Here is a 57,671-nt window from a genome sequence, read left to right as displayed (position 1 = left end):
ATTATATCGAATCTCTTATTTTTTCTCTATTCTACTTACGATGGCAGTTTATATACCAAATTCATCTTAAACTCCCTCGACATAACTAGTTGAAATTAGCATTAATTTGCATACAAGAACTGACAGACTTCGCTTCATAACTAGTTTATACTTCTCTTTATACTTCTAATTTCAGTAGATTGCTTACTTACCGAAATAGAAAATCTGAGTTTTTTTCTCCAAACTTATTAGGTTTCAAAGGAGTGAATTTCTTAGAGGAAACAATGACAATTAGAATATATCCTTTGTAAAACCCGGAAAGGAAAGAATAGTATGACTATTTACCTTGATGCAGTATGGGTTTTGAATTTTCTCTTAGATTTTATGCTTTTGATGTTAACACAAGCACTCTGTCGTGAGTCTACACCCAAAAGCAGATTAATATTAGGGGCCTTTTTTGCATCATTAATTGTTCCAATGACACTATATTTTCCAAACTCATATATCACTACAGTATTTGGGAAGATACTTTATTCTATTCTAATTATCTTGGTTACATTCCGGTTTATCACCTTTAATCGAATGTTAAAGCAATTATTATTGTTTTATTTTGTGTCATTTGCAATTGGAGGTGGATTGTTCGCAGCACATTATCTATTACAAAGTCCAGTTGCTTTATCCGCCATCGGGTTCCTCTCTTTTAGTAGTGGATATGGGGATCCAATTAGTTGGGTTTTCGTCGTAATTGGATTTCCGATTGTTTTTTGGTTTACGAAGAATCGTTTGGACAAGCATGCAATTGAAAAGATCCGCTATGACCAACTTTATGAGGTATCCATCAGAATTAAAAATAAGGCTTTTTCAACTACTGGTTTTATTGACAGTGGCAATCAATTAGTAGATCCATTGACGAAGCGACCAGTCATTATTTGTGATGAGATATTTTTGCAACAATGGTTTACCAAAGAAGAATGGCAAAATCTAAAACAGGCATATGAGGAGTTTAATATAGAACAAATTCCGAATTCCTGGGAGAACTATATTCAAGTTGTTCCATTTCACGGAGTTGAAGGAAAGAGCAAATTTCTTTTCACTATTAGACCTGAAAAACTTACAATCCTATACCATAATCAACAAATTGAAGCGACAAAGGTATTAATTGGTATTCAATTTGCAGATTTAACTAAAGACAAACGATATAACTGTTTACTTCATCCTCAAATTATTAAACTAGCAACTATTCATACAGCATAACATGGCAATCATATGTGAATTTACCAGTTAGTGTTTAAAAGTCCTGGAAACGTGGGCATCATTTAGTGAAACTTAAAATACAAGCTAGAAAAAGGAGCGATACATAATGAAAAAATTATCATTTAAAATGCGTATTTGGTGGTATAAGCTACTAGTAAAAATAGGCATCAAATCTGAGGAAATTTATTATATAGGTGGAAGTGAAGCATTACCACCACCTCTTTCAAAGGAAGAGGAAGGTGAGCTATTAATCCAATTAACAAAGGGAGATCCTTCTGCAAGGTCTGTTCTGATTGAACGAAACCTCCGATTAGTGGTTTATATTGCAAGGAAATTTGAAAACACAGGCATTAATATTGAAGATTTAATTAGTATTGGAACGATTGGATTAATTAAAGCGGTAAATACATTTAATCCAGAAAAAAAGATTAAACTAGCGACATATGCGTCAAGATGTATTGAAAATGAGATATTAATGTATTTAAGAAGAAATAATAAGCTAAAGTCAGAGATTTCTTTTGATGAACCATTAAACATTGATTGGGATGGAAACGAATTATTATTATCAGACGTATTAGGAACAGATGATGATGTCATTACTAGAAATTTGGAAACTAAAGTAGATAAACATTTGCTACAAAATGCATTATCTCAACTAAATGCGAGAGAAAAACAAATCATGGAGCTTAGATTTGGTCTAATAGGTGAAGAAGAAAAGACACAAAAAGATGTTGCTGATATGTTGGGGATTTCTCAATCCTATATTTCACGTTTAGAAAAGAAAATAATTCGCCGTTTGAAAAAAGAATTTAATAAAATGGTCTAGCCTTGATATCACAAGAATGCAGTAGAATTTGACCATAATATAATTTCTAGATTTGCATAAATTTTCCCTTCCTAGGAGATACTGTCCTTGAACAGCATCTCCAACTGGGAGGGTATAGAATGACTAGACATAAAGTAGTAATCTGTGGAGTTGATACATCAAAATTACCCGTATTAACGAATGACGAAATGAAAAAATTATTCGTTAAAATGCAATCGGGAGACATTCATGCAAGAGAAGAATTAGTAAACGGAAACCTTCGTCTCGTATTAAGTGTAATTCAACGATTCAATAATCGAGGTGAATATGTAGACGATTTATTTCAAGTAGGCTGTATTGGTTTAATGAAATCAATTGATAATTTTGATTTAAGTCATAATGTAAGATTTTCTACTTATGCAGTGCCAATGATTATTGGAGAAATACGTCGTTACTTAAGAGATAATAATCCAATTCGAGTCTCTCGTTCTCTAAGAGATATTGCCTATAAGGCATTGCAGGTACGTGAAAAACTTATAAATAAAACTTCAAAAGAGCCTACACCGGCAGAAATTGCTGAGGAGATGGGTGTTCCACATTCGGATGTAGTATTTGCCATGGATGCTATCCAAGATCCTGTATCCTTATTTGAACCAATCTATAATGATGGGGGCGACCCAATTTTTGTGGTGGATCAAATTAGTGATGATAAAGACAAAGATGACACATGGGTTGATAAACTATCCTTAAAGGAAGGTATGTATCAATTAAATGAACGAGAAAAAATGATATTAAATAAACGCTTTTTCCAAGGGAAAACACAAATGGAAGTTGCCGATGAAATAGGTATCTCTCAAGCACAGGTTTCCAGACTAGAAAAAGCAGCGATAAGCCAAATGAATAAGCAAATGTTTGAGTAATTTTAAGTAGAAAAGATAGCTATGTTTTCAAGAATTACTTATAGCAGATAAATGACTATTAAATCGCAACTCGATTTGATAGTCATTTTTAGATGCTTTGACGTGTTGATTTGTTACCTGTATAATTGGTAACCGTGTTTACATTTGAGCAAGGCGTGGTTGTGTCACTGGTATTTTTTAAATGGAGAATTTTAAAAAATACTATCTACCATACGGTCTTTAATGTTAAATATTATTTTAGACACTTGCTTATACATAATTAGGAGGAACAGCGTGCGATTTAACAAAATGAAACATTTGGATTGGCCTGTGTTTATTGCAAGTGGTGGTTTTTTAATTGCATTTATTCTGTTATCTGTTTTTAATAGCGAAGGAGTCGGAACAACAATCACCGTTCTGTTTGAGTACTCCGCAGATTTCTTTGGTGCCTATTGGCAGCTACTGTTGTTAGGTAATTTTTTGGTTGGTCTAGGTTTGGCATTTTCCAAATATGGTAATGTCAGATTAGGGAAACAAGATAGACCAATATATAGTTATTTTCGGTGGATAGCTATGATACTAGTAACGTTGTTGGCTAGTGGTGGTGTTTTCTGGGCTGCTTCAGAGCCAATGTATCATTATATGAATACACCACCTTTATTTGGTGGTGGGGAATTTAATAATATGTTCGCTGCCTTTGCCCAGTCCTACATGCATTGGGGTTTTACGGCATGGGCTATCTTAGGAACACTGGCATCGATTGTGATGATGTATGTGCACTACAATAAAAAACTTCCCTTACGACCTAGGGGATTGTTATATCCAATTTTTGGTGAAAAAATTTATTATAAAAGTATGATTGGTACAACAGCAGATACCTTTTCTATAATTGCTACGGTTGCTGGAACATTGGGGCCACTTGGATTCTTAGGGTTACAGATTGCTTATGGATTAAACCATCTATTTGATGTACCGAATACCATGACCTTAAGTCTCACCGTAGTAATAATTTTAGCTATTATAGCTGCTATATCTGCTGCGACAGGTGTTGATCGTGGAATCTTAACATTAAGCCGTTATAATGTTGGTTTCACCATTTTTCTGGCAATTATGGTTCTCCTCTTAGGCCCAACGATGTTTATTATCGATGCTTTTGTCGGTGGAACCGGTGTACACCTACAAAATTTCTTTACGATGAGTTTATTCCGTGGGGATAGTAGTTGGCTTGGTGGTTGGACAATATTCTTTTGGGGTTGGTTTATCGGATATGCCCCGATGCTAATTGTATTTATAAGCAGAATTTCACGTGGAAGAACAATTCGGGAATTAATTATTGCTGTATCTATTGTAGCCCCTATTGTTAATAACTTTTGGTTCTCGGTTGTTGGTGGGACTGGAGTATTTTTTGAAAAGGAAAACCCAGGTTCAATCTCTAAACCATTATCTGAAGGTGGAATGGAAGCAGCCGTGATGGCAATAACAGATCAACTACCCCTAGGGACAATATTTGGAATAGGATTTTTGCTTGTTTCTATTATATTTGTTGTGACAACGGTTGACACGATGTCCTATACCGTTGCAGCAACTTTAACGGGAAATGATAAACCCAAACGTTGGTTAAGAGTCTTTTGGGCAGCCATTTTTGGACTGACGACAGTAATGATCTTGCCAATGGGGGAAAGTATCACATCCATTCAAAATTCCATCGTTATCACGGCAGTGCCTGTTTCCTTTCTATTACTGCCGCCATTGTGGAATGCCCCTAGGATAGCAAGAAAAATGGCAATGGAAGAAAAAAGGGAAGCTTTGAGGGAACTACGAAAAAAAGATAAAGACTAATTGGAAGGAGTCTGTTTTGAAGATATTTTCATTACAGACTCTATTTTAGTTTTAGCATGTCATTACCTTATCACCCAAGCTCAGAATGAACGAACAACTTCATGCATATACATCACTAGTAAGGGTAGGTGAGCCGTGATGATAAAATTATCTGATCTTCAAGTAAAAGAAGTAATTGTGATCAATGATGGAAGAAGATTAGGCCACATTTCAGATTTAGAAATTGACCCAGACCGTGGCAGAATAATCGCTCTTGTGATCTATACTCGTGAAAAAAAGGGTGGTTTTTTTGGAAAGTCAGATGAATTGATGATATATTGGGAACAAATCGTGACAATTGGCTCCGACGTAATTTTAGTGAAAGATGTAACTCGTCCGAAATTATACATTGAATAAGTCAAGCTAAAACTAGCAGGAGGAATTACTGTGGAAGACGTTTTCGAATTGGTTGGAAATGAATTATTAATGATTAATAAATGGATGGAAAAAGATCCCAATTTAAAGGTGGGGTTTACATCCCGTAATGGAGGAACTAGTAAAGGCTACTTTTCTTCCAATAACTTTGGTTTACATGTTTCAGATTCATACGGGGATGTTATTGCCAACAGAGAGAAGCTTGCAACGACACTAAATATTCCTTTAGAGCAATGGGTTTCCGGTGAACAAGTACACCATACTTCTGTACATATTGCTGATTTAGCAGACATTGGAAAAGGTGCAAAGTCAGTAGTATCCTCTCTAAAGGGGATAGATGGATTAATAACCAGAGAATCTGGTATTCTATGTACGGCATTTTTTGCTGATTGTGTACCATTATTCTTTTTTGATCCAGTTACGAAATACATTGGTGTAGCTCATGCTGGTTGGAAGGGAACGGTTGGTCGAATTGCAGAGGAAATGACGACAAAATTATTGGAGCTTGGTTGCGACATGAAAAACTTAATGGTTGCAATAGGACCATGCATTTCTAATGAATATTATGAAGTAGATGAATATGTAAAGGAACATATACCGATGGAACACAGAAAGCAAGTGTTAACACCGGTAGGGAATGGGCACTATTTATTAGATTTAAAACAACTAAATGTCGAAATCCTTGTACAATCAGGTGTATTTCGTAGTAATATAGATATAACAAATTATTGCACGTTTAGAGATGAAAACCTATTTTACTCACATCGCCGAGACCAGGGGAAAACTGGTCGGATGTTAGGGTTTATTGGCTATAGCTGTTGATTTTTCAAGGAGGAGAAATAATTAGTAATGGATGTCTCACAAAATTTAACAGAAATCAAAGCAAGAATAGAAGCGGCATGTAGAAATAACAATCGGAATTCCGAAGATATTACCATCATAGCGGTTACGAAATATGTTACAATAGAGAGAACTGAGGAAGTAGTAGATGCTGGAGTACTAAATCTTGGCGAAAATCGTCAAGAAGGTTTCATTGAAAAATATAATCACTTCGGTAATAGAGTTTCTTGGCATTTTATTGGTAGCTTACAAACAAGAAAAGTAAAAGACATTATTGATAAGGTAGATTATATACATTCACTGGACAGATTGTCATTAGCAAAAGAAATTAACAAGCGTGCTTCTACCGTTAAGGATTGTTTTGTACAAGTTAATGTAAGTGGTGAGGAATCAAAACATGGCATACAACCAGAAGATGTCATACAATTCATTGAAAAGACATCTGAATACGCAAATATTCGTATTGTAGGACTGATGACGATGGCACCACATTCAGATGACAAAGAATTATTACATAAAGTATTTCGTGAACTCGGGGAATTAAGAGATAAAGTAAAACAAAGAAATTATCAACATGCACCATGTAACTATTTATCCATGGGAATGAGCAATGATTATGAGATTGCCATAATGGAGGGTGCAACCCATATTAGAATCGGCTCGAAATTAGTAGGGTCAAATATGTGAGGTGACGAAATTGAGTATTAAAAATAAGATTAAGACGCTTTTTGCAGTAGACGAAGAGTATGAATATGAGTATGTCGAAGAGGAACAAGTTATGACACCAAGCAACCAGAAAAACCTAACAAATAATAATGTAATTAATTTAACAAGTGTAAAAACCTCCTCTTCAAAAGTTGTTCTTTGTGAGCCAAGAACGTTTGAAGAAGCACAACAAATAGCAGATAACATTGTAAATAAACGATCGGTTGTCATTAATCTTCAGCGAGTGCAACCCTATGAGGCAAAGAGGATAGTTGACTTTTTAAGTGGAACCGTGTATGCAGTTAATGGTATTATTCAACGCTTAGGATCGCAAACCTTTCTTTGTGCGCCGGATAATGTTGATGTAACTGGTTCCATATCGGAATCATTTGAAGAAGATCTGAATAAAGGATGGTAAATTAGTATATGTTATACATAATTTTTGATATTTTAGCCAGAGCCTTAGAAATCTATTCTATTGGCTTAATTATTTATATTTTCATGTCTTGGTTTCCAGGTGCACGTGAATCAACTTTTGGTAGTATTATGACCAAACTATATGAGCCCTTTCTGGAACCATTTCGTAAAATCATCCCCCCTCTAGGCATGATTGATATTTCACCAATTGTAGCCATTATTGTGTTGCGTTTGGCTGGGGCTGGAATTTGGGGCTTATATAACATGATTGTTCGGTTTATTGCTGGGTAATGAAATAAATGGATATTTATCAACACTTTCGCAAAGAAGAGCATGGTTTCATTGATCAGGTTTTGTCATGGAAAGAGCAGGTAGAGCGTTCTTTTCAAGCTAAATTAACTGACTTTCTTGATCCACGTGAACAACAAATTGTTGAAATGCTAATAGGAACAGCCGATGATGAACTTCAGTGTCGATTGTTTGGCGGTGGAATTCATTCGGAAAGAAAAAGAGCAATTATTGCTCCTTATTATGAAGTAATTTCGGATGAGGATTTTAATATTTGTTTAGTGCAGGCAACCTACCATGAAAAGTTTATCTCGGTTGCACATCGGGATGTGTTAGGAGCCTTTTTATCACTAGGTGTTAAACGAAAAAAGCTAGGGGATATTTTCGCTGGTGATGGTAAAGTACAAATAATTCTTGATCAAGACATTTCTTCTTTTGTTATCATGAATTTAACAGGAATTAAGCGGGCAACCATTAATTTTGAGGAAAAACCTGTTTCAGATTTAATTGAACTAGAATCCATTTGGTCTGAATCAGAAAAAATTGTCTCTTCCTTAAGACTAGATACTATGCTAAAAGAAATTTACTCTATTTCTAGAAAAGATGCTCAGGATGTTGTTCAAAAAGGCTTAGTTAAAGTTAATTATCGTGTTGTCGAGGATAGCAAATTTATTCTTCGAGAAGGTGACTTAATTTCTTTGAGGGGAAAGGGTCGCAGTAAGCTTGTTGGAATAAATGGTCAAACAAAAAAAGAAAAAATTAAAGTAACAACCGCCTTATTGCTGGTATAGTAAAGAACGGTTTTTTGATATATAATGGATATCAAAGAGTCGTTCTTTCAGATTTTTTAGTTAAAAAGTTCTAAAATTGCAGGAAAACCATACTTTTTGTCGAAAATAATTGGTATACTAAATTATGGACTTATAATATCTATTAAAATTATTTAGGGAGGTAAACGCTATGCCATTGACGCCACTAGATATTCATAATAAAGAATTTACAAGAAGCTTTCGTGGATATGATGAAGATGAAGTTAATGAATTTTTAGATCAGGTTATTAAAGACTATGAAATAGTTATTCGGGAGAAGAAAGAATTAAAAGAGAAAATAGAACAGATGAATGAAAAGCTTAGCCATTTTACCAATATTGAAGAGACATTAAATAAATCCATTCTTATTGCGCAAGAAACTGCTGAAGAACTTAAAGGCAATGCTTCTAAAGAATCTAAGCTTATTATTAAGGAAGCCGAAAAAAATGCTGATCGAATTATTAATGAAGCATTAAGTAAATCTCGTAAAATTTCGATTGAAGTAGAAGAGTTAAAGAAACAAGCAAAGGTTTTCCGAACTCGACTAAAGATGTTAGTTGAAGCTCAACTTGATATGATTGGAACAGATGATTGGGAAGAATTATTTGAGGTTGAGATGGGAAATGATTTAGAATTTGCTAAACAAGAATCTTAAACCTTGACGTTTGAAGAAAATTTACATATAATGCATACACAAATAGGTAAATAATAATAGAAATGCGATGACAGAGACAGTATAAAAATAGATGCTTGTTAAGCGAGCTAGGGGTTGGTGTGAGCCTAGTACAGTACGTTTTTAGAATATCACTCTCGAGTATCCAATTTGAATAGGGGAAGTAGAATTGGACGTATTATTCACGTTACGAATATCGAGTGAATTTGAAATGAATGATCATTTTAAGTTTATAAGGGTGGTACCGCGAGTCTTCTCGTCCCTTTTGGGATTCGAGAGGCTTTTTTTGTTATTATTTTTAATATTTTAAGAATTGGAATTGATTCGTTAAACATAAGGAGGAAATAGTCAGTGGATTATAAAGAAACATTACTCATGCCAAAAACCGAATTTCCAATGCGCGGAAATTTGCCAAACAAAGAACCAGAGAGACAAAAGAAATGGGAAGAAGTTAATTTATATGAAAAGTCTTTAGAAAGAACAAAAGGTAGACCACTATTTATTTTACATGATGGTCCTCCCTATGCGAATGGAGACCTTCACATAGGGCATGCCATGAATAAAGTTCTAAAAGACTTTATTACTCGTTATAAATCAATGTCAGGTTATCATGCACCATATGTTCCAGGTTGGGATACACACGGCCTTCCAATTGAAACGGCTTTAACGAAAAATAAAAAAGTAAATCGTAAAAAATTATCTGTTGCTGAATTTAGACAACTATGTGCAGAATATGCATTGTCACAAGTTGATAACCAACGTACGCAGTTCAAACAGTTAGGTGTTCGAGGGGATTGGGACAATCCATATATCACCCTTACGAAAGATTATGAAGCAGAGCAAATTAGAGTATTTGGTGAAATGGCAAAAAAAGGCTATATATATAAAGGCTTAAAGCCAGTTTATTGGTCTCCATCTTCGGAATCTGCTCTTGCTGAAGCGGAAATTGAATATTATGATAAACGTTCAGCATCTATTTACGTTGTGTTTGACGTATTAGATGGTAAAGGTGTCTTAGATACTGGAGATAAGATTGTGATTTGGACGACAACACCTTGGACAATTCCAGCAAACCTAGGAATTAGTGTTCATCCCGATGTTGATTACGTTGTGGCTGAAGTAAATGGTAACCAATTTGTTGTTGCAGAAGCGCTTTTAGAGAATTTAACGAAAGAGTTAGAATGGGAAAATCCGCAGGTTGTTAAGACATTCAAAGGTCAAGCATTAGAACGTATTACCGCAAAGCATCCATTCTATGACCGTGAATCACTTGTAATGTTAGGTGAGCATGTTACAACTGATGCTGGTACAGGATGTGTACACACAGCACCAGGTCATGGGGAAGATGACTTCTTTGTTTCGAATAAGTATGGTTTAAAAACCATCTCCCCAGTGGATGAAAAAGGTGTGTTTACGAGTGAAGCACCAGGTTTTGAAGGTTTGTTTTATGATGATGCAAATAAGGTAGTAACTCAGAAGCTTGAGGAAGTAGGATCATTATTAAAAATGAGCTTTATTACGCACTCCTATCCTCATGATTGGAGAACGAAAAAGCCAACTATTTTCCGTGCAACGGCGCAGTGGTTTGCATCCATTAAAGATTTCCGTGAAGACATTTTAAACGAAATCAAGCAGGTTAAATGGTACCCTTCATGGGGGGAAACTAGATTATATAACATGGTACGTGACCGTGAAGATTGGTGTATTTCTCGTCAACGTGCTTGGGGGGTTCCAATTCCTGTTTTCTACGGTGAAGATGGAACACCGATTATAACAGATGAAACTGTTGAGCATGTGGCAAACCTATTTGCTGAGCATGGTTCTAACATATGGTTCGAACGTGAAGCAACAGATTTATTACCAGAAGGTTTTACTTCAGAGCACAGTCCAAATGGTAATTTTACGAAAGAAATGGATATTATGGACGTTTGGTTTGATTCTGGTTCATCACATGCAGGAGTACTATTAAACAGGGAAGATCATAGAAGACCAGCTGATGTATATTTAGAAGGTAGTGATCAGTACCGGGGTTGGTTTAACTCATCTCTATCCACGGCAGTTGCTGTTACCGGAAAAGCGCCGTATAAGTCAATTATTAGTCATGGATTTACCCTAGATGGTAATGGTCGTAAAATGAGTAAATCATTAGGTAATGTTATCTTACCTTCTAAAGTATTAAAACAATTAGGTGCTGATATTCTCCGCTTATGGGTTTCGTCTGTTGACTATCAAGCTGATGTACGCATTTCAGATGATATTTTAAAACAAACTTCGGAAAGCTATCGTAAAATCCGTAATACTTTCCGCTTTATGTTAGCGAACCTTGCTGATTTCAATCCAGAAACAGATCGTGTTCCAGAAGCGAAAATGGAAGAAGTAGATCGTTTCATGTTACATCGCCTGCAAAGATTAGTGAAGGAAGTTCGAGAAAGCTATGAAAAATATGAATTCTCACCCATCTTCCATCGTATCCATAACTTCTGTGCTGATGATTTGAGCTCATTCTATCTAGATTTTGCAAAAGATATCCTATACATTGAGGCAGCAAGCAACCATCGTCGTCGTAGCATTCAAACTGGATATTATGAAATCCTTACAACATTGGTTCAATTATTAACACCGATCATTCCTCATACGGCTGATGAGGTGTGGGAATATATTCCTGGTGTAAAGGAAACTAGCCCACAACTTACTGATATTCCGGAACCAAGGGAAGTTGAAGGATTTACGGGATTAGAAGACAAATGGAATCACTTTATGGCTATCCGTGATGATGTTCTAAAAGCTTTAGAGGATGCACGTAATGAAAAAATAATCGGAAAGTCATTAGAGGCCAAAATTACAGTTGTACCTAAAGATAACCAATCGAGAGAAGTATTAAATTCAATTGAAGATGTTCATCAACTGCTTATCGTTTCAGAAGCAGCTATAGTAGCCAGTGCTGCTAAGGTTAATGATTATCGCTATGTGGATGTTCTTGTAGAAAAACATTCAGGTGAAAAATGTGAACGATGCTGGGTAGCATCTGATACAGTTGGAAATGATGTAAAACATCCATCATTATGTTCACGTTGTGCGGATGTCGTTGAAAAGCATTATCATGCATAAGAGCTATGAATATATTTTTAAAAAGGAGTACAAATCCATCGTGGTTTGTACTCCTTTTGTTTATTAGATTGGAGAGTGTTTCTTGCCTACCCTTAAATTATTGAATTTTTGCCTGATAAAGTATAAGATAAACTAAGGATTTTAATCCTACCTATAAGTATAGAAGTAGTTATATCGGAGGAAAATGGAATGTATCGTTATTATCTTTTAGCAGCTATCGTTATCGCAATCGATCAGTTTACAAAATACTTAGTAGTGAAAAACATGGAATTATACGAACAAATACCAATAATTGAAGACTTCTTTTATCTAACATCACATCGTAATAGTGGTGCTGCATGGGGGATCTTAGAAGGAAAGATGGGATTCTTTTATATCATTACCATCATTGTAATTATAGGGATTATTTATTATTTACATAAATATGGTAAGGATAATAAGTTGTTTGCTTTAGCACTTGGACTTATCTTAGGTGGAGCAATTGGAAACTTTATTGACCGTTTATTCCATCAAGAGGTTGTCGATTTCTTTGATTTTATTATATTTGGCTATGATTTCCCAATCTTTAATATAGCCGATTCATCTCTTACAATTGGTGTTATTTTAGTTATTATTGCAACATTATTTGAGGAAAAGAAACAGAAAGGAAAGGCATAGATGAGCTTACAACACGTTGTAACGGAAAATGAAAATAAACTGCGGATTGATAAATTATTAGCCGACATAAATCCTGAACAATCCCGTTCACAGATTCAAGGTTGGATAACAAAAGGGCTTGTTAAAGTCAATAATGAGATAATCAAGGCCAATTATAAATGTCAGGTAGGCGACGTTATTACATGGACAGTGCCTGAGATTGAATCCTTAGATATTGAACCAGAAAATATCCCTTTAGAAATTGTATACGAAGATAAAGATTTATTAGTAGTGAATAAGCCAAAAGGAATGGTAGTTCATCCATCTGCAGGGCATCAGTCTGGTACTCTTGTAAATGCACTTTTATATCATTGCGATGATTTATCGGGAATCAATGGAGTGGAACGACCTGGGATAGTACATCGTATTGATAAAGACACGAGTGGTCTTTTAGTTGTAGCAAAGAGTGATAGGGCTCATACGGGTCTTGCTGAACAATTATCTAACAAAGATGTTGAAAGAAAATATGAAGCGGTTGTTCATGGTGTTATAAATCATGATACTGGTATGGTTGATGCACCGATAGGAAGAGACCTTAAAGATAGACAAAGAATGGGAATCGTTGAAAATGGGAAGCCAGCTTTAACCCGTTTTCACGTATTGCATCGTTTTAATGAATTTACACATATTGAATGTCAATTAGAGACTGGAAGAACACATCAGATCCGTGTTCATATGCGTTATATCGGATTCCCGCTAGTTGGCGACCCCAAATATGGTCCTCGTAAAACATTAGATACGAAAGGCCAAGCTCTACATGCAAAAGTTTTAGGATTTACACATCCTGTAACAGGAGAGTGGCTTCGATTTGAAGTGGAAGCGCCAAATTACTTCCAAAAGCTCTTGGAAACCCTGGAACAAATGTATTGACAAAACCTATTAATTCTGAAATAATAAAGCAAATGAATAAGAACCTTTAAATAAGTCCAGAGAGGCTAAAAAGGGAACGGTTAATATACAGGATACATGTATTTAAAACCCTTTTTTCCTCATGGAGAAATGGGTTTTTTATTTTGGGGGTAAGAATATGAATAAGAAAACAGAAATTCTGGATGAGCAAGCTGTCAATCGAGCGCTTACCCGTATTGCTCATGAAATCTTAGAAAAAAACAAAGGTGGAGATAACCTAGTTATTGTAGGAATTAAAACTAGGGGAGTACCTTTAGCAAAACGTATTCAAGAAAAGATAAAAAATATTGAAGGGGTCACATTACCAATTGGTGACCTAGACATCACGTTATATCGGGATGATTTAGCAAAGGCAGTAGAATCAAATGAGCCTGAGATTCGTGATACAGATATTTCTTTTAATATTAATAATAAAAAAGTTATTTTAATCGATGATGTACTTTACACAGGAAGAACTGTACGTGCGGCAATGGATGCAGTGATGGATTTAGGAAGGCCTTCACAAATCCAATTAGCGGTATTGGTTGATCGTGGTCACCGCGAATTACCAATCCGGGCAGATTATGTAGGAAAAAACATTCCAACATCAGATAAGGAGATTATTGTTGTTCAGCTTAATGAAGTGGATGACGGAACTGACTTGGTATCCATCTACGAAAAATAAGATATAGACCTTTAATTAAATCCAGAGAGGTTTACAAGGTCGCTCACGTTACGTGCACAAAGATTTCTTGCACGTGTACCTCTTTGCGACCAAAATTGCAAAGAGGTTTTTTTATTGACTTATTAACTCTTTAAAAAATATCTAGTTTGTGTGAATAAGGAATTTATAAGAACGCGGGATACAACATTTCTTCCGGACAGGAGTGTCATTCATGAACCACTTTATCTCAATCAATCAATTAACCAACGAACAAATTCTAGAGCTATTAGAAAACGCAGGAAAATACAAAACAACAAACCATAAAATTTCAAGTCAACTATTCGCAGCAAACTTATTTTTTGAACCTAGCACAAGAACAAAAATGAGCTTTACTATTGCTGAAAGAAAACTAGGTTTAGAAGTACTAAACTTCCATGCAGAAGCATCAAGCTTACAAAAAGGTGAATCTCTTTACGATACAGTTAAAACCTTTGAATCCATTGGTGCAAATGTAGCTATAATACGACACGAATCAGACAATTGGATTACAGAATTAGAACCGAAGATTAATATTCCAATCATCAATGCAGGGGCTGGAAAGGCAGAACATCCAACACAATGTATGTTAGACCTTCTCACCATCTATGAGGAATTTGGTAGATTTAAAGATTTGAATGTAGTTATCGTTGGTGACATCAAACATAGCCGGGTAGCTAAATCTAATGCACATGCACTTAAAAGGCTTGGTGTGAATGTATTCTTAAGTGCCGCACCTGGTTATGAAGATGAATCACTCGATTACCCATATGTAAGCCTTGATGAAGCAATTCAATATTGTGATGTTCTCATGCTATTAAGAATCCAGCACGAAAGACATGAAGAAAAACTTGAAACCTCCAGTTACCTTACACAATATGGCTTAACAAAAGAAAGAGAGAGTAAGATGCAACAACATGCGATTATATTACACCCAGCACCAATTAATCGCGGTGTGGAAATAGATGGAGATTTAGTCGAGTGTAGCCGTTCAAGAATTTTCAAACAAATGACGAATGGCGTTTACATTAGAATGGCAATCTTAACACATGTATTAAAAGAATGGGGGATTATAGATGAAAATCTTATTAAGGAATGCTAAACGATTGTTAGAAAATGGTGAGTTAGAAAGCTGTGACGTTTTAGTTGATGAAGGTAAAGTTAAAGAGATAAATGCCTCAATTGAGATAGAGGAATTAGACAGAACGATTGACTGCGAAGGTAATCTTCTAACACCAGGATTCATCGATGTACATATACATTTACGTGAACCAGGTGGCGAGCACAAGGAAACTATTAAAACAGGAACAAAAGCAGCTGCGAGAGGTGGCTTTACAACTGTATGCTCGATGCCGAATACGAATCCAGTTCCTGATTGTGAAGAAACAATTAATAGCTTACTAGATAAAATTGAACAAGATGCTACTGTTCGTGTACTTCCTTATGCATCCATTACAAAAGGATTAAAAGGAGAAGAATTGACTGATATTGAAAGTTTATCCAAGTTAAACATTTTTGCTTTTACTGATGACGGTGTTGGCATTCAAACAGCTGATGCCATGCTTCGAGCGATGAGAAAAGCAGCAGAAAATAACAAAGCCATTGTTGCGCATTGCGAGGACAATTCAATCGTTTATGGAGGTGTTGTTCATGATGGAGATGTGAGCAACCGTTTAAACCTACCTGGAATCCCTTCATTAAGTGAATCTGTACAAATTGCAAGAGATGTATTATTAGCTGAGGCTGCTGGCTGTCATTACCATGTTTGTCATGTTAGTACAAAGGAGTCAGTAAGAGTCATTCGGGATGCTAAAAAAGCTGGGATTAAAGTTACTGCTGAAGTAACTCCACATCATTTATTATTAAACGAAGAAATGGTTCTTCGAGATGATGCAAATTATAAAATGAATCCGCCGCTTAGAAGTAAGGCAGATCAACAAGCTTTAATGGATGGGTTAATAGATGGAACCATTGATTTTATAGCAACTGATCATGCTCCACACAGTGAAGACGAAAAAGCTCAGGGGTTTTTAAAGGCTCCATTTGGAATAGTTGGTTTAGAAACAGCCTTTCCTTTACTTTATACCAACCTTGTGAATACTGGAGAAATTTCATTAAAGCAGTTAGTAGATTGGCTAACTATTAAACCAGCAACTGTTTTTGATTTACCTTATGGAAAATTAGCCGAAGGAGAAATAGCTGATTTAACTTTAATAAACCTTGAAGCAGAAACAATAATTGATAAATATACCTTATATTCAAAAGGTAAAAATACACCATTTCATAATTGGAATGTAACAGGGGTTCCGATACTTACCATTTATGAAGGAGAGATTGTCTACGAGGAGGATAAAAATGCTTAATAGAAAATTAGTGTTAGAAGATGGAACTGTTTTTATTGGAAAGGGCTTTGGAAGTGATAATGAAATAAGTGGTGAGGTAGTTTTCAATACTGGTATGACAGGTTATCAGGAAATCATTTCTGATCCCTCATACTGTGGACAAATTGTAACGTTAACCTATCCGTTAATTGGAAACTATGGCATTAACCGTGATGATTTTGAAACAGTAGCACCATTTATTAATGGATTAATTGTAAAGGAATATTGTGAGTATCCCTCTAACTTTAGAAGTGATGAAAGTATAGATAGCTTTCTAAAAGCACACGATATTCCTGGATTAGCTGGAATTGATACTAGAAAACTTACGAAAGTAATTCGTAAAACTGGGACAATGAGAGGCTATATTGCAAATGTTGAGTTTCCCGAGGAAGAGCTATTAAACAAGTTAGCAGCTACTCCAGTTTCTCATGATCAAGTTAAACAAACTTCAACCACAAAACCATATATTGTTCCAGGACGTGGGCACCGTATCGTTCTTGTAGACTTTGGTATGAAGCATGGTATTTTAAGAGAATTAACGAAACGAAACTGTCATGTTACAGTGGTTCCATACAATTATCCAGCTGAGAATATTTTACGATTGAAGCCAGATGGTATCATGTTAACAAACGGGCCAGGAGATCCGCAAGATGTACCAGAGGCAATTGAGATGATTCGAAAAGTTGTGCCAACCATTCCAATATTTGGAATATGCCTTGGTCACCAACTATTAGCTTTAGCTTGTGGTGCTGAGACAGAGAAGATGAAATTTGGTCATCGTGGTGGAAATCATCCGATTAAAGATTTGGTGAATGAAAAGTCTTTCTTAACCTCACAAAATCACGGGTATGCAGTAAAGATGTCATCATTAAAAAATACTGATTTACTTTTAACTCAAATTGCCTTAAACGATAACTCTGTTGAGGGAATTAAGCATAAAGTATATCCTGCTTTTTCGGTTCAATATCATCCAGAAAGCTCACCAGGACCAGAAGATTCTAATTATCTATTTGATGATTTCTTAACCTTAATTGATAATCATATAGCGAAATGGGAGGAAGAAGTTTATGCCTAAAAATACAGACATCAAGAAAATCTTAGTAATTGGCTCAGGCCCAATTGTAATTGGTCAAGCAGCAGAATTCGACTATTCAGGTACTCAAGCTTGCCAAGCATTACGTGAAGAAGGATACACGGTGATTCTTGCTAACTCCAACCCAGCAACCATTATGACAGATCAAACGGTTGCAGATAAGGTCTATATGGAGCCGTTAACTGTTGAATTTTTAACCAAAATTATCCGAAAAGAGCAGCCAGACGCATTACTTCCAACATTAGGTGGTCAAACTGGTTTGAACTTAGCTGTTGCACTAGATAAAACGGGAATTCTTGAACAATACAATGTCAAACTTTTAGGAACTTCATTAGAGGCAATTGAAAAAGCTGAAGATCGTGAAAAATTTCGTGAACTAATGGTTGTCTTAGGTGAACCAGTTCCGGAAAGTAGAATTGTTAATACGGTTGAAGACGCAGTTGATTTTGCAGAGAAAATAGGTTTTCCACTTATTGTTCGACCTGCCTACACATTAGGGGGAACCGGTGGTGGTATGTGCTACGACGAGAGTGACTTACGTGAAATAACTCGTAATGGATTGGCATTGTCTCCGGTTCATCAGTGCTTAATAGAGAGAAATATTGCTGGTTTTAAAGAAATTGAATATGAAGTTATGCGTGATAAAAATGACCAAGCTATTGTTGTATGTAATATGGAAAATATTGACCCTGTCGGTATCCATACGGGTGATTCAATCGTAGTGGCACCTTCACAAACTTTAAGTGATAGAGAATACCAGCTTCTTAGAAATGCATCACTAAAAATAATCCGTGCTTTAAAAATAGAGGGTGGATGTAATGTTCAATTAGCATTAGACCCAAACAGCTTTAATTATTATGTAATTGAAGTAAATCCACGTGTTAGTCGATCATCTGCGCTTGCATCAAAAGCAACTGGTTACCCAATCGCCAAAATGGCAGCAAAAATTGCTGTTGGACTAACATTAGATGAAATTAAAAACCCAATTACGGGAACTACATTTGCTTTATTTGAACCAGCACTCGACTACGTGGTGACAAAAATTCCACGTTTTCCATTTGATAAATTTGTGACCGGTGACCGTAAACTCGGTACACAAATGAAAGCAACAGGGGAGATAATGTCGATCGGTAGAAACTTTGAGGAGTCGTTGTTAAAAGGAATTCGATCTATGGATAATGGAACGGAAGAGCTAGGCTTAGCAAGTTTAACATTTGCATCTATTGAGGATCTGAAATATAGATTACAAAAAGCAGATGATGAACGAATTTTCGTTTTAGCTGAAGCTTTCCGTCGGGGCATTACATTAAAAGAAATCTTTACTCTAACAAAAATTGACCCATTCTTCCTAAAGAAAATTGAAGAACTTGTAGCGTTTGAGAACAAAATTAGTTCTAATCAATACTCGAAAGTAGTTTTGCAAGAAGCAAAAGAAAAAGGTTTTTCAGATAATCATATTGCGAGACTATGGGAAACAACTGTAGATGAACTTTATCAATTTCGTATGAAAGAAAATATCATTCCTATATACAAAATGGTTGATACATGCGCAGCGGAATTTGAGTCACAAACACCATATTTTTATAGCACCTATGAAGAAGAGAATGAATCAATTTCTTCAACAAATCGTAAGGTACTGGTTCTAGGTTCTGGACCAATTCGTATCGGGCAAGGAATTGAGTTTGATTATGCAACTGTCCATTCTGTATTAGCGATTAAAGAAATGGGTTATGAAGCAATCATTATGAATAATAATCCTGAGACAGTTTCAACAGACTTTAGTATTTCAGATAAGTTATATTTTGAACCGCTAACTTTGGAAGATGTTATGCATGTTATTAATCTTGAAAAGCCAGAAGGTGTTATTGTCCAATTTGGTGGTCAAACTGCTATAAACTTGGCAGAAGGACTTACAAGACGAGGTGTTACCATTCTAGGAACAGACCTTGAAGCCATTGATGCCGCTGAGGATAGAGATAAGTTTGAGGTTTTATTGGATGAACTTAAGTTATTACGACCACAAGGAAAAGCAGTTAAGCATATGGATCATGCAATTGAAGTAGCTGAATCTATTGGATATCCAGTATTGGTTCGTCCTTCTTATGTAATTGGGGGAAGCCGTATGGAGATCGTTTACAATACAGAAGAACTAGAAGCTTACTTGGAAAAGACAGGGCATATTACGGACTGTCATCCAATTTTAATAGATAAATATATTACAGGAATTGAAGTAGAAGTTGATGCCATCAGTGATGGAGAAACTACAATTGTACCAGGAATCATGGAACATATAGAGCGCTCTGGAGTCCATTCCGGTGATTCCATTGCAGTATATCCACCACAAAGACTATCGGAAACAGTAAAAGAAAAATGCTTCGAAGCAACGTTAAAGATAGCAAAAGCTCTACGCGTAAAAGGCTTAGTAAATATCCAATTTATTATTCGTGAAGAGGATGTTTATGTGTTGGAGGTAAATCCAAGAGCGAGTAGAACTATACCATTCTTAAGTAAAATTACTGGTGTTACGATGGCAAATTTAGCAACAAGATGTATTCTAGGGGAAAGCCTTAGTAAATTAGGCTATCAATCTGGTATTCTGCCGGAATCTAATTTAGTATCTGTTAAAATTCCGGTATTTTCTTTTGAAAAGTTACGAAGTGTAGACACCATTCTGGGGCCTGAAATGAAATCAACAGGTGAAGCCATTGGTTATGATAAAACAATGGAAAAAGCATTGTATAAAGGATTGCTTGCGGCAGGTATCTCAGTTCCAAGTGAAGGGGCAGTATTAATTACGGTATCGGACAAAGATAAGCTTGAAATGCTAGAGGTTGCTGAGCGATTCCATCAATTAGGATTCCAGATTTATGCAACTGCTGGTACTTCATCGTTTTTAAGAGGTGCCAATCTTCCAGTTGTCGAAGTTGCAAAAGTGGGGGCAAAAGAACCTAACGTCCTATCCATCATTGAGCAAGGGAAAGTTCAATTTGTCGTTAACACGATAACTTCAGGGAAAAAGCCACGTTCTGACGGATTTATGATTCGAAGGGTATCTGTAGAACGAGGAATACCTTGTCTAACAAACTTAGATACAGCAAACGCAATTCTGAATGTCATTGATTCAACAACATTTTCTGCCTACCCAGTACAAACAAAAGAGGCTGTTTTATCATGATTAAAAAGGACAAAATGAAAATTGTATCCACTAGGTGTATAGCAAAAGATACGATAGAAATGGTACTTGAGAACCAATTTATTAGTGGAATCGCAGTGCCAGGTCAATTTTTACACATTCAAGTTGGCAAACACATATTAAGAAGACCAATTTCCATTGCTGATTGCAACAAAGAACTAAATCAAATTACTATTCTATTTAAGATAAATGGTGTGGGTACAGACGAACTAGCAAACTATCAACAAGGTGAATATTTAGATGTGTTAGGGCCCCTTGGCAATGGTTTCACAACGGATGGTGAATCTAAATCAACCGTCCTGTTAATAGGGGGAGGAATTGGTGTACCACCCTTGTATTATCTAGGCAAAACACTAAAAGAAAATGGAATCAATATTGTAACTATCCTTGGTTTCCAACAGAAAGATAATGTGTTTTATGAGCAACAATTTCAAGAACTAGGAGAGACCTTTATTGTTACCGATAATGGTTCGTATGGACATAAGGGATTTGTCACGGATGTAATAGATCAAGTTGGTAGATTTGACTGTTATTATTCCTGTGGCCCAATTCCAATGCTTAAGGCTCTAACAGCTAAGCTTAAAGGAAAGAAAGGATTTATTTCCTTAGAAGAGCGAATGGGCTGTGGTATTGGAGCGTGCTTTGCATGTGTCTTACCAACGAAGGATGGTACTAGTTATAAGAAAATTTGTAAGGATGGACCTGTTTTCCAAGCAGAGGAGGTTACATTATGACCAATCTAGCAATTGAACTACCGGGTTTATCATTAAAGAACCCTATAATGCCAGCTTCTGGGTGTTTTGGATTTGGGCGGGAATATAGCGATTTCTATGACCTTGGTAAACTAGGTGCCGTAATCATGAAAGCAGCAACGGCTACAGGGCGTATAGGTAATCCAACTCCTAGGGTTGCTGAAACGGCATCAGGGATGTTAAATGCGATTGGACTTCAAAATCCTGGTGTTTATAAGATTATGGAAACAGAAGTATCATTTTTATCTCAGTTTGATACGAAGATAATCGCCAATATAGCTGGAAGTACATTGGAGGAATATGAAGAGGTAGCTCATGCATTTAACGAGACAGAACATGTCCATGCACTTGAACTGAATATATCTTGTCCCAATGTAAAAGAAGGTGGAATTCAATTTGGTACGGATCCATCCATGGCTGCTCGGGTAACAGAGGCTGTAAAAAAAGCTAGTAATTTACCGGTATATGTAAAGTTATCTCCGAATGTGACGGATATAGTTTCGATGGCTAAAGCAGTTGAAGCGGCTGGAGCGGATGGACTATCCATGATTAACACGATAACAGGTATGCAAATCCACCTACCAAGTAGAAAACCTCTTATAGCTAATAGAACGGGAGGGTTATCTGGACCGGCCATTAAACCTGTAGCTATTCGTATGATTTATGAAGTGAGTCAGCAAGTTAATATCCCAATTATTGGGATGGGTGGTATCCAAAATGCAGAGGATGTTTTGGAGTTTTTATTAGCAGGTGCTAGTGCTGTTGCGATTGGTACTGCTAATTTTCAAAATCCATTTATTTGCTCTGAAATTATCGATGAGTTACCAAATATACTAGAAAAATATGGCTTCCACTCCGTTCAAGAAGCGATTGGAAAGGGGATTGTCTCGTGACAGAATCTATTTATTTAGCGTTGGATTTTCCGAGTTGGCAAGAAGCGGGTAGATTTTTAGAGGAAAGTGATTTATATGGTGTTCCAGTTAAAGTAGGGATGGAACTTTATTATCGTGAAGGTCTCGGAATCATTGAAAAGCTAAAACAGAATAACCATAAGATTTTCCTGGATTTAAAACTTCATGATATCCCTACTACTGTTATGCGTGCAATGAAAGTACTTTCAAGTCTAGAAGTTGATATGGTTAATGTTCATGCTCTTGGGGGAAGTGAAATGATTCAGAGAGCAAAGGAAGGACTCGTAAATGGAAATCCTAACTTTGATACCAAACTAATAGCAGTAACCGTATTAACTTCCATGGATCAGAAGGTATTAAATGGCGAGTTAGGTATACCTGGTAATCTGTTAGATACCACAGTAAGTTTTTCATCCTTTGCCAAAGAAGTAGGGGCTGATGGAGTGGTTTGTTCTGTACATGAAGCAAAACAAATTAAAACAGCATGTGGAGAAAATTTTATTACCATCACACCTGGGATCAGACTTGTTGATTCAAATGTAAACGATCAAAAGCGTGTTGCAACACCAGGATTTGCCCGGAATAATGGTGCAGATTACTTAGTAATTGGACGTAGTATTACACAAGCAGAAAATCCAAGAAGAGCATATGAACAGGCGGTAGCAGAGTGGGAGGAATCGAAATGCAACTAAGTCAAGAACTGGCAAGAGACCTATTAAGAATCAAGGCTGTGCAAATAAATCCGAATGAGTACTTTACATGGGCTTCTGGAATAAAGTCACCAATCTATTGTGATAATCGTATCACCATGTCGTATCCTGAGGTGCGTCAATTTATTGCCAATGCTTTTGTAGAAATGGTTAGTCATATGGAGGTAAAACCAGATGTAATTGCCGGTTGTGCAACTGCTGGGATTCCTCATGCAGCATGGTTAGCAGATCGATTAAATCTTCCAATGGTTTACGTTCGTTCCAAGCCAAAAGGTCATGGGAAAGGTAATCAAATTGAAGGGGACAGTGTTAAGGGGAAAAAGATACTTGTGATTGAGGATTTAATTTCAACAGGTGGTTCTTCACTAGAAGTAGTAGATGCTCTTAGAAATGCTGACGCAGAAGTACTTGAAGTCATGTCTATCTTTACATATGGATTGAAAAAAGCACAAACTAACTTTGAAGCAGCAGATGTTCAATATAAAAGTCTTACAAACTATGATGAGCTAATTCAAGCTTTAGTAGAAGACGGGAAGCTATGTGAAGAGGAAAAAGAAGTACTATTAGAATGGCGCAACTCTATTGGATCATAAATTCATAATGTAATAAGTAGAGTTATACTATATAATGAAACTGTATAATAAAAAATTATCTATCCGAGGTTAGCTAACAATGAAAATTGAGGATTACGAACTACTACTTAAACTGAATGAGATTGGAACGATACGAGGAACGGCAAAGGCTATATTGATATCCCAACCTGCTGTGACGCAGCGTCTTAAGTATATAGAAGAATACTTCGGCGTAACAATTTTTATTAGAACCCCCAAAAGTCTTGTGTTAACTCCCAGTGGGGAAATTATTCTGAGTCATGCCAAACAGGTTATCGACAAAGAACAGGTACTAAAAAATAAGCTTTCAAAATCGAGTCTTGAAGTACAAGGAACACTCTCTATTGCTTGTTCATCGTTAATTAGCCAGCGTTTTCTACCAAAAATACTAGGGGAATACACAACCATGTTCCCCAAAGTAACTATTGATTTAGTAACTGGAATTAGTGAGGACATCAAACGAAATCATAAGGACTATCATGTATGTATTATTCGTGGGGAAAAGCTTAAAGAGAGTACAAGTATTCGATTATTTGATGATCCATTATATATTTTTGATACAGAGTCGTTTCCTAAAGAATCTATTAAGGAACGTCCACTAATCTCCTTTAAAAGTGATGACAGTATGCATGAACTTGTCGATAACTGGCTTTATCACCATCAACATCAGATTAAGCCACTCCGTACCATGACAGTGGATCAGATTGAAACATGTAAACAGTTCATGAAACAAGGGATTGGAATGGCTGTTCTTCCGAAAAGTGTTTCGGACTCCATGATGGATGAATTTCCACATGTTGCGCTAGAACTTGATGGTAAGCCTGTAACACGTTATACATGGGTTTCGTATCAGGAAGGAATACTTGAATTACCCCAAGTAAATGAGTTTATTAAGATGTTAACGGAAAAATCATTTATGTAATAATAAAAAGGAATGTTCGATACTAATTAATCGAACATTCCTTTTTTTAGGCTGATTGCGTACAGATTTGAGAATTTTGTTAGAGCATCGTACCCGCTACGGAAATACACTCCGCTTTTACTTCCAGTACAGGGGCGACATCTGTTCGAAAATACCTCACAGTGTCTACCTTTGACACTTCTTATTTCTTTAACTTTTCTACAACCGATTTTTCCGGTGTTACATAAACGGTCTTCTGGTTTTCATATATAACAAATCCAGGTTTTGAACCATTTGGCTTTTTTACATGTCGTACTTTAGTATAGTCTACCGGTACTGAAGAAGAACTTTGGGACTTACTAAAGTATGCGGCTAATTGCGCTGCTTCTAGAATTGTCTCTTCACTTGGTTCTTTGCCGCGGATGATAACATGAGAGCCAGGAATGTCCTTTGTGTGGAACCAAAGTTCATCACGATGTGCAAGTTTCATCGTTAAGTATTCATTTTGTTTATTATTTTTTCCAACTAAAATGGTAATTCCATCTGATGAAATATATTCTTCAGGTTTAGGAGTATGTTGCTTGTTTTTCCGTTTACCCTGACTCTGTTTCTTCAAATACCCTTCTTCACGAAGTTCTTCCCGTATTTCTTCAATATCTTCTACACCCGCAACCTCGATTTGTTGCAGTATCTGATCAAAATAGGCAGTTTCTTCATTGGTCTTTTTGATTTCTTCTTCTACCTTTGCTTTAGAAGTTTTTAATTTGGAATATGTTTTGAAAAAACTTTGAGCATTCTCGCTGGGTGTTTTATTTGGATTTAATTCAATTGTTATTTCGTTTTGATCCGGATCATAATAATCTACTACAGAAATAGTGGTATCACCTTGTTTAACTAAGTGCATGTTAGCAGTTAATAGTTCGCCTAGTTTTTGGTATTTCTCGGCATTTGCTGCTTTTTGTAATGTTCTTTCATGCTTTTTAAGTTTTCGCTCATTTTTATCCCGTTCATTTTGAATAAATCGAAAGAGGTCCTTAGCTTGTTGTTTAACCCGATCCCGTTCTGCTTTACCAGAATAAAATCGATCCAGCATCTCGTTAACTGTTGGGAATTCTTTCTTCGCTCCTTTAAATGAGGTTAATGGAATAACATGAAATTCTTCTTTTTTACCTTGATAAATAGCAGGTACATATTGATGTAAGCTAATTTGCTCCTGTATTTGGATAAAATTCTCCTTATAAATTTCATCCGATCCTAAATTTGCTCGACTAATGATTTCTTTTGCAATAACTGGAGAAAATCCTGTGAACAGTTTTACGATTTGTGTGTCCAATTTACCAGCATTAAAATCTAGTTTTCGAATGAATGTGTCTCCGTCAGTCTCGAGTGGGTTCAACTTATCTTGTTTGGGTGGTATGACATATTCCGAACCAGGCAGAATCGTTCTGTATCTATTATGAGCCATCGATACGTGTTTTAAGCTATCGATAATATGTCCTTTTTCGTTATCTACTAATATGAGGTTGCTGTGTTTACCCATTAATTCAAGAACAAGTTCTTTTGAGGAAATATCTCCGATTTCATTTCTTGATTTTACGGAAAAGGTAATAATTCTCTCCATCCCATCCTGCTTAATCGATTCAAGGATTGCTCCAGACAAATGCTTCCGAAGAACCATACAAAACATAGGTGCTTCAGAAGGGTTATGGAAAGTGTTCTTTGTATTGTGTATACGTGAGTATGTAGGATGAATAGATAGTAATAATACCTGATTCTTCCCTTGGCTACGAATAGTCATAATAACTTCAGTTTCAGATGGTTGATGTATTTTTGTTATTTTTCCTGGTACAAGCAGATTGGATAGTTCATTTGTCACTGCTCTTGTTACAATACCGTCAAATGGCATTTGATTCACCTCTCATCTCAAATTATAGCATTTTTTAGGACAAGTCTGCATAGATATCACTATTGAGATAATAGAGGCTTATTTTTGCCTCGCTTAAAGCTGGAGGAATGCGACGTGAAAAAGTGGTATCAGTTAGATGTGGAACAGGTGGAACAAAAGCTTCAAGTAACCACAAATAGGGGGCTTACACCTAAACAGGTCGAACAAAGACACAAGCAATATGGCTATAATGTTCTGGAGTCAACAAAGCAAACATCAAAATGGATTATCTTTCTAAAGCAGTTTCAGGATTTTATGGTACTTGTATTACTTGCTGCTACATTAATAGCGGGAATGCTTGGAGAATTTGTTGATGCAATTGCGATTATGGTAATTGTGTTGGTCAATGGTTTTATTGGTTATTTCCAAGAACAAAAGGCAGAAAAGTCTCTAGAGAAACTCAAAGAATTGTCAGCTCCAATGGCGAACGTTTTCCGTGAACAGAAATGGGACAAGATATCTTCAAGAGAATTAGTTGTTGGTGATATTGTAAAGGTAAGCAGTGGAGACCGTGTACCAGCAGATATTCGAATTGTGAAATCTAACAGCTTAGAAACAGAAGAATCAGCACTGACAGGTGAATCTTTACCGGTTATGAAACATGCTACAGCAATTATTCGTGATGACTTGGATGCTGGTGACCAGGTTAACATGGGGTTTATGGGGACATTAGTAACAAGGGGTTCAGGTATAGGCATTGTTGTGGGAACTGGTATGAACACAGTAATGGGACAAATTGCATCCTTAATGTCTAGTACAAAGAAAATCCCAACCCCATTAGAAAGAAAACTGGCAGAGTTAGGGAAAATATTAATTGTTGTAGCAATTCTTCTAACCATTTTAGTTGTTGGTCTTGGGGTAATTCAAGGGCATCCTGTCTATAATATGTTTCTCGCTGGAGTATCTTTAGCAGTTGCAGCTATACCAGAAGGTTTACCTGCAATTGTTACGGTAGCCCTTTCTCTTGGGGTACAGCGAATGATTCGGAAAAAAGCAATTGTGCGAAAACTATCAGCAGTAGAAACATTAGGTTGTGCTTCTGTTATTTGTTCTGATAAAACAGGTACAATGACGGAAAATCAAATGACTGTAAAAGAAATGTTCTTAAATGGTGAAAATATCTCTGTTACAGGTGATGGATTCGATATTGAAGGCAAATTTTTAATTGGGAAGAAGAAGTTAAATGAGAATCACCCCAATCTAGAGACAATGCTCTTGTACGGACAATTATGTAATAATGCAACCCTTCAGGTTAAGAAGGGAAAGTACTATGTGGATGGAGATCCAACTGACGGTGCTTTAGTTGTAGCCGCAAGAAAAATTGGGCTAAATCACATGAGTGGCGACAATTTTAAAATTATTAAGGAGATTCCATTTGATTCCGATCGTAAACGAATGAGTGTAGTAGTTGAAGATGAAAATGAAAACCGTTTCCTTATTACAAAGGGAGCACCAGACGTATTATTACCTCGCTGTAATTATTATCTAGAGCATGAAAATAGGAAATTAATTAAACAACGCGATCGCGATAAGATAGAGAATGCAATTGATGGGATGGCTGAAAAAGCACTGCGGACCATCGCCATTAGTATGAGGCCAATATCGAAGGATACCTCACTTGAATCAGCGTTTTTAGAAAAAGATTTAACGTTTATCGGGTTGTATGGAATGATCGACCCACCTCGTAAAGAGGTAAGGACAGCTATTGAGGAATGTCGACAAGCAGGTATTAAGACTGTGATGATTACAGGTGATCATGTCAAGACTGCTCGAGCGATTGCAAAGGACTTGAAACTATTACCAGACAATGGATTGGTTTTAGAAGGAAGTCAATTAAATCAAATGTCCACAAGTGAACTAGAGGAGACAATTGAGGATGTATATGTTTTTGCGAGGGTTACTGCAGAGCATAAGCTTAAAATTGTGAAAGCATTTCAGTCAAGAGGGCATATTGTCGCAATGACTGGTGATGGTGTAAATGATGCACCAGCAATAAAAGCAAGTGATATTGGTATTAGTATGGGGATAAGTGGTACAGATGTTACAAAAGAAGCATCCTCGTTAGTATTAATGGACGATAATTTCGCTACGATAAAAGCAGCCATTCAAGAGGGACGCAATATTTATGAAAATATCCGGAAATTTATCCGGTATTTGTTAGCATCAAACGTTGGTGAAATACTGGTCATGTTATTTGCTGTGTTACTAGGAATGCCACTTCCATTAGTGCCCGTTCAAATACTATGGGTCAACTTAGTTACCGATGGCTTACCGGCAATGGCCCTAGGTCTTGATAAACCTGAAGATGACGTAATGAAAAGAGCACCAAGAAGTCCAAATGAAGGAGTATTTGCCAGAGGGCTAGGCTTTAAGATTATTACCCGAGGTATTATGATTGGAATAGTGACATTAATTGGATTTATGGTCGTTTATCAAGATAACCCAGATAACCTTGTATATGGACAAACAATCGCATTTACGACATTGGTTATGGCGCAACTAATACATGTATTTGACTGTCGAAGTGAAAAATCAGTCTTTGAACGAAATCCATTTGAAAACATGTACTTAGTCTTTGCTGTCATTTCTTCCGTTCTTTTATTACTTGTTGTAATCTACTGGGCTCCATTACAACCAGTATTCCACACCGTTCCATTAGCACTTAGTGATTGGATGTTAATACTAGGACTAGCCGCAATACCTACAGTGCTATTCGGATTCACAAAAAAATAATTATTAAAAACCTTTCACAAAATTTTTGTGGAAGGTTTTTATTGTTTGTGAGATAGGAAAGAGGTTCTTTTAGTATGAAGTTCTTAGATTAGACCACAGATCACATCGAATTTCTAATTTAACAAAAGTTCAATTATCGATTAAAGATAATCTGATGTGCTATAATAAATTTTAGCTCAGAAAAGTAGGTGATGTTTTTGGTAAAGAGTATGACAGGATATGGCTCAAATACAACTCATCTAGAAAACACAACCATCACAGTAGAAATCAGATCCGTAAATCACCGTTTTTTAGATATTATTCCAAAATACCCAAGGACTTTTCTATTCCTAGAAGATAAAATTAAAAAGACAGTAAAATCTTATTTCGCTCGCGGACGTATCGAATTACATTTTGATATTGAAGGAGACAACTTTAAAAACAAAATTGTTGTCACCGATTGGGCCTTAATGGACCAATTTGTCCAACAACTACAAACCGCTAAGGATAGATATTCATTAAAGGGTGATATACCAATATCTATTTTGACCGAACTGCCAGATCTATTAACAGTAGTTGAAAATGAAGAAAAACCAGGAGAACTTCAAGAGAAAATAATAAATTCGGTGGCAAAAGCTTGCCAACAAGTGGATGAAATGCGAATTGAAGAAGGTAAAAACCTATTAAAGGATATAGTAAAGCGTGTTTCGAGTATTCGGGATATGGTACTATTATTAGAGGAGAGAAGAGAGAAAGTAACTGAGGAGTACCGGTTACGTATTAAAAAGCGAATAGAAGAATACATAGATGATTCTATTTCCATAGACAACGCAAGGATACATCAAGAAATTGCAATGCTTTCAGAAAAAGGCGATATCACAGAAGAAATTACTCGATTACTAAGTCATTTAGAGCAAATAGAGGTAATCTGTCAAAGTAATGAGCCTATTGGTAGGAAACTTGACTTTGTCGTTCAAGAAATGAACCGTGAGTCAAATACAATTGGTTCAAAATCTACGGATACCAAAATAGGTGGATGGACAGTCGCAATTAAAAGTGAAATTGAGAAAATTAAAGAACAAGTCCAAAATATCGAGTAAAACAATGGTGATACTTTTATTTTCGTAAAAAAGCTTATATAATAGTTTAGAATGACAGGGGGAAGTAAAGTGGGACTACAATTAATTAATATTGGATTTGGTAATGTTGTTTCTGCGAACCGCGTTATTTCAATAGTTTCGCCTGAATCAGCTCCAATTAAAAGAATTATCTCTGTTGCAAGAGATAATAATAAATTAGTAGATGCTACATATGGAAGAAGAACAAGGGCGGTAATTATTACAGATAGTGATCATGTGGTATTATCAGCTGTACAACCAGAAACGGTTGGGCAACGTGTGTTAAGTCATGAGGAAATGACTGACGAATAATAGTGATAAGCTTTTAGGAGGAAATAACTTGATTGAAGAGAAAGGTATTTTATTTATTCTCTCTGGGCCATCCGGTGTTGGAAAAGGAACTGTGAGAAAAGAGCTTTTTGAACGGAAAACGGAATTGCGATATTCCATATCCATGACAACAAGAGAAATACGTCCCGGTGAAGTAGACGGCGTTGACTATTTTTATAAGACAAATGATGAATTTGAAAAGTTAATCTCACAAGGCAAGCTGTTAGAATACGCTAAGTTTGTCAATAATTATTATGGTACACCTAAAGACTATGTGGTGGAAACCCTAGATAAAGGTCATGATGTATTTCTAGAAATTGAGGTACAAGGTGCCATGCAAGTAAAGGAAAACTTTCCTGAGGGTGTTTTTATCTTTTTATTTCCACCAAGCCTCGAGGAATTAAAAAATAGAATTGTAAATCGCGGAACGGAAAATGAAGACGTAATCCTTAATCGTTTAAAAGAAGCTCGCAATGAAATTGAGATGATGGATTCATATGATTATGTTGTCGTAAATGATGATGTAGAGAAAGCAGTTGAAAAGGTACAATCTATCATACAATCCGAGCATTGTAAGCGAGAGCGAATTGCTGCACAATATAAAAAAATACTGGAGGATGATTTATCATGATGTTAGAACCATCTATTGATGAATTACAAGAAAAAGTTAGATCAAAATATTCACTTGTTACACTTTCTGCAAAAAGAGCTAGACAATTACGTGAATTAAATAATCCTCGAATTGTTAATCCTAAATCTCATAAATTTGTTGGTATGGCACTGGAAGAGATTGCAGCAGAAGAACTAAAACTCGATAACGAGTAGTAAAAAAATAATCCCTTGCATAAAAAATGCAAGGGATTATTTTTTAATTGTAAATTATGGTATAACTAGACTAGAAGATTTAAGTAGGATTCGGAAAGGTGTTTGTTGTCCATGCAGAATAAAAATGTATTATTAGGAGTATCTGGAGGGATTGCTGCTTATAAAGCTTGTGCCTTAACTAGTAAGTTAACCCAACAAGGGGCAAATGTAAAAGTGATGATGACAAAATCAGCTACTGAATTTGTTTCTCCTCTAACATTTCAGGCGCTTTCTAGGAATCCAGTTTATACTGACACATTTGATGAGAAGGATGTTGAAAAAATTGCCCATATTGATTTAGCTGATTGGGCCGATATCTTTATCATCGCACCAGCTACAGCGAATATTATAGGTAAAATTGCAAATGGAATTGCAGATGATATGATCACGACTACTATACTGGCTACAAAAGCCGCAGTATATATTGCACCTGCCATGAACGTTAATATGTATGAGCATCCTGCAGTTATTAAAAACATGCAAACATTGACAGACTTTGGATACTTCTTTATAGAACCGGGAGCTGGCTACCTTGCTTGCGGATGGATTGGTAAGGGTCGATTAGAAGAACCATCAACTATTATTGACGTAATAAAATCACATCAAAATAGCCCACGACTGTTAGCAGGTAAAAAAGTCTTGATATCAGCTGGCCCCACAAGGGAAAGATTAGATCCAGTTCGTTTTTTCACCAATTACTCAACAGGGAAAATGGGATATAAACTAGCAGAAGTTGCTGCTGAAATGGGTGCAGAAGTAACATTAGTGTCCGGCCCAGTAAATTTAGATGTCTTATCTAGTTCTATCAAGCGTATTGATGTAATAACCGCTGAAGATATGTATGAAGCAATGACAAAAGAGTTTTCTACCCATGATATTGTTATAAAAGCAGCTGCGGTTGCCGATTATCGACCAAAAGTTACATATGAGGAAAAGATGAAAAAACAAGATGGTTTTCTTCAAGTTGAAATGGAAAGAACAAAAGATATACTAAAAACACTGGGAGAGGTAAAAACAAAACAATTTCTCGTCGGTTTTGCAGCAGAAACACAAAACCCAAAAGAGTATGGATTGGACAAGCTAAAACGTAAGAATTTAGATGCTATTGTTATAAATAATGTGGCGCAAGAAGGTGCTGGATTCGGAAGCGATACAAATATCGTAACCTATCTAAATAAGAGAATGGATGAACATGAGATCCCAAAAGCAACTAAAAAAGAAGTTGCGAGAGAGATTCTGAGGTTGATTTTACATGACATGAAGGATGAGCAAGCGTGAATATTGCAAAGGTTATAGTTGATGTTCAAGCGAAAACAATAAATCAAACATTCGATTATTTAATACCAGATCGATTTCAAGATATCCTAATAGAAGGAATGCGAGTCATTGTCCCATTCGGTCCGAGAAAAATAACTGGTTTTGTTGTGGGGATTGAGTCAACTTCAGAATTTGATAAGCTGAAGGAAATTATTGATGTTTTAGATATTCATCCTGTTCTGACAAAGGAATTATTAGAATTAGGAAAATGGGTAGCGGAGGATACACTAACTATGTATATAACTGCGTATCAGGCCATGCTACCTCAAGTATTAAAAGCACAATATAAGAAGGAAATTGTAAGGAATACCCCAGAACGTTTGGAAGAGGAATTTGAGTACTTATTCGCTGGTAGAGATGTTGTAGATTTTGAGGAATTCGAAGGTTCTAATATCCCATATTCCAAACTGCAAAGGGCTGTCCAAGATACTACAATTTCCATTAATTATCTTGTTAAATCGAAAGTTACCAAAAAGCTTGTTTCAGTAATTGAACCGAACAAAGAACAATATTTTTTAGAAGAATCGTTAATGGATTTGCCAACTAATGCAAAAAAACAAAGAGCAATACTATCCTACTTTCTTCAATATCCAGATCCAATAGAACAAAATAGATTATTTCAAATGACAAATGGAAATCGAACGGTTGTTAAAGCTCTCATAGATAAGCAATTATTAAAAGAATATAAAAAAGAGGTTTATCGTAACCCTTATCAGGACCATTCCTTTGAAAGAACATATCCGTTAACATTAACAAATCAACAGGAACGGGCCTTACAACCTATAACTGAAAAAATAATGAACAATGAACATGATGTATTTCTAGTACATGGAGTAACCGGAAGTGGAAAAACAGAAATTTACCTTCAAGCCATACAAGAGGTTCTAAATAAAGGAAAAGAGGCAATTGTACTTGTTCCGGAAATTTCGCTAACACCACAGATGGTCAAACGATTCAAGGGACGCTTTGGCAATGAAGTAGCTGTCATGCATAGTGCACTATCAAATGGTGAGAAATATGATGAATGGCGAAAGGTCCAAACCAAAAAAGTTAGGGTTGTGGTTGGTGCAAGATCAGCGATTTTTGCCCCATTTGAAAATTTAGGAATTATTATTATTGATGAAGAACACGAAACGACTTATAAACAAGAGGATCAACCCAGATATCATGCAAGGGATGTCGCAATAAAACGAGGACAATACCACCACTGCCCAGTGATTCTTGGAAGTGCGACTCCAACTTTAGAATCATATGCGCGAGCGAAAAAAGATGTTTATAAGCTAGCAACTTTAGATAAGCGAACAAATGAGAAAGCAATGCCTGATGTTGAAATTGTAGACATGCGTGAAGAATTGCATGCTGGAAATCGTTCCATGTTCTCTATTAAATTAAAGGAAAGCATGGAGGAAGTGATTGCACGTGGTGAGCAAATTGTGTTATTACTTAACCGAAGAGGTTATTCGACATTTGTTATGTGTAGAGATTGTGGACATGTCAAGCAATGCCCACATTGTGATATAGCGTTAACATATCATAAACGTAATAATCAGTTAAAATGCCATTACTGCTCTTATGAAGAGAGAATGCCTTTAGTATGTCCGGAATGTCAAAGCGACTCCATTCGTTATTTTGGAACAGGTACACAACGTGTGGAGGAATCATTAAATCAACTTATGCCACATGCACGGGTTATACGGATGGATGTGGACACTACGAGGAAAAAAGGATCGCATGAAAAGCTTTTAAGAAGTTTTGCAGAAAAGGAAGCAGATATATTATTAGGTACGCAAATGATTGCTAAAGGACTTGATTTTGCCAATGTTACATTGGTAGGCGTTTTAACCGCTGATTCGATGTTGCATTTACCTGATTTTCGTTCAAGTGAAAAAACTTTTCAATTATTAACACAGGTAAGTGGTAGGGCTGGAAGACATGAATTGCCGGGGAAAGTAGTTGTTCAATCCTATACTCCGGATCATTATAGCGTTCAACTTGCAAGCAGCTATGACTTTAATCAATTTTTCCAAAGGGAGATGCAGATTAGAAGAACATTTCGATATCCCCCTTATGTCTATTTAGCACTGTTAACCGTTTCACATTCAAATCACGTTAAAGTAGTCCAAATCACCCAACGTATTGTCCAATTATTGATGAAGGTTGTCAGTGAAGAAACCATTGTACTTGGTCCAACACCGTCACCCATATCCAAAATGAAAGATAGATATCGCTATCAATGCATGATAAAATACAAAAATGAACCAAATCTTCGAAAAAAAATTAAAAAAATTATGGACCAGTTTGCTGATGAAGTCCGAAAAGAGGACTTATTGATTACAGTAGATATGCAACCATACCATCTTATGTAGAAAGTAGGTTATGTAATGAAGCGAATAGTATTTATGGGAACGCCAGGTTTTTCTGTTCCAATTTTAAATAAGTTAATTCATTCCGAATATGAAGTGGTTTTAGTAGTTACTCAACCAGACAGGCCAAAAGGTAGAAAGAAAGTCATTACACCTCCTCCGGTTAAAGTTGAAGCAGAAACACATGGTATCCCAGTTTTTCAACCGGAAAAAATCCGACAAGATTATCACGAAATATTGAATTATAATCCTGACATTATTGTTACGGCTGCATATGGACAAATTCTTCCCAATGAACTTTTAGAAGGGCCAAAATATGGTTGTATCAATGTCCACGCCTCCTTACTACCAGAATTACGAGGCGGAGCCCCAATTCACTATGCTATTATGCAAGGGAAAATTGAAACTGGAATTACCATTATGTATATGGCTGAGAAGTTGGATGCTGGTGATATTCTTACTCAAAAAAGTATTCCAATTGAAAAAAACGACCATGTAGGTTCCATGCATGATAAATTATCTGATGTTGGTGCTCAACTATTAATGGAAACATTACCTAAATTGTTTGCTGGAGAAATAACTCCTATTAAACAAGATGATACCAAAGCAACGTTCGCATCTAATATTAAGCGCGAACAGGAACAAATTGATTGGACTAAATCTAACATAGAAATATACAACCAAATTAGAGGACTTCATCCTTGGCCAGTAGCCTTTACTACCTATCAAAACCAAAATATGAAAATTTGGTGGGGAGAACCACTTGAAGAGGAATATAATGGGGAACCTGGGGAAATTACTGCTAAAGATAATGATGAAGCTTTTACGGTTGTTTGTGGAAATGGTAAAGGGATTCGTATCACGGAAATTCAGCCAGCTGGAAAGAAACGGATGACAGTGAAAGATTATTTACAGGGATCGAGTGAACGTATACAAATCGGCACAAAAATGGGTGAATAATAATGGGCAAATATCTTCTTAGAAATACCATAATAGACTTGTTACTCCGCATTGAACAAGATAGCGGATATAGTCATTTATTAATCAATCATGAAATAAAATCAAAAAAAATCTCACCAAAAGATGAGGGTTTATTAACGGAAATCGTTTATGGGACGATTCAGCGTAAAATGTCTTTAGACTACTATATAAGTCATTATATTAATCAAAAGAAAAAGGTAGAACCATGGGTGATGATGCTACTAAGAATGTCTATCTATCAAATGGTTTATTTAGATAAAGTTCCCGATCATGCAATTATTCATGAGGCAGTTGAGATAGCAAAACAGAGAGGTCATAAAGGTATTGCTTCCCTTGTTAATGCAGTACTTAGAAATATTCAACGAAATGGCGTCCCATCTTTAAATGAAATAGAGGATCCTGTAAAACGTCTAGCTATTGAAACAAGTCATCCAATATGGCTAGTAAAAAGATGGATAGGGCATTACGGCTATGAAACAACGAAAGAAATGTGTCTGGCCAATTTAAGTCATAAATCAATTTCTATTCGGATTCAACCAATGAAAATCTCTCGGAATGAAGCAATGGAGCAGTTAAGGCAAGAAGGATACAAGGTGTCAGAATCCACTTTTTCGGAGCAAGGAATTATTATTGAACAAGGTAATATTCTTAAATCAGCTTTGTTTGAAAAGGGAATCATTACGATTCAAGATCAAAGTTCCATGCTTGTTGGAGAAGTGATTGATGCACATCCAGGGTTTACCGTGTTAGATTCATGTAGTGCTCCTGGAGGTAAAGCTACACATATTGCGGAGAAAATGGAAAATAAAGGTGTCATTCATGCCCATGACTTACATAAGAAAAAAATAAAATTAATTAATAATAAAGCTGAAGAACTAAATATATCCATTATTAATTCCGAAGCACTGGACGCTAGGAAACTATCTGAACGCTACGCACCCGAAACGTTTGATCGCATTTTAGTAGATGCCCCGTGTTCAGGGTTAGGAGTAATGCGAGGAAAACCAGATATTAAGTATAATAAAAAGGAAGAAGATATTAAGAGACTTTCAGAAATTCAACAGGATATATTAAACACTATTGCTCCTTTACTTAAACAGGAAGGGTTATTAGTTTATAGTACTTGTACTGTGGACCCGGAAGAAAATGAAGCGGTAGTAAGGTGCTTTTTATCTAATCATAAGAACTACCAAGTTGATCATTCCTTTTTTAAAGCATTACCTGTAGAACTACAGGAATCTCGAGGTGTTTCTGAATTTGGTCTACAACTTTTTCCACAAGACTTTCAAACGGATGGTTTTTTCCTAACTAGACTAATTCGAAAATCTATATAAATGCAATAAATTTGGTAGTAAAGTAAGGGGAATTGTAAGAAAAAGATATTCTTATTTGGTAAATTGTGTAATACTTATATTAAAAAAGTATTGCTTTAAGATTAGGGGTGGTAGAAATGGAAGGACATTTTTTGACAGATCGTGGTCAAGTGAGAATCCATAATGAAGATTCAGGTGGTATATTCGCAGGTATTAACGGTCAATATTTAGCCATTATTGCGGATGGAATGGGTGGTCATCAAGCTGGTGACGTTGCAAGTGAAATGGCCACTACTATCTTGGAAAAGAAATGGCATGAAAATCAAGGATTTGAGTCCCCTGAAGCTGCAGAGGAATGGCTTGCACAAACCTTACTTGAAGCGAATACATCAATCTATCACCATTCACAGGAGAAGGAAGAATGTCAAGGTATGGGCACAACCATTGTAGTGGCAATATGTACGGAAGAATTCATTACAATTGCTCATATAGGAGATAGTAGATGTTATTTATATAATGATTTTAACTTTAAACAAATAACGGAAGACCACTCATTAGTCAATGCACTTGTTCAATCAGGACAAATCTCAAAAGACGATGCGCTTGTTCACCCCAGGAAGAATGTTGTTCTTAAAGCACTAGGAACGAATGAATTAGTTGAACCCGATATCCAGACCATCGCTTGGGAAGATGGCGATAAGCTATTACTTTGTTCGGATGGATTAACCGACAAAGTGCTAGATAGTGAATTGGCCGAATATATGGAATCTACTACCGATATTAAGGAAGTTGGACAAAACCTTATTGATTTAGCAAATGAGCGTGGTGGGGAGGATAATGTTTCGCTTGTAATCTTACAGCATGAAACGACAGTGGAAGAAGGTGAACAATCATGCTAAATGGTCATTTACTAAGTGAACGTTATCGTATTAAAGAAAAAATTGGCGGAGGTGGAATGGCTGACGTATACCTTGCCAATGACATTATTCTAGATCGACAAGTCGCTATAAAAGTACTTCGTTTAGAATATGCTAATGACGAAGAATTCATTGCTAGATTTGATCGTGAGGCGCAATCTGCAACAAGTCTTTCCCATCCTAATATTGTAACAATCTATGATGTTGGAGAAGAAGAGCAAATTCTTTATATGGTTATGGAGTACGTAGATGGAATGACACTGAAGGAATTTATTCAACGCTATGGTCCAATTGATGTGCGAGAAGCAATTGAAATTATGAAGCAAATGACAGCAGCTATTGCCCATGCCCATGAAAACGGAATTGTTCATCGTGATATCAAGCCGCAAAATATATTAATTGATACATATGGCCATATAAAAGTTACAGATTTTGGAATTGCAGTTGCATTAAGTGCAACATCACTCACCCAAACTAATTCTATTCTAGGGTCTGTCCATTATTTATCCCCTGAACAAGCTAGGGGAGGAATGGCTACTAAGAAGTCTGACATTTACTCATTGGGTATTGTATTTTTTGAAATGTTAACAGGACGTTTACCTTTCCAGGGGCAGTCCCCAGTTTCAATTGCATTAAAGCATTTACAGAGTGATACCCCTTCTGTGAGAAGATATAGTCCAGATGTGTCCCAAAGTGTGGAAAACATCGTCCTAAAGGCTACCGCTAAGGATCCATTTCACCGTTTTAATACAGTTTATGAAATGGAAGATAGCCTAGAGGTTGCACTTTCTCCGGAAAGAATGGATGAACCTAAATATGTTCCACCTACTGAAGTGGGGGAAGAAACAAAGGCAATACCGATTATTACGGAAAATCAGCTTGAGAATATCCACCAAGATACGATAATTCATCAAGCAAACACAGAAACAAAAAAAGTTACTAATAAAGGACAACCCCCAAAAGATTTGGTACAGAAAAAGAAGAAGAAAAAGAAAAAGCAAAAGAAGAATAAAAAGTTACTTTTAACATCCATTATTATTTTTGTTTTATTATCATTAGCTTTAGTACTACTATTTGTAGTTCCAGGGCTAACAAAACCAAAGGATGTTACCATTCCGAATGTTATTGATTATGAGTATAGTGACGCAGTCGATGAATTAGAAAGTCTGGGTTTAGTGGTTAAACGAGGAGAAGATATACCATCAGAGGAGATTGAAGAAGGAAAAGTTGTAAAGACAGATCCTAAACCTGAACAAACCATCAAAGAAGGACAAACTGTCACAGTTTTTGTTAGTTCAGGAAAGGAAAAGAAAGAATTTGACGATTATGAAGGTAGGCAGATTGGGGACGTTAGACGCTTATTAATCGAAAAGGGATATTCCTCTGATAATATTGTCATCTATGAGGAATTTTCGGATAAGCCTGTTGGGGAAATTTTAAAACAAGTACAACCTAAAGCAGGAGAGAAAGTTATTCCTGAAGAAACGAATGTTATCTTTGAAGTAAGTAAAGGACAGGAACCCATTAAATTAGATAATCTTATTGGATTAACGGAAGAAGAAGCGAAAAAGCATCTAGAATCCTTAGGGTTAAAGATGCATCCAATTAAAGAAAACTCTGATACAGTTCAGGAGGGTATGGTTATCCGTCAAGATCCCTCTGCTAATACAGAATTAAGTGAAGGGGATACAGTTGACGTATATATTTCAATCGGACCAGAAAAGTTACCAGTCAGTAATTACACATTTGAGTTTGATGTTAAGTATACACTAGATGATGAACCTAATCCTGATGATGGGGAAGGAAATGGTGATGAGCAAGGAAATCAAGACCAAGATTTAACTCCACAAATTATCAATATTTATATTCAAGACTATGATAATGAAGATTTTTCTGTAGTAGCTAAGCAATATGAAATAACAAAAGATCAAACGATAACCATTACTTTAAGAATTGAACAGGGATCTGAAGGCCGTTACAAAGTCATGCGTGACGATGAGATTCTAGTTGATAAAACTATTCCATATGAAGAAGGTGAATAAATGCCGGAGGGCAGAATTGTAAAAGCTTTGAGTGGATTTTACTATGTTCAAACAACCGATGATTTGTTTCAGTGCAAAGGGAGAGGCGTATTTCGCAAAAAGAATATTACTCCACTTGTGGGTGACTTCGTATCTTTTGATATACGTGAGGAGAAAGAGGGTTATATTACTGAAATAAAACCAAGGACGAATGAATTAATTCGTCCTCCTATTGCTAATATCACGCAGGCAATCATTGTAAGTTCGGCGATAATGCCTGAATTTAGTACCACGTTACTAGATCGGTTTCTAGTGTTAATCGAAGCAAAAGGAATAACACCAATTATCTTTATTTCCAAAACGGATTTGCTTACCAAGGAACAGTTAGACACCTTGAAAAATTATCAAGCTGACTATGTGTCAATTGGCTATCATGTTGAATTGTTTTCAGCTAAAGTACCACAAGATATGGATCGAATAAAAGGGTACTTAAAGGATCAAGTAACTGTAATTGCTGGACAATCAGGAGTTGGTAAGTCCTCCTTTATTAATACCATTAGTCCAGACGCTTTAATAAAAACCGCAGATATATCCAAGAGCTTAGGGCGAGGGAAACATACAACTAGGCATGTTGAATTAATCGAAGTAAATGATGGATTAGTGGCTGATACGCCTGGATTTAGCGCATTAGATTTTAGTGAAATTGAAGCAGAAGAGTTAATGAATTGTTTTCCAGAGATTCGAGAGTTAAAAGAGCATTGTAAATTTAGAGGATGTTTACATGCGAAAGAACCGAAATGTGCAGTAAAAGAAGCAGAAGAAAATGATATAATTCCAAAGTATCGCTATAAGCATTACATTAGTTTTTTAGAAGAAATACAAACAAGGAAGCCGAGGTATTAAAATGGTTAAGATAGCACCTTCGATATTATCAGCTGATTTTGCGAAGCTGGGAGCAGAAATTAAAGATGTTGAAAAAGGTGGGGCAGATTATATCCATGTGGATGTAATGGATGGGAATTATGTTCCAAATATTACGATAGGTCCCTTAATTGTGGATGCAATAAAACCGGTCACAGATTTATCGTTAGATGTTCATCTTATGATTAATAATCCTGATCAATATATACCAGAATTTGCAAAGGCTGGCGCAGACATCATTACAGTTCATCAAGAGGCAAGCGTTCATCTACACAGAACACTTCAATTAATTAAAGCAAACGGGGCAAAAGCAGGTGTAGCGCTAAATCCTGGGACTCCTGTAGAAATGATACGAGATTGTTTGAGTGAGGTCGATTTAGTACTAATTATGACTGTCAATCCTGGCTTTGGAGGACAATCATTTATCCCACAGACTTTAGAAAAAATGAAACAAATTGCCGAGTGGAGAAAAGAACGAGGGCTTTCTTTTGAACTGGAGGTTGATGGTGGAGTAAATAGTGAAACAGCAAAAGCATGTGTAGATGCTGGAGTAGATGTATTAGTAGCAGGTAGTGCGGTCTTTAATAAAACTGATAGGAAGCAAGCTATTCTTGAAATAAGACAAGCTGCTAAACAATAGGATGATAACAGTCGGAATAGTTGGAAATGGTCCTACTTATCTCATTCCTAATTTATCTTTACATAGTGAAAAGATAGATATATGGATAGGGGCAGATAAGGGGGCTCTTTCCGTTATTGAACAAGAAGTTAAATTAGACTATGCAATTGGGGACTTTGATTCCGTTAACAACGAAGAGTTAGAAATCATAAAAGAACATACGAAGAAATTTGAACAATTTGAGATTGAGAAAGACTTTACCGATTTAGAACTTGCTCTACAACGGGCGATATCTTTAAACCCTTCTAGCATATACTTCTTTGGCGTAACAGGTGGTAGGTTGGATCATACATTAATAAATATTCAGTTGTTAGAACAAGTTTTGAAGAATAAAATTACTGGTGTCATTATGGACCGTTACAATGAGCTTATACTCTATTATCCAGGGGCATATAATATTATACATAATGTTCATTATCCAACGGTATCTTTTATTCCCATTACGAAAGAAGTAAGGGGCTTAACACTTACTAGGTTCTATTATCCATTAACAAATGCAACAATTAAAATGGGTTCTACACTTTCTATTTCGAACAAGCTAATATCAAATAATGGTACTTTTTCATTTGATGAAGGCATAGTATTAGTTGTAAGGAGTCGTGGATAATTTTATGCGATTCATGTATTCGTGTTTGTAAATGGAGGAGGGCGAACTTATGAAATTTTATACTATTAAGCTCCCTAGAGTACTTGGAGGATTTGTTCGTGTAGTAATCGGGATATTTAAGAAAGATAAGTAAGTTTTCTTTGCTTTTGTCATTTATTGGCAGAAGCAATTTTTTTGTACGGGTTGTTAATCTTCGGTTAAAAACTCGGCCTGAATACACTTGCGTTTTTTCCCGAGCACAGGGGCGGCAGGTGAGTAACTTCGTGCTATCGCGTTGTGGGTATACACCGAAGCCTATCCCCCGATAGAATAAGAAATGCCTCGAGAGCGGTAAATCGCAAGAAGAAAAACTGTTTTTTTCTTTTTCTAGGAGTTTCCGTATATTTGAGCGGTTCTGGACATACATACAAATCTATGTCTAAATCAGATAAAAATAACTCTCACAAACAGAAAAAAGCACCCATGGTTTAAGATGGGTGCTTTTAGCTAATAACTAATGTAATACAGTAAAATGATAAGGTATATATTATACGCGTTCCACTTTACCTGATTTAAGTGCGCGTGCAGATACGTAAACACGTTTAGGTTTTCCGTCTACCATAATACGAACTTTTTGTACATTAGCTTTCCAATTACGTCTGTTGGAATTCATAGCGTGAGAGCGTTGGTTTCCAGTGCTAGTCTTACGGCCAGTAATAACACATTTTCTTGCCATGTTAATCCCTCCTACTCTAAACATAAGTCAAATTAATACTTATACAATTTACCACAGTTAGAGAAAGATTGCAATAAGTATGCAAAGAATTATCACTTGACAGAATGAATGGAATCGTTCATTGTTATAAGAGGCAAAATCTTCATTATCACATGACATGATTATACATTTTAATAATTGCAAGTAAATCAATTAGTAACACGGAGAGTTAAGTGCAAAAGTAAGTGAATTGTAGTAAAATATCCTTAAGATAAAGAAGTTAAAAGGAGGATAATAATGTCCATTGAATTGAATACAAAAGATGGTCACGTAACGATAACAAATGAAGTTATTGCAACTATTGCAGGTGGAGCAGCAGTTGAATGTTATGGAATAGTTGGAATGGCATCGAAAAGTCAAATTAGAGACGGTATCGCAGAAATTCTTCGTAAAGAAAATTATTCTCGAGGAATCGTTGTTAGACAAGAAGACAATTCATTACATATTGATATGTATATTATAGTCAGTTACGGTACTAAGATTTCTGAAGTGGCTAATAATGTGCAATCACAAGTGAAATATACGCTAAGTAAAACATTAGGACTTGAAATTGATTCCGTGAATATTTACATACAAGGAGTACGTGTTGCAAAAGATTAATTTTGCACGCCTGTTTAAAGGGAGGAAATATTGTGGCAGTACAAAAGCTAGATGGCATCACATTCTCACAAATGGTATTAACAGGAGCTCACCATTTAACAAATAATGCCAAGAAAATAGATGCGCTTAATGTTTTTCCAGTACCAGATGGCGATACTGGAACGAATATGAATTTATCTATGACTTCAGGTGCAAATGAAGTTAAGAAGAACAGAACAGAAAATATCTCAGAGGTTGCGGCTGCTTTCTCAAAAGGTTTACTGATGGGTGCACGTGGGAATTCTGGAGTTATCCTTTCTCAGATCTTCAGAGGCTTTGCGAAAGGGATGGAGAAGAAAGCTTCATTAACTACCAATGATTTAGCGATTGCTTTTGATACAGGTGTACAAACTGCATATAAAGCTGTAATGAAACCTGTTGAAGGAACAATTCTTACTGTGGCTAAGGATGCGGCAAAGAAAGCAGTAGAGATAGCTAAGACAGAAGATGATATTATTGTCATGTTGGAAAAGGTCCTACATGAAGCAAAAGCTTCCTTAAAACGAACACCGGACTTATTACCTGTTTTAAAAGAAGTGGGAGTAGTAGATTCGGGTGGTCAAGGTCTAGTCACTGTTTATGAAGGTTTTCTTGCTGCATTAAAGGGTGAAGAATTGCCCGAGGATGCTGGGATTATTGAAATGGACGATATGATAAATGCCGAACACCATAAGTCCGCACAAGATTTTATGGATACATCAGATATCGAATTTGGTTATTGTACAGAATTCATGGTGAAGTTTGAGGATGACAAACTAAAGCAAAATCCATTTGACGAAACTGATTTCCGAAATGAACTAAGTGAACATGGTGATTCATTACTCGTTGTTTCTGATGAAGAAGTCGTAAAAGTTCATGTTCACACGGAATACCCTGGTAATGTGTTAACCATTGGTCAACGTCACGGTAGTCTAATCAATATGAAAATCGAAAATATGCGTGAACAACATACAGCTATCGTGGGTGAGAAAAATCAACATGAAACCCCGAAAGAAAAAGCTGAATTTGGCATCGTAACAGTTGCGATGGGTTCTGGTCTTAAAACATTATTTGAAAGCCTTGGTGCGACTGTGGTAATTGAAGGTGGACAAACCATGAATCCTAGTACGCAAGATATTACGGAAGCTATTAATAAAGCAAACGCCAAAAATGTTATTGTTCTTCCTAATAATAAAAATATTGTGATGGCAGCCGAACAGGCACAAGAGTTATCTGATGGAAATGTTGCAGTGGTTGCCACTAAAACAATTCCACAAGGGATTAGTGCTTTATTAGCATTCCATCCGGAGGAAGCTTTAGAAACTAACAAAAACAATATGACTGAAGCAAGCTCACTTGTGAAAACTGGGCAAATTACTTATGCAGTGAGAGATACACAAATTGATGGAATTTCTATTGAAAATGGAAACTTCATGGGTATTGCGGATGGCAAGATTGTAACGACTCATAAGGATCGATTCGAAGCTGTAAAACAGCTGTTCAATGAATTAATTACTGATGATGATGAAATCTTAACCATTCTATCTGGTGAAGATGTAACAGAAGAAGAAGTAAATGAATTAGTTAGCTATGTAGAAGAAAACTACGAAGACGTAGAAATCGAAGTCCATAATGGGAACCAACCAATTTATTCTTATATTTTCTCCGTGGAATAAACGAAATAGGGATGGATACGTATAATTAATGGCCGAATCTTTTAGATTTGGCTTTTTTATTTTGTTTATCTAATACTAATTTCTAAATTGGCTTTCAGTTTAATTATTAGAATACAGGGGGGAATTCCTTTATAATCATACATAACCGAAAAGGAGGAATAAGTGATGTTGAAAGAAGAGAAATCCAATTCAACTCCATCATCAAATCAAAAGGATTTTAATAAATCTCCCAAAGACCTGAATGGGATTAAGAAACTAAAAAGTTTTGATATAAATACTTCCGCAGGATTTGTATGCGATATTAATACTGGTATATGTAGTCCGGTAGAACAAAAGAAAGAGGGAAAAGAATGAAAATAACAATTTGGTCAGACTTTGTATGTCCATTCTGCTTTATCGGAGAATCCCATTTAAGTAACGCATTAGAGAAATTTGAACACACTAATGAAGTTGATATTGAATATAAAAGCTTCTTACTTATGCCAGATGCAAAATATATTTCAGGGCAAAATTATGCACAGACCTTTTCTGAAATGAAGGGAATTCCTTTGGAGCAAGCTAAAACAATGCTTAATCAAGTTGTGGATATGGCAAATAATTCAGGAGTCGAAATTAACTACGATAAGGCAAAATTGGCTAGCACATATGATGCTCATCGCGTATTTCAATATGCGAAGACAGAGGGGCTAGGAAATGAATTTTTTTCTCGTTTCTACGCTGCACATTTTACAGAAGGTGAAGTACTTAGTGATTCGAAAACGATAATCAATCTGGCAGAAGAAGTAGGACTTGATGGTGTAGAAGTAAAGAAAATTTTAGAATCCAAAGCATATACAGAACAGGTAACACAAGATATCTCAGAGGCTCGTACTGTTGGTGTGCAAGGTGTTCCATTCTTTGTGTTTGTCGATAAATATGCTGTGTCAGGTGCACAACCGGTAGATGTATTTACTCAGGTTCTAAATAAGGTATGGGAAGAGGAATATACTGAAAAGAAATAAGTAGTAACGGAATTAATCCAAACTATCCAGACTAGAAAAACCTTATTTTAAAGGCGGTAGCACATATAATGCTAACGCCTTTTTCTACTGGTGTTTAGCTAACCCATCGTAAGCTAGGATATCTTTATTTACTTAATCTTCCTCATCAGCGAGATATAATGCGATAACAGAACGTACCTCAGTTACTTTCTCTCTCTCTCATCTAAATATACGATACTAGAAAATTCTACCACGTTATCCTTCATAAAAAAGATTCGCCTCTAGAGAGGCGAATCTATTAAATACCTGCGATTTTTAAAGCGAAATCACAAATAAATAGTAAAGAGATAATAACTATAGCTGCTGACAATTCTTTCTGTTTTCCTAAAGCAAGCTTAACTATTGGGTAAGCAATGAACCCAAATGCCATACCATCTGCTATACTGTACGTAAATGGAATCATCACAATAATTAAGAACGCAGGAATAGCTTCCGATATATTATCTAATGGAATATGCCTTATGTTTTGTGCCATTAAAAAGCCGACAATGATTAGGATGGGGCTGATTGCTACATTTGGAATCATGGTAATCCAAGGAATCACAAATATTGTCCCTAGGAATAGTAGGCTTGCTATAGTAGCAGCAAGACCGGTTTTTCCTTTTGAAGCAATGACGGCTGCATTTTCGGCTGCAGAAACAGTCGGTGATGTTCCAAGGAATGCACATGTCAATGACGAGATTGCGGTTGTCTTATAGCCGTTATCATAGGACTTTTCTCTTCCTAGCATTGTTAATTGCCCATTTAACAATCCCATGTTCTCAAATATTAAAATCATTGCCAGAGGAAACACCGCTAGCCAAAACGATAGTTCATCTATCGCTGTAAATGCTGGAATGAAAACTAAATCATTTGAAAAACTACTTACATTAGTTCCATTTTCTATAATGCCAAATAGGTAGGCAAGTACTGTACCAATTAGCATTGTTATTAGAAAATTAGCGGGAACATTTTTCACAAATAAAAATATTGCAATAAAAAGGGTAATGAGGCTTACTAGAATTACTGGGGAATTAAAATCACCAATTGCAATAATTGTATTTTCACCACTTGTTATTAAGCCACTTTTTTCTAATCCAATTAAAATAAGGAAAAAACCTAATCCAACACTAATTGCGTGTTTTAAAGAGTCGGGAATAGCTTCCTTTAAAAGAAGTCCCAATTTAGTAAAGGCGGTAATTAAGAATAATATAGAGGCTACTAATACAACAGCAAGACCTTCCTGAAAGCTAAGGCCATTTCCTTGAACAATGGAATATGCAAATAATGCATTGATTCCCATACCTGGAATTAAAATTAATGGTAATTTACCAAAAAGCCCCATAATAAGTGTTCCAACAAAACTTGCTAAAATAGTTGCCATCATACCAGCTTCAACTGTAATACCAGCTTCACTTAAAATAGAGCCGTTAACGACAACAATATAGACTGTTGTTAGGTATCCAATAATTCCAGCAATAATTTCATTTCTATACGTTATTTTCGTATCTTTAGAAAATAAAGGCATGAATTTCTCCTGTGTTTTCTTGTCCCTCTCCCACCCGATTATATACATAATCAATTTAATTCTAAAAAACTATAATCCACAAATGATTATTATAGTAGTTTTTGTTATAATTTACAATAGGCGACAAAATTTATTAAACATATGACAAGGCGGTGTCAGAATGAAATACAATTCCGTTTTTGATATTATTGGTCCTGTTATGGTTGGACCATCAAGTTCACATACAGCAGGAGCTGCAAGAATTGGTCTTGCAGCACGTAATTTATTTGGAAAGCAACCTAAATGGGCTAAGATCCATTTGTATGGTTCATTTGCAAAAACTTATCAAGGCCATGGTACAGATTTTGCATTAGCTGGAGGATTATTAGGTTTTCCAACAGAAGATACACGTATGAGTAAAGCTTTAGAGATAGCTAAGGACGAAGAGCTCCATATAGAATTTATTGAAGATAGTGCTAAGACGGATCATCCCAATACAGTTCGGCTCATTATAGGGGATGATGAGGATAGTTTAGAGATTGTTGGTATTTCCATTGGTGGGGGAAAAGTTGAAATAACGGAATTAAACGGTTTCGCACTAAGATTATCTGGTAACCATCCGGCAATTCTTATTATGCACAATGATCGATTTGGTGCTATTGCTTCCGTAACCAAGATTTTAGCAAAGCATGAAATAAATATTGGCCATATGGAAGTAAACAGAAAAGATGTAGGTAAAGAAGCGTTAATGGTAATTGAAACGGATCAAAATGTTGAGGATGATATTTTACTAGAATTAAAAGAGGCTGACCATATTATACAGATTGCTAAAATCGTTAGCTAGAGGGGAGAATAAATATGTTCCGAACCGTTCAAGAATTAGTAGAAATTGCCGAAAAGGAAAATTTGTTAATTTCCGAAGTTATGATACGTCAGGAAATGGACGTTAAAAATAAAATACGTGAAGAAGTCTTTGCTGAAATGGAAAGAAATCTTCAAGTCATGGAGAAAGCAGTTGAAGATAGCTTAAAGGGTGTTCAATCAGTTACCGGATTAACCGGTGGGGACGCTGTAAAGATACAAACTTATATGCGGGAGAATACTCCGTTATCAGGTCATCTAATGCTTGATGCAGTTAGTAAAGCAATGGGAACGAATGAAGTTAATGCAGCTATGGGGGTCATTTGTGCAACACCTACAGCTGGTAGCGCAGGCGTAGTTCCGGGAACATTGTTTGCGGTTAAGGAACAACTCCATCCAACTCGGGAACAAATGATACGGTATTTATTTACTGCTGGTGCATTTGGTCTAGTTGTTGCCAACAATGCTTTTATCTCAGGTGCTGCAGGGGGATGTCAAGCTGAGGTAGGTTCAGCTGGAGCGATGGCTTCGGCAGCGATTGTAGAAATGGCAGGCGGAACACCACAGCAATCTGCAGAAGCCTTTGCCATGACATTGAAAAATATGCTTGGGCTTGTATGTGATCCTGTTGCTGGTCTAGTAGAAGTCCCTTGTGTCAAACGAAATGCTGGTGGCTCTGCATTAGCAGTTGTATCTGCTGATTTGGCATTAGCAGGTGTTACTAGCCGTATCCCATGTGATGAGGTTATTGGTGCAATGTATCGTATTGGCAGACAAATGCCATCCTCATTACGTGAAACAGGTGAAGGTGGTCTTGCTGATACACCAACAGGAAGATTTTTAAAGGAAAAGATTTTTGGTACGACAGTTTAGAAATGAGTGAGATGAAATATGTTAGATACTTCCATAGTTGATATCAAGGGAATAGGGGAAAAGTTTGCAGAGGATTTACAGGCTTTGAATATATTCACAGTCAAAGATTTGTTGTTTTATTTTCCTTCCAGATATGATGTCATCGAAATACAGCCTCTTAGCGAGTTAATTCACGAGGATAAAGTTACGATAGAGGGAAGGGTATTAAATACCCCTTCTCTTTCCTTTTATGGTAGAAAGAAGTCCCGATTAACGTTTAACATTGAGGTGGAGAATATTGCGGTAAAAGCTGTCATGTTCAATAGAGCTTTTGCTAAAAACCAGATCAATATGGGAGATGTTATTACCTTAACAGGAAAATGGGATGCACACCGTCTTCAAATTACAGTTAGCAATTATCAAAAGGGCTCCATGGAAAAATCCACTGATATTCAACCGATTTATTCCGTAAGAGGAGATGTCACGAGTTATCGCTTAAAAAAAGCCATACAACAAGCTATGCGTGATTATGCAAATCAGGTTGGAGAAATCCTTCCCCAAGATATGTTAACAGCATATAAAATTCCTAGTCGCAAGGATGCAATAAAAACGATGCATTTTCCGGAAAATCGGGATGCATTAAAACACGCTAGAAGAAGGTTTACCTATGAAGAATTCTTACTATTTCAGTTAAAAATTCAAATACTTAGAAAAAGGCGTCGTGAAGCAACTATTGGAAATGCTCAGCAATATGATACAGGTATGATTAACGACTTTATTAAACAGTTTCCTTTTGAGTTAACAAATGCACAAAAGAAATCATTAGATCAAATATTATCTGATATGAAATCTCCATATAGAATGAATCGCTTATTACAAGGGGATGTTGGTTCGGGCAAGACGGCTGTTGCTGCGATTGGCTTGTATGCTGCTATTACCGCAAATAAGCAAGGTGCATTAATGGTGCCAACGGAAATACTGGCAGAGCAACATTTTAAATCTTTAACCAAAATGTTTGGAGAACTTGCTAAGGTTGAATTATTAACCGGATCAATAAAAGGGAAGAAACGAAAAGAAATCCTCGCAAATGTAGAAAATCATCAGGTACATATTCTCGTTGGAACACATGCTTTAATTCAAGATGATGTTCACTTTGACGATCTTGGTTTAGTTGTTGTGGATGAACAGCATCGGTTTGGTGTGGACCAAAGAAGAGCACTATCTAGTAAGGGATTACATCCGGATGTCCTATTTATGACAGCGACACCTATTCCTAGAACATTAGCAATAACTGCATTTGGTGATATGGATGTTTCTGTTATCGATGAAATGCCAGCCGGTAGAAAAGAAATTGAAACATATTGGATAAAAGCAAACACTTTTGATCGTGTCCTTAATTTTATTGCAAAACATGTGGAAGCAGGAGAGCAAGCCTATATTATTTGTCCGTTAATCGAAGAGTCGGACAAACTTGATATTCAAGATGCTGTAGATTTATACAATCAGTTAGAAGCATACTACCCGCCATCAATACGAGTTGGATTGATGCATGGAAGACTTCATTCGACAGAAAAAGAAGAGGTAATGAAAGAGTTTGCTGAAAATAAAGTTCAAATACTTGTTTCAACAACAGTGGTAGAAGTAGGTGTTAATGTTCCTAATGCTACTATAATGGTTATCTATGATGCAGAAAGGTTCGGGCTATCTCAGCTTCACCAATTACGGGGAAGGGTTGGACGTGGAGATAAGCAAAGTTATTGTATTTTAATCGCTGATCCAAAGAGTGAAACTGGAAAAGAGAGAATGCGTATTATGACCGATACAAATAATGGATTTGAACTTTCGGAAGAAGACTTAAAGTTACGTGGACCTGGTGACTTCTTCGGAACAAAACAAAGTGGCTTACCAGAATTTAAAGTAGCAGATATGATACATGATTATCGGGCATTAGAAACAGCTAGAGATGACGCACAAGAGATCATTGAATTTAATTTATTAGAGAAAGATTCGAATTATCAAAAGTTAAGAATTTTATTAGAAAATGAAGGAGTGTTCGATACGATTCTTGACTAATTCATACTTGCATTATTTTAACAGGTAATATATATTACTATTAGTACCAAGTCATAGTAGCAACGGATATACATAGAAAATATATAAAGTGGATGGTGCTTTCATGAGGATACCGAAAGTAAAGAGACAAGAGAAACTTAGGGAAACAATTGAAGAAACTCCTTTTATAACGGATGAAGAGCTAGCGAAAAAATTCGATGTTAGTATTCAAACAATCCGATTGGACCGCATGGAATTATCTATTCCGGAGTTACGGGAAAGAATAAAGACTGTAGCGAAGTATCAATGGAATGAAACAGTAAAGTCCTTGCCACTAGAGGATGTAATTGGCGAAATTATTGATTTGGAATTGGATAAACGTGCAATCTCTATATTAGATATCGACAGAGAACATGTTTTTACAAGGAACAATATTGCTAGGGGTCATCATCTTTTCGCTCAGGCAAACTCACTTGCGGTTGCGGTAATAAACGATGAATTAGCGTTAACTGCGACATCTGTCCTTCAATTTAAGAGACAGGTACATCAAGGAGAACGAGTAGTTGCTAAGGCATTTGTTCGAGGTGTGAGTGAAAAAGGACTTACAATTGTTCAGGTCGATAGTTTTGTAGAGAGTGAAAAAGTTTTTTCTGGAGAATTTCATATGTACCGGTCAACAGAGAAAAAAGGAGAATAACGAATGAAGATTGCAATTGATGCTATGGGTGGTGACCATGCGCCAAAAGAAATCGTTCTAGGTGCCATGGATGCTGTTAAGCAAATAAAAAACCTAGAAATAACCCTTTTTGGTGATGAAGAAAAGATCAAACAATATTTGACTAATCAAGACCGCATACAAATTATCCATACAGATGAAGTCATTACTAGTAATGATGAACCAGTTAGAGCTGTTAGAAGAAAGAAAAATTCTTCTATGGTAAAAATGGCTGAAGAAGTTAAAAGTGGGCGTGCAGATGCTTGTATTTCGGCTGGTAATACTGGAGCGCTTATGAGTGCAGGGCTATTTGTTGTGGGAAGGATTCCAGGAATTGATCGCCCTGCATTAAGTCCAACCCTTCCAACATTAGACGGTCAAGGATTTTTAATGTTAGATGTTGGTGCAAACGTTGATGCAAAGCCTAATCACTTATTGCAATATGCTATTATGGGATCGGTTTATGCGGAAAAAGTACGCTCCATTAAAAATCCACGAGTTGGTTTGTTAAATGTTGGAACTGAAGATGGAAAAGGAAATGAATTAACTAAAAAAGCATTTGATCTAATGAAAAAAGCTCCAATTAACTTTGTCGGCAATGTAGAAGCACGTGATTTATTAAATGGTGTAGCGGATGTAGTCGTAACAGATGGTTTTAGTGGAAATATTGCCTTGAAAACGATTGAAGGTACTGCTTCTTCGCTGTTTTCAATGTTAAAAGAAACATTTATGGCTTCCTTTAAAACAAAATTGGCAGCTGGGTTGATTAAGAGTGATTTAAAAGGTCTAAAGGATAAATTAGACTACTCTGAATATGGTGGCGCTGCATTATTTGGTCTAGCTGCACCTGTAATAAAAGCACATGGTTCTTCTAACCGACGTGCAATCTATAGTGCTATAAAACAAACTTGTAACATGGTCGATCACAAGATGATAGAGACAATAAAAGTAACTGTTGAAACGATGCAACAAGGTGGGGAGGAAAGCTAATGAAAAAGATCGCATTTATGTTTCCTGGTCAGGGTTCTCAAGCTGTTGGGATGGGGAAGGAAATTCACGATGCTTTTCCTAATATTCAAGCGTTATACACAAAAGCTAATGAAGTAATTGGAAAAGATTTAAGTGGTCTAATGTTTGATGGACCAGGAGAAATACTAACTGAAACTGAAAATGCACAGCCTGCATTATTATTATCCAGTATTGCCTTATTCAAGTTGCTAGTGGATGAAGATGTTAAGCCATCTATGGTAGTTGGACATAGTTTAGGAGAATATAGTGCACTTGTTGCTGCGAATTCTATAACACTAGAAGAAGCTTTACCGTTAGTAGCGAACCGTGGAAGGCTAATGGAAGAAGCATTTCCAAAAGGACAAGGCACGATGGCTGCTGTATTAGGTTTATCAGAACCAGTTATTCAAGAAGTTGTCGAAAGTATTTCAGACGAAATTGTCGATCTTGCAAACATTAATTGTCCTGGACAAATCGTTATTTCTGGGTCACTTTCTGGAGTTGAAAAAGCTAGTAAGCTTTTAAAAGAAAAAGGTGCAAAACGAGTTATTCCATTAAATGTAAGTGGACCTTTTCATTCGCGGTTAATGCAAGCTGCAAATAATGATTTTGCAAAATACTTAGATGAAGTTATTTTTAAAGATGCAGAGATTCCAGTTTATGCAAACGTAACTGCTGGCCCAGTTAGTAATAAGGATAATATAAAAGATTTATTATTAAAACAGCTTTATTCACCAGTTCGTTTTGAGGAATCTATCCGAAACATGATGGCTGCTGGTGTCAATGCCTTTGTTGAAGTTGGTAACGGTAAAGTGTTAAGTGGTTTAGTGAAAAAGATTGACCGTAAGGCAACTATATTTACGGTACAAGATCAGGAATCCATGAATGATTTTATTACATGGTATAGGAGTGAAGCCTAATGTTAACTGGTAAAACCGCAATCGTTACAGGTGGTTCTAGGGGTATCGGTCGATCAATTGCGTTAGAACTTGCTAAAAACGGTGCCAATATTGTGGTAAACTATGCTGGAAGTGAAGCAAAAGCACAAGCTGTTGTCGAAGAAATCGAGGAACTAGGAGTAAAAGCCTTTAAAGTACAAGCGGATGTTGCTGATGAACAACAGGTAAAAGAGATGGTAAAGTTTACAACTGATACCTTTGGCAGTGTAGACATTCTCGTTAATAATGCTGGTATTACCCGAGATAACCTATTGATGAGAATGAAAGAAACAGAATTTGACCAAGTTATAAATACGAATTTAAAAGGTGTATTTGTGTGTACAAAGTCCGTTACACGTCAAATGATGAAACAAAGATCAGGAAGGATTATTAACGTTGCTTCAATCGTAGGGGTTAGTGGTAACCCTGGACAAGCTAACTATGTTGCAGCTAAAGCGGGTGTTATAGGATTAACCAAAACAACTGCTAAAGAATTAGCTTCACGCAATATTTTAGTTAATGCAATTGCTCCCGGTTTTATTTCAACTGATATGACTGATCAATTGACAGATGAACAAAGGGATAGCATGTTAGGCTTAATTCCACTTGCAAAATTAGGAGAGCCAGAGGATGTGGCGAAAGTAGTTCGTTTTTTAGCCTCAGATGACGCAAATTATATTACAGGTCAAACTATCCATATTGATGGTGGTATGGTAATGTAATATCCTATTCTCCGGAAACTTTGAAAGGGGGTGAAAGTGTTATGGCAGACGTTTTTGATCGCGTAAAAGAAATTATTGTTGATAAACTAGATGTTGAAGAATCTAAAGTCACAATGGAAGCATCTTTCAAAGATGATTTAGAAGCAGACTCATTAGACGTTGTTGAGCTAGTTATGGAGCTTGAGGATGAATTCGATATGGAAATTGCTGATGAAGAAGCAGAAAAAATTAACACTGTTGGTGATGCTGTAAATTACATAAACAATTTACAGGGCTAATATAAGGTAAGGGGAGTCTCGCTAGATGCGAGACTTTTCCATATATCAACAAGAGGTGGCATATAAGAGATGAATCGAGAAAAACTAGAAAAAATGCTAAATCTTAAATTCCATAATATTGAACTAATCAAACAAGCATTTACGCATTCATCTTATGTGAATGAGCATCGTGATGGAAGCACTTCTGATAATGAGCGTTTAGAATTTTTAGGGGATGCAGTATTAGAGCTTGGAGTATCTCAATACCTATACCGAAAGTATCCTGACATGCCAGAGGGAGAAATGACCAAACTACGTGCTGCTATTGTTTGCGAGCCTTCTTTGGATGTATTTGCACGAAGTTTGAATTTTGGTGAACACATTCTTTTAGGTAAGGGTGAAGAGATGACTGGTGGCAGAAATCGTCCTGCATTACTTGCAGATGTATTTGAAGCTTTTCTAGGATCTTTATACCTAGATCAAGGTTTTATTACAGCTTTAGATTTTCTGGAAAAACATGTATTTCCTCAAATAGACACTGGTGCTTTTTCGCATGGGATGGATTATAAGAGTAAACTTCAAGAAGTTGTTCAACAAGATAAAAATCAGACAATCGAATATCAAATTGTGGACGAAAAAGGCCCATCACATAATAAAGAATTTGTAGCCGAATTACTTATTAATGGTGAAGCTCTTGGTTCAGGTGTAGGGAGAACCAAAAAAGAGGCGGAACAGCGTGCTGCAAAGGATGCTCTCGATAAATTTTAACTTTGAAGTAAGAGGTAGCAACTTCCTAAAATTACATGATGTATAAGTGAAATAGCATACTAACTTTATTAAGTTGGTATGCTATTTTTGATTGATAATTTAAGATTAAAAAAGTATAACTTTAGACATCAAAAATTAATGTTCAAAGTGCTGCTTTTTTAGACTATATCAAATTTATAGTTGCTATTTATTTTCGCTGTTGATAGAAACTATGGAGTAAAACTTCCTTGGATAGTGCTAAATTACCGCTCCGGCAGAATACTCCGCTTTTACTTCCAAGAAGGGGCGACATCTGCTCAAAAAGACCTCGCAGTGTCTACATTGCCACGGACACGGCTTCAGCCTCCTCACGGAAAAACACCGCTGCGGGATCTTCGGACACGTGCTACTCCCTTAGGACAATGGTTTTCGATTGGTCGAGTAAGCGCAGTAAAGTTACTATATCTAGATTTTTCTAACTCTACGAAGTTCTTCAATGAATGCTTGTGTTTCAGATACAGAAAGATTACCTTTTTTAATGATCATGTCATATAAAAACTTGATATCTTCATATTTAGTTAGGTCATAATCTTCTGGATCTAGCAGCGAACGGTTTACTACTGATAATCGTTCAGCTAAATCGTTTAGCATAATTGCTAGATTTTCTTTAGTTGGTTTTTCTAAATTCATTTTGCACCTCTTTTTTGGTGAGAAAGGGATAAAAATCTTCTAATACCCTGTCCACTCTTCTTTTGTGTCCATGTTTATGATAAAATAAATGCATTAAAAAGCCAATCAATATATTATTTTTATACAAATTGGTGTAGAGAAAAAGGGAAAATGGAATCGAACTGTATCAAAATGGGAGATTCGTTTCCAGTAGGAGAATGTCTATGTTTTTAAAGCGTTTAGAAAGTGTGGGTTTTAAATCTTTTGCCGAACGGATTAATGTGGAATTTGTTCCAGGTGTCACAGCAGTCGTTGGACCCAA

57 protein-coding genes and 1 other annotated feature (1 of these 58 cut by a window edge) are annotated in these 57,671 nt (G+C 36.2%); of the genes, 53 read left to right on the top strand and 4 right to left on the bottom strand.

Annotation, left to right across the window (positions count from 1 at the left end):
- The first annotated feature begins 312 nt into the window (after positions 1 to 312).
- The 24 genes from spoIIGA to TY11_RS08285 all read left to right on the top strand — a co-directional run bounded on the left by spoIIGA (position 313) and on the right by TY11_RS08285 (position 24,887).
- Positions 313 to 1,233 carry a sigma-E processing peptidase SpoIIGA gene (gene spoIIGA / locus TY11_RS08400; RefSeq protein ID WP_042144990.1) on the top strand — a complete coding sequence of 307 codons (921 nt, stop codon included), beginning with the start codon at positions 313 to 315 and terminating at the stop codon, positions 1,231 to 1,233.
- Positions 1,234 to 1,339: 106 nt separating this feature from the next.
- Entirely contained in the window at positions 1,340 to 2,059 is a 720-nt protein-coding gene (sigE, locus tag TY11_RS08395) for an RNA polymerase sporulation sigma factor SigE (RefSeq protein ID WP_042144988.1), read from the top strand.
- A 119-nt stretch (positions 2,060 to 2,178) separates the two neighbouring features.
- On the top strand, positions 2,179 to 2,958 hold the full coding sequence (sigG, locus tag TY11_RS08390) for an RNA polymerase sporulation sigma factor SigG (RefSeq protein ID WP_042144987.1): 780 nt from the start codon (positions 2,179 to 2,181) through the stop codon (positions 2,956 to 2,958).
- A gap of 288 nt (positions 2,959 to 3,246) precedes the next feature.
- Positions 3,247 to 4,776 (top strand): BCCT family transporter, encoded by a 1,530-nt coding sequence (locus TY11_RS08385; protein WP_042145273.1) that lies wholly within the window; start codon positions 3,247 to 3,249, stop codon positions 4,774 to 4,776.
- A 138-nt stretch (positions 4,777 to 4,914) separates the two neighbouring features.
- Positions 4,915 to 5,172: a YlmC/YmxH family sporulation protein gene (locus tag TY11_RS08380; protein ID WP_042144984.1), complete on the top strand. Its 258-nt coding sequence runs from the start codon at positions 4,915 to 4,917 to the stop codon at positions 5,170 to 5,172.
- 30 nt (positions 5,173 to 5,202) lie between these two features.
- Positions 5,203 to 6,012 (top strand): peptidoglycan editing factor PgeF, encoded by an 810-nt coding sequence (gene pgeF, locus TY11_RS08375; protein ID WP_081755878.1) that lies wholly within the window; start codon positions 5,203 to 5,205, stop codon positions 6,010 to 6,012.
- A gap of 27 nt (positions 6,013 to 6,039) precedes the next feature.
- Positions 6,040 to 6,717: a YggS family pyridoxal phosphate-dependent enzyme gene (locus TY11_RS08370; protein ID WP_042144983.1), complete on the top strand. Its 678-nt coding sequence runs from the start codon at positions 6,040 to 6,042 to the stop codon at positions 6,715 to 6,717.
- Between the two features lie 10 nt (positions 6,718 to 6,727).
- Positions 6,728 to 7,153: a cell division protein SepF gene (locus TY11_RS08365; RefSeq protein WP_042144982.1), complete on the top strand. Its 426-nt coding sequence runs from the start codon at positions 6,728 to 6,730 to the stop codon at positions 7,151 to 7,153.
- An 8-nt stretch (positions 7,154 to 7,161) separates the two neighbouring features.
- On the top strand, positions 7,162 to 7,443 hold the full coding sequence (locus tag TY11_RS08360) for a YggT family protein (protein WP_042144981.1): 282 nt from the start codon (positions 7,162 to 7,164) through the stop codon (positions 7,441 to 7,443).
- Between the two features lie 8 nt (positions 7,444 to 7,451).
- The gene (locus tag TY11_RS08355) at positions 7,452 to 8,231 is read left to right on the top strand and encodes a YlmH family RNA-binding protein (protein WP_042144980.1); all 780 of its coding nucleotides are present in this window, start codon (positions 7,452 to 7,454) and stop codon (positions 8,229 to 8,231) included.
- A gap of 169 nt (positions 8,232 to 8,400) precedes the next feature.
- On the top strand, positions 8,401 to 8,904 hold the full coding sequence (locus tag TY11_RS08350; RefSeq protein ID WP_042144978.1) for a DivIVA domain-containing protein: 504 nt from the start codon (positions 8,401 to 8,403) through the stop codon (positions 8,902 to 8,904).
- Positions 8,905 to 8,962: 58 nt separating this feature from the next.
- Positions 8,963 to 9,189, top strand: a binding site (T-box leader).
- An 84-nt stretch (positions 9,190 to 9,273) separates the two neighbouring features.
- On the top strand, positions 9,274 to 12,030 hold the full coding sequence (ileS, locus tag TY11_RS08345) for an isoleucine--tRNA ligase (protein ID WP_042144976.1): 2,757 nt from the start codon (positions 9,274 to 9,276) through the stop codon (positions 12,028 to 12,030).
- A 189-nt stretch (positions 12,031 to 12,219) separates the two neighbouring features.
- Positions 12,220 to 12,687, top strand: a complete 468-nt coding sequence (gene lspA, locus TY11_RS08340) for a signal peptidase II (RefSeq protein ID WP_042144974.1) — start codon at positions 12,220 to 12,222, stop codon at positions 12,685 to 12,687.
- On the top strand, positions 12,688 to 13,596 hold the full coding sequence (locus TY11_RS08335; RefSeq protein ID WP_042144971.1) for an RluA family pseudouridine synthase: 909 nt from the start codon (positions 12,688 to 12,690) through the stop codon (positions 13,594 to 13,596).
- A gap of 157 nt (positions 13,597 to 13,753) precedes the next feature.
- On the top strand, positions 13,754 to 14,299 hold the full coding sequence (gene pyrR, locus TY11_RS08330) for a bifunctional pyr operon transcriptional regulator/uracil phosphoribosyltransferase PyrR (protein ID WP_042144969.1): 546 nt from the start codon (positions 13,754 to 13,756) through the stop codon (positions 14,297 to 14,299).
- Between the two features lie 211 nt (positions 14,300 to 14,510).
- Positions 14,511 to 15,416: an aspartate carbamoyltransferase catalytic subunit gene (locus tag TY11_RS08325; protein ID WP_042144967.1), complete on the top strand. Its 906-nt coding sequence runs from the start codon at positions 14,511 to 14,513 to the stop codon at positions 15,414 to 15,416.
- Complete coding sequence (pyrC, locus tag TY11_RS08320) at positions 15,391 to 16,677, top strand: dihydroorotase (RefSeq protein WP_042144965.1); 1,287 nt, start codon at positions 15,391 to 15,393, stop codon at positions 16,675 to 16,677. The genes TY11_RS08325 and pyrC overlap by 26 nt, the downstream gene beginning before the upstream one ends.
- Positions 16,670 to 17,770, top strand: a complete 1,101-nt coding sequence (carA, locus tag TY11_RS08315) for a glutamine-hydrolyzing carbamoyl-phosphate synthase small subunit (RefSeq protein ID WP_042144962.1) — start codon at positions 16,670 to 16,672, stop codon at positions 17,768 to 17,770. Before pyrC ends, carA begins: the two co-directional genes overlap by 8 nt.
- Entirely contained in the window at positions 17,763 to 20,963 is a 3,201-nt protein-coding gene (gene carB, locus TY11_RS08310; protein WP_042144960.1) for a carbamoyl-phosphate synthase large subunit, read from the top strand. The genes carA and carB overlap by 8 nt, the downstream gene beginning before the upstream one ends.
- Positions 20,963 to 21,715: a dihydroorotate dehydrogenase electron transfer subunit gene (locus TY11_RS08305; RefSeq protein ID WP_304413180.1), complete on the top strand. Its 753-nt coding sequence runs from the start codon at positions 20,963 to 20,965 to the stop codon at positions 21,713 to 21,715. Before carB ends, TY11_RS08305 begins: the two co-directional genes overlap by 1 nt.
- Positions 21,712 to 22,626, top strand: coding sequence for a dihydroorotate dehydrogenase (locus TY11_RS08300; RefSeq protein ID WP_042144955.1), 915 nt, complete (start codon positions 21,712 to 21,714; stop codon positions 22,624 to 22,626). Before TY11_RS08305 ends, TY11_RS08300 begins: the two co-directional genes overlap by 4 nt.
- Positions 22,623 to 23,336 carry an orotidine-5'-phosphate decarboxylase gene (pyrF, locus tag TY11_RS08295; protein WP_042144952.1) on the top strand — a complete coding sequence of 238 codons (714 nt, stop codon included), beginning with the start codon at positions 22,623 to 22,625 and terminating at the stop codon, positions 23,334 to 23,336. Before TY11_RS08300 ends, pyrF begins: the two co-directional genes overlap by 4 nt.
- The gene (gene pyrE / locus TY11_RS08290) at positions 23,327 to 23,947 is read left to right on the top strand and encodes an orotate phosphoribosyltransferase (protein WP_042144950.1); all 621 of its coding nucleotides are present in this window, start codon (positions 23,327 to 23,329) and stop codon (positions 23,945 to 23,947) included. Before pyrF ends, pyrE begins: the two co-directional genes overlap by 10 nt.
- Before the next feature lie 79 nt (positions 23,948 to 24,026).
- Positions 24,027 to 24,887, top strand: coding sequence for a LysR family transcriptional regulator (locus TY11_RS08285; RefSeq protein WP_042144947.1), 861 nt, complete (start codon positions 24,027 to 24,029; stop codon positions 24,885 to 24,887).
- 181 nt (positions 24,888 to 25,068) lie between these two features.
- Here TY11_RS08285 and TY11_RS08280 read toward each other — a convergent pair whose 3' ends face one another.
- Entirely contained in the window at positions 25,069 to 26,772 is a 1,704-nt protein-coding gene (locus TY11_RS08280; RefSeq protein WP_042144946.1) for an Rqc2 family fibronectin-binding protein, read from the bottom strand.
- Positions 26,773 to 26,886: 114 nt separating this feature from the next.
- On the opposite strand from TY11_RS08280, the gene TY11_RS08275 reads away from it, so the two are divergent.
- The 15 genes from TY11_RS08275 to spoVM all read left to right on the top strand — a co-directional run bounded on the left by TY11_RS08275 (position 26,887) and on the right by spoVM (position 43,087).
- Entirely contained in the window at positions 26,887 to 29,544 is a 2,658-nt protein-coding gene (locus TY11_RS08275) for a calcium-translocating P-type ATPase, SERCA-type (RefSeq protein ID WP_042144944.1), read from the top strand.
- Between the two features lie 197 nt (positions 29,545 to 29,741).
- Entirely contained in the window at positions 29,742 to 30,623 is an 882-nt protein-coding gene (locus TY11_RS08270; protein ID WP_042144942.1) for a YicC/YloC family endoribonuclease, read from the top strand.
- A gap of 69 nt (positions 30,624 to 30,692) precedes the next feature.
- The gene (gene remA, locus TY11_RS08265; RefSeq protein WP_010096736.1) at positions 30,693 to 30,953 is read left to right on the top strand and encodes an extracellular matrix/biofilm regulator RemA; all 261 of its coding nucleotides are present in this window, start codon (positions 30,693 to 30,695) and stop codon (positions 30,951 to 30,953) included.
- Between the two features lie 28 nt (positions 30,954 to 30,981).
- On the top strand, positions 30,982 to 31,602 hold the full coding sequence (gene gmk, locus TY11_RS08260; RefSeq protein ID WP_042144936.1) for a guanylate kinase: 621 nt from the start codon (positions 30,982 to 30,984) through the stop codon (positions 31,600 to 31,602).
- Positions 31,599 to 31,796 (top strand): DNA-directed RNA polymerase subunit omega, encoded by a 198-nt coding sequence (gene rpoZ, locus TY11_RS08255; RefSeq protein WP_081755877.1) that lies wholly within the window; start codon positions 31,599 to 31,601, stop codon positions 31,794 to 31,796. Before gmk ends, rpoZ begins: the two co-directional genes overlap by 4 nt.
- A gap of 111 nt (positions 31,797 to 31,907) precedes the next feature.
- On the top strand, positions 31,908 to 33,113 hold the full coding sequence (gene coaBC, locus TY11_RS08250; RefSeq protein ID WP_042144934.1) for a bifunctional phosphopantothenoylcysteine decarboxylase/phosphopantothenate--cysteine ligase CoaBC: 1,206 nt from the start codon (positions 31,908 to 31,910) through the stop codon (positions 33,111 to 33,113).
- A complete protein-coding gene (gene priA, locus TY11_RS08245) occupies positions 33,110 to 35,518 on the top strand; it encodes a primosomal protein N' (RefSeq protein WP_042144932.1) in 2,409 nt (802 codons plus the stop codon). Before coaBC ends, priA begins: the two co-directional genes overlap by 4 nt.
- A gap of 15 nt (positions 35,519 to 35,533) precedes the next feature.
- Complete coding sequence (gene fmt, locus TY11_RS08240; RefSeq protein WP_042144930.1) at positions 35,534 to 36,475, top strand: methionyl-tRNA formyltransferase; 942 nt, start codon at positions 35,534 to 35,536, stop codon at positions 36,473 to 36,475.
- A 2-nt stretch (positions 36,476 to 36,477) separates the two neighbouring features.
- Positions 36,478 to 37,830, top strand: coding sequence for a 16S rRNA (cytosine(967)-C(5))-methyltransferase RsmB (gene rsmB / locus TY11_RS08235; protein ID WP_042144929.1), 1,353 nt, complete (start codon positions 36,478 to 36,480; stop codon positions 37,828 to 37,830).
- A 116-nt stretch (positions 37,831 to 37,946) separates the two neighbouring features.
- Positions 37,947 to 38,708, top strand: a complete 762-nt coding sequence (locus TY11_RS08230) for a Stp1/IreP family PP2C-type Ser/Thr phosphatase (RefSeq protein ID WP_042144927.1) — start codon at positions 37,947 to 37,949, stop codon at positions 38,706 to 38,708.
- Complete coding sequence (gene pknB / locus TY11_RS08225) at positions 38,702 to 40,768, top strand: Stk1 family PASTA domain-containing Ser/Thr kinase (protein WP_042144925.1); 2,067 nt, start codon at positions 38,702 to 38,704, stop codon at positions 40,766 to 40,768. The genes TY11_RS08230 and pknB overlap by 7 nt, the downstream gene beginning before the upstream one ends.
- Positions 40,769 to 41,650: a ribosome small subunit-dependent GTPase A gene (gene rsgA, locus TY11_RS08220; protein WP_042144924.1), complete on the top strand. Its 882-nt coding sequence runs from the start codon at positions 40,769 to 40,771 to the stop codon at positions 41,648 to 41,650.
- Position 41,651: 1 nt separating this feature from the next.
- Positions 41,652 to 42,308, top strand: a complete 657-nt coding sequence (rpe, locus tag TY11_RS08215) for a ribulose-phosphate 3-epimerase (RefSeq protein WP_042144921.1) — start codon at positions 41,652 to 41,654, stop codon at positions 42,306 to 42,308.
- A 1-nt stretch (position 42,309) separates the two neighbouring features.
- On the top strand, positions 42,310 to 42,954 hold the full coding sequence (locus tag TY11_RS08210; protein ID WP_197025071.1) for a thiamine diphosphokinase: 645 nt from the start codon (positions 42,310 to 42,312) through the stop codon (positions 42,952 to 42,954).
- A gap of 31 nt (positions 42,955 to 42,985) precedes the next feature.
- Positions 42,986 to 43,087, top strand: coding sequence for a stage V sporulation protein SpoVM (spoVM, locus tag TY11_RS08205; RefSeq protein WP_306418992.1), 102 nt, complete (start codon positions 42,986 to 42,988; stop codon positions 43,085 to 43,087).
- A 393-nt stretch (positions 43,088 to 43,480) separates the two neighbouring features.
- On the opposite strand, the gene rpmB is transcribed toward spoVM, so the two are convergent.
- A complete protein-coding gene (rpmB, locus tag TY11_RS08200; RefSeq protein WP_042144919.1) occupies positions 43,481 to 43,669 on the bottom strand; it encodes a 50S ribosomal protein L28 in 189 nt (62 codons plus the stop codon).
- Positions 43,670 to 43,945: 276 nt separating this feature from the next.
- On the opposite strand from rpmB, the gene TY11_RS08195 reads away from it, so the two are divergent.
- From TY11_RS08195 to TY11_RS08180, 4 genes are all read left to right on the top strand, one after another.
- Positions 43,946 to 44,308 carry an Asp23/Gls24 family envelope stress response protein gene (locus TY11_RS08195; protein ID WP_042144916.1) on the top strand — a complete coding sequence of 121 codons (363 nt, stop codon included), beginning with the start codon at positions 43,946 to 43,948 and terminating at the stop codon, positions 44,306 to 44,308.
- A gap of 32 nt (positions 44,309 to 44,340) precedes the next feature.
- Entirely contained in the window at positions 44,341 to 46,002 is a 1,662-nt protein-coding gene (locus tag TY11_RS08190) for a DAK2 domain-containing protein (protein ID WP_042144914.1), read from the top strand.
- A 165-nt stretch (positions 46,003 to 46,167) separates the two neighbouring features.
- On the top strand, positions 46,168 to 46,356 hold the full coding sequence (locus TY11_RS08185; RefSeq protein WP_042144912.1) for a hypothetical protein: 189 nt from the start codon (positions 46,168 to 46,170) through the stop codon (positions 46,354 to 46,356).
- Positions 46,353 to 47,003, top strand: a complete 651-nt coding sequence (locus TY11_RS08180; protein ID WP_042144910.1) for a DsbA family oxidoreductase — start codon at positions 46,353 to 46,355, stop codon at positions 47,001 to 47,003. Before TY11_RS08185 ends, TY11_RS08180 begins: the two co-directional genes overlap by 4 nt.
- Before the next feature lie 277 nt (positions 47,004 to 47,280).
- On the opposite strand, the gene TY11_RS08175 is transcribed toward TY11_RS08180, so the two are convergent.
- Positions 47,281 to 48,549: an NCS2 family permease gene (locus tag TY11_RS08175; RefSeq protein ID WP_042144908.1), complete on the bottom strand. Its 1,269-nt coding sequence runs from the start codon at positions 48,547 to 48,549 to the stop codon at positions 47,281 to 47,283.
- Between the two features lie 160 nt (positions 48,550 to 48,709).
- Here TY11_RS08175 and sdaAB point away from each other — a divergent pair, with 160 nt between their 5' ends.
- From sdaAB to rnc, 9 genes are all read left to right on the top strand, one after another.
- The gene (sdaAB, locus tag TY11_RS08170) at positions 48,710 to 49,372 is read left to right on the top strand and encodes an L-serine ammonia-lyase, iron-sulfur-dependent subunit beta (protein WP_042144906.1); all 663 of its coding nucleotides are present in this window, start codon (positions 48,710 to 48,712) and stop codon (positions 49,370 to 49,372) included.
- A gap of 14 nt (positions 49,373 to 49,386) precedes the next feature.
- Positions 49,387 to 50,262, top strand: a complete 876-nt coding sequence (gene sdaAA / locus TY11_RS08165; protein WP_042144904.1) for an L-serine ammonia-lyase, iron-sulfur-dependent, subunit alpha — start codon at positions 49,387 to 49,389, stop codon at positions 50,260 to 50,262.
- 18 nt (positions 50,263 to 50,280) lie between these two features.
- Complete coding sequence (gene recG, locus TY11_RS08160; RefSeq protein WP_042144901.1) at positions 50,281 to 52,314, top strand: ATP-dependent DNA helicase RecG; 2,034 nt, start codon at positions 50,281 to 50,283, stop codon at positions 52,312 to 52,314.
- A 103-nt stretch (positions 52,315 to 52,417) separates the two neighbouring features.
- Positions 52,418 to 52,990 (top strand): transcription factor FapR, encoded by a 573-nt coding sequence (fapR, locus tag TY11_RS08155; RefSeq protein WP_042144899.1) that lies wholly within the window; start codon positions 52,418 to 52,420, stop codon positions 52,988 to 52,990.
- 3 nt (positions 52,991 to 52,993) lie between these two features.
- Positions 52,994 to 53,998: a phosphate acyltransferase PlsX gene (gene plsX / locus TY11_RS08150; RefSeq protein WP_042144897.1), complete on the top strand. Its 1,005-nt coding sequence runs from the start codon at positions 52,994 to 52,996 to the stop codon at positions 53,996 to 53,998.
- Positions 53,998 to 54,936, top strand: a complete 939-nt coding sequence (gene fabD / locus TY11_RS08145; RefSeq protein ID WP_042144895.1) for an ACP S-malonyltransferase — start codon at positions 53,998 to 54,000, stop codon at positions 54,934 to 54,936. Before plsX ends, fabD begins: the two co-directional genes overlap by 1 nt.
- Positions 54,936 to 55,676 carry a 3-oxoacyl-[acyl-carrier-protein] reductase gene (gene fabG, locus TY11_RS08140; protein WP_042144893.1) on the top strand — a complete coding sequence of 247 codons (741 nt, stop codon included), beginning with the start codon at positions 54,936 to 54,938 and terminating at the stop codon, positions 55,674 to 55,676. Before fabD ends, fabG begins: the two co-directional genes overlap by 1 nt.
- Before the next feature lie 41 nt (positions 55,677 to 55,717).
- On the top strand, positions 55,718 to 55,954 hold the full coding sequence (locus tag TY11_RS08135; protein ID WP_042144891.1) for an acyl carrier protein: 237 nt from the start codon (positions 55,718 to 55,720) through the stop codon (positions 55,952 to 55,954).
- Positions 55,955 to 56,023: 69 nt separating this feature from the next.
- Positions 56,024 to 56,701, top strand: a complete 678-nt coding sequence (rnc, locus tag TY11_RS08130) for a ribonuclease III (protein ID WP_042144889.1) — start codon at positions 56,024 to 56,026, stop codon at positions 56,699 to 56,701.
- A gap of 444 nt (positions 56,702 to 57,145) precedes the next feature.
- Here the strand turns inward: rnc and TY11_RS08125 are convergent, their stop codons facing one another.
- The gene (locus TY11_RS08125) at positions 57,146 to 57,370 is read right to left on the bottom strand and encodes a DUF1128 domain-containing protein (RefSeq protein WP_042144888.1); all 225 of its coding nucleotides are present in this window, start codon (positions 57,368 to 57,370) and stop codon (positions 57,146 to 57,148) included.
- Positions 57,371 to 57,573: 203 nt separating this feature from the next.
- Here TY11_RS08125 and smc point away from each other — a divergent pair, with 203 nt between their 5' ends.
- A protein-coding gene (smc, locus tag TY11_RS08120; RefSeq protein ID WP_042144887.1) for a chromosome segregation protein SMC crosses the window boundary here: on the top strand, positions 57,574 to 57,671 show its beginning. The gene runs 3,469 nt beyond the window's last position; the window shows 98 of its 3,567 coding nt (coding positions 1–98); its start codon is at positions 57,574 to 57,576; the stop codon falls past the right edge of the window.

Source organism: Paucisalibacillus algeriensis (assembly GCF_000577245.1).
GTDB lineage: Bacteria > Bacillota > Bacilli > Bacillales > Amphibacillaceae > Ornithinibacillus.
Note: the sequence above shows the minus strand (reverse complement) of the source record. Positions and strands in the feature narration are given on the sequence as shown.

Excerpts from the sequence above, each read along its gene's own strand:
- fapR (WP_042144899.1), top strand. The coding sequence starts at position 52,418 with ATGAGGATACCGAAAGTAAAGAGACAAGAGAAACTTAGGGAAACAATT.
- rsmB (WP_042144929.1), top strand. The coding sequence starts at position 36,478 with ATGGGCAAATATCTTCTTAGAAATACCATAATAGACTTGTTACTCCGC.
- fabG (WP_042144893.1), top strand. The coding sequence starts at position 54,936 with ATGTTAACTGGTAAAACCGCAATCGTTACAGGTGGTTCTAGGGGTATC.
- pyrE (WP_042144950.1), top strand. The coding sequence starts at position 23,327 with ATGCAACTAAGTCAAGAACTGGCAAGAGACCTATTAAGAATCAAGGCT.
- TY11_RS08230 (WP_042144927.1), top strand. The coding sequence starts at position 37,947 with ATGGAAGGACATTTTTTGACAGATCGTGGTCAAGTGAGAATCCATAAT.
- plsX (WP_042144897.1), top strand. The coding sequence starts at position 52,994 with ATGAAGATTGCAATTGATGCTATGGGTGGTGACCATGCGCCAAAAGAA.
- TY11_RS08175 (WP_042144908.1), bottom strand. The coding sequence starts at position 48,549 with ATGCCTTTATTTTCTAAAGATACGAAAATAACGTATAGAAATGAAATT.
- fabD (WP_042144895.1), top strand. The coding sequence starts at position 53,998 with ATGAAAAAGATCGCATTTATGTTTCCTGGTCAGGGTTCTCAAGCTGTT.
- TY11_RS08280 (WP_042144946.1), bottom strand. The coding sequence starts at position 26,772 with ATGCCATTTGACGGTATTGTAACAAGAGCAGTGACAAATGAACTATCC.
- TY11_RS08285 (WP_042144947.1), top strand. The coding sequence starts at position 24,027 with ATGAAAATTGAGGATTACGAACTACTACTTAAACTGAATGAGATTGGA.
- TY11_RS08180 (WP_042144910.1), top strand. The coding sequence starts at position 46,353 with ATGAAAATAACAATTTGGTCAGACTTTGTATGTCCATTCTGCTTTATC.
- sigE (WP_042144988.1), top strand. The coding sequence starts at position 1,340 with ATGAAAAAATTATCATTTAAAATGCGTATTTGGTGGTATAAGCTACTA.
- TY11_RS08385 (WP_042145273.1), top strand. The coding sequence starts at position 3,247 with ATGAAACATTTGGATTGGCCTGTGTTTATTGCAAGTGGTGGTTTTTTA.
- TY11_RS08325 (WP_042144967.1), top strand. The coding sequence starts at position 14,511 with ATGAACCACTTTATCTCAATCAATCAATTAACCAACGAACAAATTCTA.
- recG (WP_042144901.1), top strand. The coding sequence starts at position 50,281 with ATGTTAGATACTTCCATAGTTGATATCAAGGGAATAGGGGAAAAGTTT.
- spoIIGA (WP_042144990.1), top strand. The coding sequence starts at position 313 with ATGACTATTTACCTTGATGCAGTATGGGTTTTGAATTTTCTCTTAGAT.
- pyrC (WP_042144965.1), top strand. The coding sequence starts at position 15,391 with ATGAAAATCTTATTAAGGAATGCTAAACGATTGTTAGAAAATGGTGAG.
- rpe (WP_042144921.1), top strand. The coding sequence starts at position 41,652 with ATGGTTAAGATAGCACCTTCGATATTATCAGCTGATTTTGCGAAGCTG.
- TY11_RS08380 (WP_042144984.1), top strand. The coding sequence starts at position 4,915 with ATGATAAAATTATCTGATCTTCAAGTAAAAGAAGTAATTGTGATCAAT.
- sigG (WP_042144987.1), top strand. The coding sequence starts at position 2,179 with ATGACTAGACATAAAGTAGTAATCTGTGGAGTTGATACATCAAAATTA.
- lspA (WP_042144974.1), top strand. The coding sequence starts at position 12,220 with ATGTATCGTTATTATCTTTTAGCAGCTATCGTTATCGCAATCGATCAG.
- TY11_RS08125 (WP_042144888.1), bottom strand. The coding sequence starts at position 57,370 with ATGAATTTAGAAAAACCAACTAAAGAAAATCTAGCAATTATGCTAAAC.
- TY11_RS08185 (WP_042144912.1), top strand. The coding sequence starts at position 46,168 with ATGTTGAAAGAAGAGAAATCCAATTCAACTCCATCATCAAATCAAAAG.
- spoVM (WP_306418992.1), top strand. The coding sequence starts at position 42,986 with ATGGAGGAGGGCGAACTTATGAAATTTTATACTATTAAGCTCCCTAGA.
- TY11_RS08350 (WP_042144978.1), top strand. The coding sequence starts at position 8,401 with ATGCCATTGACGCCACTAGATATTCATAATAAAGAATTTACAAGAAGC.
- TY11_RS08335 (WP_042144971.1), top strand. The coding sequence starts at position 12,688 with ATGAGCTTACAACACGTTGTAACGGAAAATGAAAATAAACTGCGGATT.
- TY11_RS08135 (WP_042144891.1), top strand. The coding sequence starts at position 55,718 with ATGGCAGACGTTTTTGATCGCGTAAAAGAAATTATTGTTGATAAACTA.
- TY11_RS08210 (WP_197025071.1), top strand. The coding sequence starts at position 42,310 with ATGATAACAGTCGGAATAGTTGGAAATGGTCCTACTTATCTCATTCCT.
- sdaAA (WP_042144904.1), top strand. The coding sequence starts at position 49,387 with ATGTTCCGAACCGTTCAAGAATTAGTAGAAATTGCCGAAAAGGAAAAT.
- rpoZ (WP_081755877.1), top strand. The coding sequence starts at position 31,599 with ATGATGTTAGAACCATCTATTGATGAATTACAAGAAAAAGTTAGATCA.
- TY11_RS08355 (WP_042144980.1), top strand. The coding sequence starts at position 7,452 with ATGGATATTTATCAACACTTTCGCAAAGAAGAGCATGGTTTCATTGAT.
- sdaAB (WP_042144906.1), top strand. The coding sequence starts at position 48,710 with ATGAAATACAATTCCGTTTTTGATATTATTGGTCCTGTTATGGTTGGA.
- TY11_RS08195 (WP_042144916.1), top strand. The coding sequence starts at position 43,946 with ATGTCCATTGAATTGAATACAAAAGATGGTCACGTAACGATAACAAAT.
- TY11_RS08300 (WP_042144955.1), top strand. The coding sequence starts at position 21,712 with ATGACCAATCTAGCAATTGAACTACCGGGTTTATCATTAAAGAACCCT.
- rnc (WP_042144889.1), top strand. The coding sequence starts at position 56,024 with ATGAATCGAGAAAAACTAGAAAAAATGCTAAATCTTAAATTCCATAAT.
- TY11_RS08370 (WP_042144983.1), top strand. The coding sequence starts at position 6,040 with ATGGATGTCTCACAAAATTTAACAGAAATCAAAGCAAGAATAGAAGCG.
- TY11_RS08360 (WP_042144981.1), top strand. The coding sequence starts at position 7,162 with ATGTTATACATAATTTTTGATATTTTAGCCAGAGCCTTAGAAATCTAT.
- rpmB (WP_042144919.1), bottom strand. The coding sequence starts at position 43,669 with ATGGCAAGAAAATGTGTTATTACTGGCCGTAAGACTAGCACTGGAAAC.
- carB (WP_042144960.1), top strand. The coding sequence starts at position 17,763 with ATGCCTAAAAATACAGACATCAAGAAAATCTTAGTAATTGGCTCAGGC.
- coaBC (WP_042144934.1), top strand. The coding sequence starts at position 31,908 with ATGCAGAATAAAAATGTATTATTAGGAGTATCTGGAGGGATTGCTGCT.
- carA (WP_042144962.1), top strand. The coding sequence starts at position 16,670 with ATGCTTAATAGAAAATTAGTGTTAGAAGATGGAACTGTTTTTATTGGA.
- fmt (WP_042144930.1), top strand. The coding sequence starts at position 35,534 with ATGAAGCGAATAGTATTTATGGGAACGCCAGGTTTTTCTGTTCCAATT.
- pknB (WP_042144925.1), top strand. The coding sequence starts at position 38,702 with ATGCTAAATGGTCATTTACTAAGTGAACGTTATCGTATTAAAGAAAAA.
- rsgA (WP_042144924.1), top strand. The coding sequence starts at position 40,769 with ATGCCGGAGGGCAGAATTGTAAAAGCTTTGAGTGGATTTTACTATGTT.
- pyrR (WP_042144969.1), top strand. The coding sequence starts at position 13,754 with ATGAATAAGAAAACAGAAATTCTGGATGAGCAAGCTGTCAATCGAGCG.